Below are 57,191 nucleotides of genomic sequence, written 5' to 3' on the forward strand. Positions count from 1 at the left end.
TGGATGACCTGCTGGCCGAAATCGGCCTCGGCAACGCCATGAGCGTTGTGGTCGCCAAAAACCTTCAGCAGGGCGAAGCCACACCGCTGGCGCCAGGTGCTACAGGTCTTACCCATCTGCCAATTAAAGGCGCAGACGGCGTACTGATCACCTTTGCAAAATGCTGTCGTCCAATACCGGGGGATCCCATCATTGCCCACGTCAGCCCGGGTAAAGGGCTGGTCATCCACCATGAATCCTGCCGCAACATTCGCGGTTATCAGAAAGAACCTGAGAAATTCATGGCGGTCGAGTGGGATAAAGAGACGGCGCAGGAATTTATCACCGAAATTAAGGTCGATATGTTCAACCATCAGGGCGCACTGGCGAACCTGACGGCAGCGATCAACACCGCGACATCCAATATTCAAAGCCTGAATACGGAAGAAAAAGATGGTCGCGTTTATAGCGCCTTTATCCGCCTGACCGCACGCGACCGTGTGCATCTGGCGAACATCATGCGCAAAATCCGCGTGATGCCGGACGTTATTAAAGTCACCCGTAACCGTAATTAGTGCTGACTCACAATCATTCAAATTGCATCATAAGACGCTAGCACTTGCCCCAAGGGGCAAGTGAGCGCAGCCAACGCTGAGTCAGCTCGAAGGATGAAGTGTAATGAATTTACAGCGTTATGCGCGTATTCGTGAAATGCTCGCCAGGCGTCAACCCGATCTGACCGTCTGTATGGAGCAGGTTCACAAACCTCATAATGTCTCGGCAATTGTGCGCACCGCCGACGCCGTGGGCGTTCATGAAGTTCACGCCGTCTGGCCAAGCAGCCGTATGCGCACCATGGCTTCATCAGCAGCGGGCAGTAACAGTTGGGTGCAGGTGAAAACCCACCCCAATGTTGGTGACGCCGTCAGCCATCTTAAGGGCCGGGGTATGCAAATACTGGCGACTCATCTCTCTGATAAAGCCGTTGATTTCCGCGAAATAGACTATACCCGTCCAACCTGTATTTTAATGGGTCAGGAAAAAACGGGGATCACTCAGGAAGCGTTAGACCTCGCGGATCAAGACATCATCATCCCGATGATTGGCATGGTACAGTCACTAAATGTCTCCGTTGCGTCTGCCCTCATCTTGTATGAAGCGCAGCGCCAGCGGCAAAATGCGGGTATGTATGAGCGTGACAACAGCATGCTGCCCGACGACGAACAACAGCGTCTGCTCTTTGAGGGCGGCTATCCGGTGTTGGCGAACGTAGCCAAACGCAAGAACCTGCCCTACCCTCGCATCAACGAGCAGGGTGAAATAGAAGCCGACACCTCATGGTGGGCGACCATGCAGGCCAAGGGGTAACAAACCATGCAAAGCCGTCTGCTGGATGCCGTACCGCTCAACACACTGACCGGCGTCGGTGCCGCGCAAAGCAATCGGCTGGCAAAAATTGGTCTGCATACTGTCCAGGACCTGCTTTTGCACCTGCCGCTGCGCTATGAAGATCGCACCCAACTCTATCCTATCGGTGAACTGCTTCCCGGTATTTATGCCACCGTTGAAGGCGAAGTCCTGAACAGCACGATTACCTTCGGTGGTCGTCGGATGCTGACCTGCCAGATAAGCGACGGTTCCGGCATTCTGACCATGCGCTTTTTCAACTTCAACGCCGCCATGAAAAACAGCCTCGCCACCGGGCGACGCGTGCTGGCCTACGGCGAAGCGAAGCGCGGCAAGTTCGGCGCGGAGATGATCCACCCGGAGTATCGGGTACAGGGCGATCTCAGCACCCCGGATTTGCAGGAGACCTTAACCCCGGTCTACCCCACTACCGAAGGCATCAAGCAAGCAACGCTGCGTAAATTAACCGATCAGGCGCTGGATCTATTAGATACCTGCGCCATCAGCGAACTGCTGCCCCCCGAGCTGGCACAGGGCATGATGAGCCTGCCGGAAGCGCTGCGCACGCTGCATCGCCCACCGCCGTCACTCCAGCTTGCCGATTTAGAAACCGGTAAGCATCCGGCACAGCAGCGCCTGATTCTTGAAGAGTTACTGGCGCACAACCTGAGCATGCTGGCACTGCGCGCAGGCGCCCAGCGCTTCCATGCTCAACCGCTTGGCGGCGATGATACGCTGAAAGAAAAGCTGCTGGCAGCACTCCCGTTTAAACCGACGGGTTCCCAGGCGCGAGTGACCGCTGAAATTGAACACGATATGGCGCTGGATGTGCCAATGATGCGTCTGGTACAAGGCGATGTCGGTTCGGGCAAAACGCTGGTTGCCGCACTGGCGGCGCTCCGCGCTATTGCGCATGGCAGACAGGTGGCGCTAATGGCTCCCACCGAACTGCTCGCTGAACAGCATGCCAACAACTTCCGCAGCTGGTTTGAACCGCTGGGGATTGAAGTCGGCTGGCTGGCAGGTAAGCAGAAAGGCAAAGCACGCCTGGCACAACAGGACGCCATTGCCAGCGGTCAGGTGCAGATGATTGTCGGCACGCATGCGATATTCCAGGAACAGGTGCAGTTCAACGGTCTGGCGCTGGTGATTATCGATGAACAACACCGCTTTGGCGTCCACCAGCGTCTGGCGCTATGGGAAAAAGGTCAGCAGCAGGGTTTCCATCCGCATCAGTTGATCATGACCGCAACGCCGATCCCTCGCACCCTGGCAATGACCGCCTATGCCGACCTCGATACGTCGGTTATCGACGAATTACCGCCGGGCAGAACGCCCGTCACAACCGTCGCCATTGCCGATACTCGTCGCCCGGAAATCATCGACCGCGTGCGCCATGCCTGTACCACCGAAGGGCGTCAGGCTTATTGGGTTTGTACGCTCATTGAAGAGTCTGACCTGCTGGAAGCTCAGGCGGCGGAAGCCACCTGGGAAGAACTGAAACTGGCGCTGCCGGAGCTCAATGTCGGTCTGGTGCACGGGCGTATGAAGTCCGCGGAGAAACAGGCGGTGATGCAGGCCTTTAAGCAGGGTGAACTGCATCTGCTGATTGCCACCACGGTCATTGAAGTCGGCGTCGACGTCCCCAATTCCAGCCTGATGATTATTGAAAACCCTGAGCGTCTGGGGCTGGCACAGCTTCACCAGCTCAGAGGCCGCGTAGGCCGTGGCGCGGTAGCTTCCCACTGCGTACTGCTCTACAAGTCGCCGCTCTCCAAAACCGCACAGATGCGCCTACAGGTACTGCGGGACAGTAACGACGGTTTCGTCATTGCGCAAAAGGATCTCGAAATCCGTGGCCCCGGTGAACTGCTGGGAACCCGCCAGACCGGCAGCGCCGAATTTAAGGTCGCCGACCTGTTACGCGATCAGGCAATGATCCCCGAAGTTCAGCGTCTGGCACGCCATATTCACGAACGTTATCCGCAACAAGCCAACGCATTGATTGAGCGTTGGATGCCGGAAACCGAACGCTATTCCAATGCGTAGCGACACCCGCAGCCCGTAATGGGCTGTGCTAAACTTCGCACAATTTTACTTCCTGGACGAGTTTGTAATGAGAAGAGAACTGGCTATCGAATTTTCGCGCGTCACCGAAGCGGCGGCGCTGGCAGGCTATAAATGGCTAGGTCGTGGTGATAAAAACACCGCCGATGGCGCAGCCGTCAACGCTATGCGCATTATGCTTAATAAGGTCAACATTGACGGCACCATCGTCATTGGTGAAGGCGAAATTGATGAAGCGCCAATGCTCTACATCGGCGAATCTGTCGGTACCGGTCAGGGGGATGCGGTGGATATCGCCGTCGACCCGATTGAAGGCACCCGCATGACCGCCATGGGCCAGGCGAACGCGCTGGCGGTATTGGCCGTGGGCGACAAAGGCTGCTTCCTCAACGCCCCGGATATGTATATGGAAAAGCTAATTGTCGGCCCAGGGGCTAAAGGCGCTATCGATCTCAACAAACCGCTGGAAGAGAACCTGCGCAACATCGCCCGCGCGCTGGACAAGCCGCTTAGCGAGTTAACGGTCACCATTCTCGCCAAACCGCGTCACGACGGCGTGATTGCCTCTCTGCAAAAACTGGGCGTGCGCGTATTTGCCATTCCCGACGGCGACGTTGCGGCGTCTATTCTGAGCTGCATGCCGGATAGCGAAGTTGACGTGATGTACGGTATTGGTGGTGCCCCGGAAGGCGTGATTTCCGCCGCCGTTATCCGCGCTCTGGACGGCGATATGCACGGTCGTTTGCTGGCTCGTCACGATGTTAAAGGCGATAGCGAAGAGAACCGTCGCATCGGTGAAAGCGAGCTGGCTCGCTGTAAAGAGATGGGCATAGAAGCTGGCGTGGTGCTGACGCTCGACGATATGGCGCGTAGCGATAACGTCATTTTCTCCGCCACCGGTATCACCAAAGGCGACCTGCTGGATGGCATCACCCGCAAGGGCAATATTGCCACCACCGAAACGCTGCTGATCCGCGGTAAATCACGCACCATTCGTCGTATTCAGTCTATTCATTATCTGGATCGCAAAGACACTGAAATTCAGCGTCACATTCTGTAATTCATTTGATCAATCGAGCTTTCCAGCCTTTTCGGGCTGGAAATCTTCTTCCGTCGCGGTGAAGATAAGATAACGCGAATGAGAGGAGATACGCCATGGCAGACTGGGTAACAGGAAAAGTTGTAAAAGTACAAAACTGGACCGATGCTCTGTTTAGCCTCACCGTCCACGCACCGGTTCATCCGTTCACCGCTGGCCAATTTGCCAAGCTAGGTCTGGATATTGATGGTGAACGCGTGCAACGCGCCTACTCTTACGTTAACGCACCGAGCAACCCCGACCTTGAGTTCTATCTGGTAACCGTCCCTGAGGGCAAGCTCAGCCCACGTCTGGCAGCGCTAAAGCCGGGCGATGAGGTGCAAATCGTCAGCGAAGCCGCCGGCTTCTTTGTGCTCGATGAAGTCCCTGATTGCGAAACGCTGTGGATGGTGGCGACCGGTACGGCGATTGGCCCGTATCTGTCGATTCTGGAAGAAGGCAAAGATCTCGATCGCTTTAAGAATCTGGTGTTGGTTCATGCTGCCCGTTACGCCGCAGATTTAAGCTATCTGCCGCAAATGCAGGCATTGGCAGAACGATATGGTGAAAAGCTGCGGATCCATACGGTCGTCAGCCGTGAAAGCGTCCCTGGGATGTTAACCGGTCGCATACCGGCGCTGATTGAAAGCGGTGCGCTGGAAGCGGCAATCGGTCTACCGATTAGCGCTCAAACCAGCCACATCATGCTATGCGGTAATCCGCAGATGGTTCGCGATACCCAGCAGTTACTAAAAGAGACCCGACAGATGACCAAACACTTACGCCGTCGGCCGGGCCATATGACCGCCGAACACTACTGGTGATCGGCGCGGTACTTCACGGACTCGGTGTCTTTACCGTATTTATTTTCCCCCTGGGTGCCGACAAACGCGCCCAGGTCGATAAGCATCATCACGATAATCAGCGTTGGGATAAAACGTCCTACGCCCCACTGCCAGACGCCCGGCAGCATCGACCAGTTTCCTGCCAGCAGCATCCACGCCAGCACCATCAGTAAAGCCCAAAGCCCTGATTTACCGCGATCGTGTAGACGCTTAATGGTGACGGAAGCCGTCGGCCATAACAGGCACACCAGCATAAATGCCGCCGTTTGCAAATCAATGAGACCGCCGCCCGCGAGGCTAAACAGCGCAACCATCGTGACCGCCCAGATGCCTATCCAAATCCAGAAATCACGGCGTCCAATACGTCCTTTGATGGAAAATAACCATTGCTGTAGAGTCATGTACCTTTCCCAATTCTTGTCATGGCTGTAGTTTACCCTGGAGCGGGCACATTTTGACAAGCGCGTCGGTTCCCGTTTTAATCGTCATCTGCAAAGAGGAGAACGATTGGCATGAATAAATGGATAACGCTGTGTCTGGTCGGGCTTTTCACGCTCTTTACCGGTCAGTCTGCGCTGTCGGCGGAAACGTCCACAGCCGTTGCCCCGTATCTGTTGCCAGGCGCACCGGCATTTGATCTCTCAATCAGCCAGTTCCGCGAGAAATTTAATGCCGACAATCCCACTCTACCGTTGGGCGAGTTCCGCTCAATCACCTCCAGCCGCGATCAGCTGAATATCACCCGCGCCGCCAGCAAGATTAACGAAAATCTGTACGCCTCAACGGCGCTTGAGCGCGGCACGCTGAAAATCAAATCCATCCAGATAACCTGGCTACCGATTCAGGGGCCTGAGATGAAAGCGGCGAAGAATAAAGCGCAGGAGTATATGAGCGCCTTAATGCGCGCAGTCCTGCCGACGCTGACCAAACCGCAAAGCCTGCAAAAATTGCAGAAGCTGCTGGCCCAGGGCAAAGGTAAACACTACTTCACCAGTACCGAGGGTGCCGTTCGCTATGTTGTCGCCGATAATGGCGAAAAAGGACTGACCTTCGCCGTTGAACCGATTAAGCTGGCGCTATCTGAAAATCTTGAAGGGGAGAATAAATGATAAAAAGCAAAGCCTTCATCCCTTTCAATCTCTATACTGATTCACAGACCATGCTGCCCTGATGGGTGGCCATATTCCTTAATTCGCTTACAAGCGTGGAGAATCGAAATGCGACATCCTTTAGTGATGGGTAACTGGAAACTGAACGGCAGCCGCCACATGGTACACGAACTGGTTGCTAACCTGCGCACCGAGCTGGCTGGTGTTTCTGGCTGTGGCGTAGCTATCGCTCCGCCTGAAATGTACATCGATATGGCTAAACACGCCGCTGCGGGCAGCCACATCCACCTGGGCGCGCAGAACGTTGACCTGAACCTGTCCGGCGCATTCACCGGCGAGACTTCAGCTGAAATGCTCAAAGATGTTGGCGCAACCTACATCATCATCGGCCACTCAGAGCGCCGTACTTACCACAAAGAATCCGACGAGCTGATCGCGAAGAAATTTGCCGTGCTGAAAGAGCAGGGTCTGATCCCTGTACTGTGCATCGGTGAAACCGAAGCTGAAAACGAAGCGGGCAAAACTGAAGAAGTTTGCGCACGTCAGATCGACGCGGTGCTGAAAACTCAGGGCGCAGCGGCATTCGAAGGCGTGGTTATCGCTTACGAACCAGTATGGGCTATCGGTACTGGCAAATCAGCGACCCCAGCGCAGGCACAGGCTGTTCACAAATTCATCCGTGACCACATTGCTAAAGCTGACGCGAAAATCGCTGAACAGGTCATCATCCAGTACGGCGGTTCCGTAAACGCAAGCAACGCAGCAGAGCTGTTCACCCAGCCTGACATCGACGGCGCGCTGGTTGGCGGCGCATCCCTGAAAGCTGACGCTTTCGCGGTGATCGTTAAAGCAGCAGAAGCGGCGAAAAACGCGTAAGACATCATGCGGCCTTCGTGCCGGATGGCGGCGTAAACGCCTTATCCGGCCTACGAATTACGCACACGATGCCTGCTTAAACCGGCCCTATGGCCGGTTTTATTATTTTGTAGGCCGGATAAGCGTAGCGCCATCCGACACGTTATTATAATTTCCCTAGCACCTGATACCAGAGATAGTCCAGCGGCAACAGCAGCAGATAGCTCACCGCCGCCAGCGCCAGACACAGCAGCATTCCTGCCCTTGCAGGCACCTTCCCTAACGCCATCGCCACCACAATCGGCGACGCCTGATACGGCAACAGCGGCGTGGAATATCCCAACACCTGAATCATAATCACGCTCAGTAGCGGGAAACCGGTGGCATCAGAGAAACTCTGCGCGAAGGTGGTATAGAGCGCCGGTACGCCGTTGGCGGTCATAATAAAGTTCAGCGCGCTGGTAATGCCCGTTAACGCGAGGAAACTGGTGAAAGGCGCGTCTTCATTGAGCGGCATGATATGCAGCAGCGCGTTCCCCACCACCGCGCCAATTCCCGTTTGGGTGACGGTGATAGCCAGCCCCAGAATACCGGCAACGTAAATGCAGGTGCGTATATTCACGCCACTGGCAAACTCCTCGCCATTAATAAACCCAACGCGTGGCAGTAACGTGACCACGGCGGCTACCAGCCCCGTCCATGCGGGGCCGATGCCGTGCCAGCTTTCGGTGACCCACAAGGTCAACACCACCGCCAGCAGCCAGGCCAGACGTTTCTCGTTGCCGCTCATCGGCGGTAAGGGTTCGCCTGTTTGCGGCGGATGCGGTTTTCCAGGAAACAGCCAGCAAATCAGGCCAATCAATACGGCCCCTTTTAGCCACCCGAGCACCGGCGTGTGCAGCAGCAAATAGGGAACATAATTGAGATGGATACCGTAAGCGCCTTCCGCCGCCCCGCTCATCACCAGATTGGGCACGTTGGCCGGTAAAATGGTCGCGGAAAGCTGGAAGGTACCGAAGCCGACCGCCAGCGCCAGCCCGTACCACGCGCGGGTGCCATCCTCAATGCCGGCACGCTTCGCCATCGCCGCCACAATGGGCATCAACAGCGCAATACGTCCCATATTTGATGGCATCACGAACGCCAGCGCATAGCTTAGCAGCACCACGCTGCCCACCATCAGCAGCCAGGAATCGGTAAGCCTTGAGGAGAGCGCCCGCGCAGCGCGATCGGCAAGACCCGTTTTACGGATAGCGATACCCAGCACAAAACCGCTGAATACCAGCCAGAAGGCCGACGAGGCGAAGCCACCAAAGATAACGTCGGGCGGCGCGATTTTGGCGGTCATCGCTGCGGCAAAGAACAGCAGCGCGGTAATAAACTCCGGCAGCAGCGATGTTGCCCACAGCAGGATAGTGACACCAACAATGATAGAGGGAAGGAACAGAGGGTGGGACAACCAGAGCGACATACCTGTCTCCTGTCGTTTTTTTCAGCAAGAATACGACGACAGGAATGACAGGTAAACGCCAGATATGGTGGGGTTATTGCAAAATTTCGCAGCTATGATCCTGAATCTCTTCCGCAGAAGCGCGGTTCAGAGCCAGTAGGTTTCGCTGCGTTGCCAGCAACACCAGTGAACCATCACTTTGCTGTGCCAGCGCCAGCGCAAAGCTCCCCATATGGTCGCGCGCTTCCGGCACCTCTTCCGCCAGCATCAGGAACGGGCTGCGCTGCGACAGCTCATTTTCGGTTACACGGCGTGCCAGATACTCATGCCCCAACAGGCCACCCGGCAGCGGCAGCCAGCGGCTGCTGATAGCCGCCATATCACCGTCTAATTGTTCCCGAACGTCTTTTCTCAGGCAGGAAATATGGATGTGGAAATGGTTTTGTGAGCGCCCGGTACGGGAGTTTATCGCCAGCGAAACGGCGCTATCCGGGATGGCCGAGCCGCGTTTGTCGCTCATAATGGCGCGTCGCTGCCAGGCCTGCCAGAAGAAGTTGGGCGTAAGTGGATCAAGCAAAAGCGGGCTTTCGGTGCCGTTAATGCGGTAGGTCGGCATCAGCAAATATTGCAGCGGCCCATTACGGTCTTTAAACAGGACGTAACCGCCGTTCGGATTGACGTCGACGCACGGCTTAGGCGTACGATGCTGTTGCTGGTTGGGAACACATTGTTGCAACGCAATCTGGCGTAGCGCATCGCGACTACTGGAATGCACCCAGTACCAGCCGCCCGCTCCCGCCGCTATCACCACAATCAACACTATCGCCAGCAGATATTTTAGTTTTTTCATTGTGTTCCCTCATTTCAAACCGAGGGAGGAGAGTAACGCAGTTTTGTGACCAACAGAACATTTCTGGCAAGAAGAGGGGATATTAGCGCGATGCGTATCAGATCTACGATACGGTAGCCCGGCCAAGCGAAGCGCCGCCGGGAATACTCTGTGCAAAATCCCGGCGTCGCATTCGCTCGGCCGGGCCAGGATATTAACGCTTACTGATCTGGTCGAAAGTACCGCCGTTGGAGAAGTGCTCTTTCTGCGCCTTCGTCCAGCCACCGAACTCTTCATCGATAGTAAAGAGCTTCAGTTTCGGGAATTCGTTTTCATATTTTTTCGCAACCGCGGCATCACGTGGACGATAGAAGTTCTTCGCGGCGATTTCCTGACCTTCCGGTGAGTACAGGTACTTCAGGTAAGCCTGCGCCACTTCGGTGGTGCCTTTTTTGTCGGCCACTTTGTCGACCACGGAGACGGTCGGCTCAGCCAGAATAGATTCGCTTGGCGTCACGATTTCAAACTTGTCTTTGCCCAGCTCATTGGTTGCCAACAGCGCTTCGTTCTCCCAGGCAATCAGCACGTCGCCGATACCGCGTTCTACGAAGGTGTTTGTTGAACCCCGCGCGCCTGAGTCCAGCACTTCCACGTTTTTATACAGCGCCTTCACAAAGTCCTGCGCTTTGGCCTGATCGTTGTTGTTGTGATGCAAAGCGTAACCCCAGGCAGCCAGATAGTTCCAGCGAGCGCCGCCGGAGCTTTTCGGGTTCGGCGTGATGACGGAAACGCCCGGTTTAATCAGGTCATTCCAGTCGTGGATCTGTTTTGGGTTGCCTTTGCGTACCAGGAACACGATGGTGGAGGTATACGGCGCGGAGTTATCCGGTAAGCGTTTGATCCAGTTTTTGTCGATACGACCGCGCTCGGCGATAGCGTCAACATCATATGCCAGTGCCAGCGTCACCACGTCGGCATCAATACCGTTAATTACGGAAGTAGCCTGCTTACCGGAACCACCGTGCGACTGACGGATAACCACGTTGTCACCGGTCTCTTTTTTCCAGTGTGCGCTGAACGCCTTGTTATATTGCTCATACAGCTCACGTGTCGGATCGTAAGACACGTTAAGTAATTGAATATCCTTAGCCAGTACGCTGCTGGAAGCCAGCAAAAGAGTCAACCCTACGCCCCACTTGTTCATCGCCCGCTCTCTTATCTGTTGTGTTGTAATGAGGCTAGCCTGCCAGAAATCGAATCGATGATTAAAGAATAAAAAAAGATTGATTATGCAGTTTTGAAATATAAGAGGCGGTAACACGCGATGCGCGTTTGCTCGAATTCACTCAGAAGGGAAAATCAGAGGGGAGCTTCCCCAGACCGTTTAGTCACGGCCCAGGGAGAGTTGGAATCAAACTTCTTCCATGCGGCCCAGCAGCGCCTGCAGACGATCCTGCCAGCCGTTCTGCTGTTCTTTCAGCTGACCGTTTTCACGCTCCAGCTCTTCACGGCTATGCTGTGCAGTCTGAACTTCCTGCTCCAGCGTGTTGTTCTTTTCTTTCAGCTCTTCGATTTCCATCTGCAACAGCGTGATGGTGTCAATCGCCTGCTGAACTTTTGCTTCCAGTTTCTCAAACACTTCTAATGACATCGTCCTATCTCCTGATCTTGCAAGGCGTTGATCTCGTCCCGGAACCCCGGTGACGCCTTAACCCAATTAAGCGCACGGCTTATCGTCGATTGTATGGAGCGCCGTCGCCCCTGTCCAGCGCCAGAGCCTGTAGATTACGGTTCTCCGCCATTTTCGGCCTGGTCCTGGAGCGTTTGCGCAATTTCTCGTGAGATTGTTAACGGTTTAGCCTGCCGAATGTTTCCCTCCTCACACTTTTCGCTCCGAAAACGTTCATTATTTGGCGCGAAAACGCTCATTTCTTGACGTGGTACACACATTTTGATTTCGATATTTCTCGTTTACGCTCGTTAACGATAAATTAACACTATGCCTACATGGCAACGTGAGCGCCTTGAACGTTCACGCACACAATAATCATTAATTTGTCTTCAGGATTCCGATTATGAGCCAGACATCGACCTTAAAAGGCCAGTGCATCGCAGAGTTTCTTGGTACCGGGTTACTGATATTTTTCGGCGTGGGGTGCGTTGCTGCACTTAAAGTGGCGGGCGCGAGCTTTGGCCAATGGGAAATCAGCATTATCTGGGGTCTGGGCGTGGCGATGGCCATTTACCTGACCGCTGGCGTATCCGGTGCGCATCTTAATCCGGCAGTCACCATCGCCTTGTGGCTGTTTGCTTGCTTCGACCGTCGCAAAGTCGTGCCATTTATTATCTCCCAGGTTGCAGGAGCATTTTGCGCGGCGGCGCTGGTGTATGGCCTTTACTACAATCTTTTCTTCGACTTCGAACACACGCACAATATGGTGCGCGGTAGCGTAGAAAGCCTTGAACTGGCCGGCGTTTTCTCCACTTACCCGAATCCACATATCAATTTTGTGCAGGCCTTCGCGGTAGAAATGGTCATTACCGCTATCCTGATGGGCTTGATTCTGGCGCTGACCGACGACGGTAACGGCGTTCCACGTGGGCCGCTGGCGCCATTGCTGATTGGCCTGTTGATTGCGATTATCGGCGCATCCATGGGGCCACTGACCGGATTTGCGATGAACCCTGCGCGCGATCTCGGGCCTAAAGCCTTCGCCTGGCTTGCGGGATGGGGCGACGTCGCCTTTACCGGCGGCAAAGATGTTCCTTATTTCCTGGTGCCGCTGTGTGCGCCAATCGTCGGTGCCGCACTGGGCGCATTCAGCTATCGTAAGCTGATTGGCCGCCACCTGCCGTGTGACACCTGCGAGGTTGAAGAACCGAAAGCGGTCTCCAGCCAAAATCAACACAATGCTTCGCTGTAATCTGACTACGGAACGCTCATTATGACTGACAAAAAATATATCGTTGCGCTCGACCAGGGCACTACCAGCTCCCGCGCCGTCGTTATGGATCATGACGCCAACATCGTCAGCGTGTCACAGCGCGAATTTGAACAAATTTATCCTAAGCCCGGCTGGGTTGAGCATGACCCAATGGAAATCTGGGCCACCCAAAGCTCGACGCTGGTCGAAGTGCTGGCGAAAGCCGATATTAATTCAGACCAGATTGCCGCCATCGGTATCACCAACCAGCGAGAAACGACCGTTGTGTGGGAGCGTGAAACCGGCAAACCAATCTATAACGCGATTGTCTGGCAGTGTCGCCGTACCGCAGAAATCTGCGAAAAATTAAAACGTGACGGCATGGAAGAGTATGTGCGCAATACCACCGGTCTGGTGGTTGACCCGTACTTCTCCGGCACCAAAGTGAAGTGGATCCTGGACCACGTAGAAGGTTCCCGTGAGCGCGCGCGTCGTGGCGAGCTGCTGTTCGGCACCGTCGATACCTGGCTTATCTGGAAAATGACCCAGGGACGCGTACACGTCACCGACTATACCAACGCCTCGCGCACCATGCTCTTTAACATCAACACCCTCGAGTGGGATGACAAGATGCTCGAGGTGCTGGATATCCCGCGCGCCATGCTGCCGGACGTGCGCAAATCATCAGAAGTGTACGGACAGACCAACATTGGTGGTAAAGGCGGTACGCGTATTCCTATCGCCGGGATTGCCGGTGACCAGCAGGCGGCGCTGTTTGGCCAACTGTGCGTCAAAGAAGGGATGGCGAAAAACACCTACGGCACCGGCTGCTTTATGTTGATGAACACCGGTGAAAAAGCGGTGGCCTCAAGCCACGGCCTGCTGACCACCATTGCCTGTGGCCCGCGTGGCGAAGTGAACTATGCGCTGGAAGGCGCGGTGTTTATGGCGGGCGCATCCATTCAGTGGCTGCGCGACGAAATGAAGCTGATTAGCGATGCGTTCGACTCCGAATACTTCGCCACCAAAGTGAAAGACACCAACGGCGTGTACGTGGTGCCAGCCTTTACCGGCCTTGGCGCACCGTATTGGGATCCGTATGCGCGCGGGGCGATTTTCGGCCTGACGCGCGGCGTGAATTCAAACCACATCATCCGCGCAACGCTGGAATCTATCGCCTACCAGACGCGCGATGTGCTGGAAGCAATGCAGGCTGACTCCGGCATTCGTCTGCACGCCCTGCGCGTGGATGGCGGCGCGGTCGCCAACAACTTCCTGATGCAGTTCCAGTCCGACATTCTGGGCACGCGCGTTGAGCGCCCGGAAGTGCGCGAAGTGACGGCGCTGGGCGCAGCCTATCTCGCCGGTCTGGCCGTCGGTTTCTGGCAGAATCTGGATGAGCTACAGGAAAAAGCGGTGATTGAGCGCGAGTTCCGCCCAGGCATTGAAACCACCGAGCGTAACTATCGCTACAGCGGCTGGAAGAAAGCGGTGAAACGCGCATTGGCGTGGGAAGATCACGACGAGTAATCACCGAGCCTACCCGGGGTCGGCGTAAACGCCTCGCCCGGGCTGCATCTACGGTAGCCCGGCCGAGCGCAGCGACGCCGGGACGGGCATCCAATCAACCAAACATCGGCAGCATCAAATACAGCTTAATCACCAGCGCATTGACGATATCAATAAAGAACGCCCCCACCATCGGCACCACCAGGAACGCGGTATGCGATGGGCCAAAACGCTCGGTTATGGCCTGCATATTGGCAATAGCCGTAGGCGTAGCGCCCAAACCAAAGCCACAGTGACCTGCCGCCAGTACCGCTGCATCGTAGTTTTTGCCCATCAAACGATAGGTGACAAAGATAGCGTACAGCGCCATCGCAAGCGTCTGCACCGCGAGGATAACCAGCATCGGCAACGCCAGATCCGCAAGCTCCCACAGCTTCAGGCTCATCAGCGCCATCGCCAGGAACAATGACAAACTCACGTTGCCCAGCACCGACACCGCGCGTTCAAAGACGCGGTAAAAGCCCATCAGCGCCAGACCATTACTGAGGATCACCCCAACAAACAGCACGCAGACAAACGTTGGCAGCTCAAGCGCCGTCCCTATCAGCAGTTGCGCAATCACCTTACCCACCGTCAGGCAAATGGCGATAAGCGCGATGGTTTCAATCAGCACCAGCGAGGTGATTACTCGCCCAACGTCCGGTTTTTCAAACGCGGTCGGCACTTCCTGGTCATCCGGCGTCCCGTTTGGCGATGAAGAATGCTTCACCAGATAGCGCGCCACCGGGCCACCAATCAACCCACCGAGCACCAGACCAAAGGTTGCGCACGCCATCGCCACTTCGGTGGCATTGGTAAAACCGTAGCGCTCAATAAACAATTTACTCCACGCTGCCCCGGTACCGTGACCACCGGACAACGTGATGGACCCCGCCAGCAGACCCATCAAAGGATCAAGCCCCAGCAGCTTCGCCATGCCGATGCCCAGCGCATTTTGCAGCAACAACAACCCCACAACCACAACCAGGAACATCCCCACCACTTTCCCGCCTGAACGCAGGCTGGCAATGTTGGCGTTAAGTCCGATGGTGGCGAAAAAGGCCAGCATCAACGGGTCTTTTAACCCCATATCAAAGTCGATTTCCCAGCCCATGCTTTTCTTCAGCACCAGCAATGCCAGCGCCACCAGCAGGCCACCCGCAACGGGTTCGGGGATTGTGTATTTCTTCAGGAAGGGGACGTTCTGGACCAACTGTCGTCCGAGCAGCAACACCAGCGTTGCCGCGACGAGCGTTGATAAGGTATCAAGATGAAACATAAGTGCAGCTCCTTACTAAACGCATGATCCATTCATACGCGACAAATTTCCGATGTCGTGAGCGCCTCATCATGAGGCGTCGGCGCAAAGTGTAAGCAAGAAAAGGAAAAAAGTGATAGAAAAAGGGACTATTTCTCATCAATTTCGTTAACCCATCCCACTTAATACGTAGGTTTTATCAGGTTATTTGCCGCAATATTTTGTCGCACACCTAAGCAACCGATTGCTTTTACCAGCCAGTCCGCTAAAATCGCCACTTTTCCGACACGAGATGGCCTGAAAAGATGTCCGCTAACACCCTCGAACACGTCGATGCGCAACCGGTTGCGCAGAAGCACAACAGCGAATTAATTTACCGTCTGGAAGATCGCCCGCCGCTTCCGCAAACCCTGTTCGCCGCCCTTCAGCACCTGCTGGCGATGTTTGTCGCGGTGATCACCCCCGCGCTACTGATTTGCCAGGCACTGGGGCTGCCCGCCCAGGACACCCAGCATATTATCAGCATGTCGTTATTCGCCTCCGGTGTGGCATCCATCATTCAGATTAAAGCCTGGGGCCCGGTGGGCTCAGGTCTGCTGTCGATTCAGGGCACCAGCTTCAACTTTGTCGCCCCGCTGATTATGGGCGGAACGGCGCTGAAAACCGGCGGCGCGGATGTCCCTACTATGATGGCGGCACTGTTCGGCACGTTGATGCTGGCGAGCTTCACCGAAATGGCTTTATCCCGTGTGCTCCATCTGGCACGCCGGGTGATCACCCCGCTGGTGTCGGGCGTTGTGGTGATGATTATCGGCCTGTCATTGATTCAGGTGGGTTTGACTTCCATCGGTGGTGGCTACGCGGCAATGGCGGACAACACCTTTGGCGCACCGAAAAACCTGCTGCTGGCAGGCGTGGTGCTCGCGATTATCATTCTGCTTAACCGTCAGCGTAATCCCTACCTGCGCATCGCTTCACTGGTGATTGCGATGGCGGCAGGCTACCTTGTGGCCTGGGCGCTCGATATGCTGCCGGCGAATACCGCGCCAACCAACGGCAGTCTGATTATGGTTCCAACCCCGCTCTACTACGGTTTGGGCATCGACTGGAGCCTGCTGCTGCCGTTGATGCTGGTGTTTATGATCACCTCGCTTGAAACCATTGGCGATATCACCGCCACCTCCGATGTTTCTGAGCAGCCGGTTTCCGGCCCGCTTTATATGAAGCGACTCAAGGGAGGCGTGCTGGCAAACGGGCTTAACTCCTGCGTGTCCGCCATCTTCAACACCTTCCCCAACTCCTGCTTCGGGCAGAACAACGGCGTGATTCAGTTGACCGGGGTTGCCAGCCGTTACGTTGGTTTCGTAGTTGCATTGATGCTTATCGTGCTCGGCCTGTTCCCGGCGGTAAGCGGCTTCGTCCAGCATATTCCAGAACCGGTTCTCGGCGGCGCAACGCTTGTGATGTTCGGCACCATTGCCGCTTCCGGTGTTCGTATTGTCTCCCGTGAAGCGCTGAATCGCCGCGCGATTCTGATTATCGCGCTGTCACTGGCCGTCGGCCTTGGCGTTTCCCAGCAGCCACAAATCCTTCAGTTCGCCCCGGACTGGCTGAAAAATCTGCTCTCCTCCGGCATCGCCGCCGGTGGGATCACGGCAATTATTCTGAACCTGGTCTTCCCGCCAGAGAAAGAGTAAGCCCCAAGCGGCAGTGGCCTTGTCCACTGCCGCTGACATCGAATTAAACGATTCCTGCCTTGAGCATTGCGCACAAATCATGCATAACAGGTTTATGTGCCCTTCTCAGGATGGAAGATCATGAAATTTCTTGGAAAGCTGCTTATCTGGCTACTGATCGCCCTGCTGCTGGTGATACTGGCCTTTTACTTTGCGCTGCAAACACGCTGGGGCGCACGTCAGATGAGCCACTGGCTTAGCGATAACAGTGCCTATCAAATCACCTTTGAGGCGATGGATCATCGCTTCTCATCCCCTTCGCATATCCTGCTGAAAAACGTCACCTTTGGCCGTGATGGCAAACCTGCAACGCTGGTTGCCAAAGATGTTGATATCGGCCTGAGCTCGCGCCAGATAACCGACCCGCTGCATGTCGATACCATTTTATTGCAGGACGGAACGCTGAATCTCTCGCCGTCAAATGCGCCGCTGCCGTTTGCCGCCGACCGTTTACAGCTAAGAAATATGGCGCTGAATAGCCCAGAAACCGGCTGGGAGCTCAGCGCTCAGCGCGTTTCAGGCGGGGTGGCGCCTTGGTCACCGGAAGCCGGTAACGTGCTGGGGAAAAAAGCACATATTCAGATGAGCGCGGGCTCGCTGTCGCTGAACGGCGTCCCGGCGACCAACGCTTTAGTTGAGGGTGATATTAACGGCGGCGAAGTCACATTAACCACCGTCGGGGCCGATATGGCGCGCGGTTCGCTGACCGGCAACGCCCGGCGTAACGGCGACGGAAGTTGGGTGGTGGACAACTTGCGCCTGAACGATATCCGTCTGCAAAGCGACAAATCGCTGCTCGATTTCCTGGCACCGTTGACGACGGTTCCTTCTCTCCAGATTGGCCGTCTGGATGTGACCGATGCCAGCCTGCAAGGCCCGGACTGGGCGGTAAGCGATCTTGACCTCAACTTGCGCAACCTGACGCTCAGCGACGGCGGATGGCAAAGCACCGATGGCAAGATTTCGCTGAATGCGAGCGAGTTTATCTACGGCTCGCTACATCTGCTTGAGCCTATTCTCAACGCGGAGCTCTCCCCGCAGGGTATCGCGCTGCGCCAGTTCACCTCACGCTGGGAAGGCGGCATGGTGCGCAGTTCCGGTAACTGGCTGCGTGCTGGCAATGCGTTAGTTCTGGACGAGGCCGTGGTTGACGGGCTGGAGTACACGTTGCCGGAGAACTGGAAAACCCTGTGGATGATGCCACTGCCAGAATGGTTGCAAAGCGTTACCGTGAAAAAATTCGGCGCGAGTCGTAATCTGGTGATTGATATCGATCCCGAGTTCCCGTGGCAGGTCACGGCGCTGGACGGCTATGGCGCAAACCTCCAGTTGGCGAAAAACCGTCAGTGGGGCATCTGGGGCGGCAGCGCAACGCTTAACGGCGCGGCGGCAACCTTTAACCGCGTTGACGTACGCAGACCATCGATGGCGCTGAACGCCGATGCCTCGAATGTGAACATCACCAAACTGAGCGCTTTCACCGAAAAAGGTATTCTGGAAGCCACCGCCACGGTATCGCAGCAACCGCAGCGCCACACCAGCGTGACGTTAAACGGGCGCGGCGTGCCGTTAAATATCCTGCAACAATGGGGCTGGCCGCAGCTCGCGATTAATGGGGATGGAAATATTCAGCTTACCGCCAGCGCCAGCATTCAGGCCGATGCGCCGCTCAAACCGACGGTGAACGGGCAGCTTCATGCGGTGAATATGGCGAAACAGGAAGTGACGCAGCAAATGCAGGGTGGAGAAATAAAGTAGCCCGGCCAAGCGGAGCGCCGCCGGGATGTTTCCCTGAATCACCCCGGGGTCGATGCTGACGCACCTCGCCCGGTCTACAGATTGATGTAGGCCAGATAAGGCGTAGCCGCCATCCGGCAATGTGCTCGGTTATGCCTGATGGCGCATAGCTTATCAGGCCTACGGGTTCTCAATACCCACAGTATCAACAGGATTGATCGAGCGACTATTCCCTCACCCGTCCCTCTCACAAGGGGAGAGGGTTAGGGTAAGGGGGCAAGCTCAAACTTAAAGTGTAATCACCAGCTCATTACCCTGCGCCGTCACCACCACGCCAAGCTCGCTACCCGCCTGAGTACCGCCCTGCACGCCAGCAATCTGCTGAACGTTGCGCAGACACAGCGTCCAGCCGCTCGCCTGACCGTTACCTTTAACGGTGATCACGTTGCCCTGACGTTTCGCCTTCAGCGTATAGATAACCGAACCATCCGCCGCCGGTACTTCGCACACCGCTTCACGCCCGTCCTCCAGGTGGAACAGCTGGAATTCAGTGCCTTCATGCCATGCGTAGTCTGGCTTCTGGTTATTGTTACCCATCGCCAGCAGCGTATTGTCGCGCACGTAAACCGGCAGGCTCATGAAATCATGTTGCTGTTTATGCCAGCGGCTGCCCTGCACTTCGTCGTTATGCCACAGATGCGTCCAGCGGCCTTCCGGCAGATAGAACTGCACATCGCCCGCTTCGGTAAACACCGGCGCAACGGCCAGCGAATCGCCCAGCATGTACTGACGGTCGAGGTAATCGCACGCCGGGTCGTCCGGGAACTCCAGCATCATCGCGCGCAGCATTGGCGTGCCCTGCTCGTTGGCCAGCGCCGCCTGACGATACAGATACGGCATCATCCGGCACTTCATTTCCGTGAAGTAACGCACCACGTCGCAGGACTCGTTATCGTACGCCCATGGCACACGGTAGGATTTGCTGCCGTGCAGGCGGCTGTGGCTGGAGAACAGACCAAACGCACACCAGCGCTTATACACATCCGCAGGCGCGGTATTTTCGAAGCCGCCGATATCGTGGCTCCAGAATCCGAAGCCGGACAGGCCAATCGACAGGCCGCCGCGCAGGCTTTCCGCCATGGATTCGTAGTTGGCGTAGCAGTCGCCGCCCCAGTGCACCGGGAACTGCTGGCCGCCCACGGAGGCTGAACGCGCAAACAATACCGCTTCTTTCTCACCCACGGTTTCTTTCAGCACGTTCCACACCATTTCGTTGTAGATAAAGGCGTAGTGGTTGTGCATTTTCTGCGGGTTAGAGCCATCAAACCACTGAACATCGGTTGGAATGCGCTCGCCGAAGTCGGTTTTGAAGCAGTCGACGCCCATCGCCACCAGTTCTTTGAGCTTATCGGCGTACCACGCACAGGCCTCAGGGTTGGTGAAGTCATAAATCGCCAGGCCCGGCTGCCATTTATCCCACTGCCAGATTGAACCGTCTGGACGCTTAAGCAGGTAACCTTTTTCTTTTAGCTCGTTAAATACCGGCGATTTTTGGCCGATATACGGGTTTATCCACACGCAGACCTTAAGCCCTTTATCTTTCAGGCGCTGGATCATGCCTTTTGGATCAGGGAAGGTCACCGGATCCCACTCAAAGTCGCACCACTGGAAGGCTTTCATCCAGAAGCAGTCGAAGTGGAACACGTGTAGCGGCAGATCGCGCTCCGCCATACCGTCGATAAAGCTATTCACCGTCGCTTCATCGTAGTTGGTGGTGAACGATGTGGTCAGCCACAGGCCAAACGACCACGCTGGCGGCAGCGCCGGACGCCCGGTGAACTGGGTATAGCGGTTCAGCACCTCTTTCGGGGTTGGGCCGTCGATGACAAAGTATTCCAGATACTCGCCTTCCACGCTGAACTGCACTTTCGACACCTTCTCCGAACCAATCTCGAAGGAGACGTTTTCAGGATGGTTGACCAGCACGCCGTAACCACGGTTGGTCAGATAGAACGGGATATTTTTGTAGGACTGTTCGGTACTGGTCCCGCCGTCCTTATTCCAGGTTTCCACGTTCTGACCGTTGCGCACCAGCGCGGTAAAGCGCTCGCCCAGGCCGTAAACCGTTTCGCCAACGCCCAGATCCAGACGCTCGAACATATAGTTGCGATTGTCGTTGGTATCCTGCACGTAGCCGTTATTTTTCAGCTGACTGCCGGTAATGCGCACGCCGTTACGCAGGAAGTCCAGCGACCAGAATTCACCTTTGGTGACGCGCACGCTGAGGTTGCCGCTTTTCAGCTCGGCAAATTCAGCGTTGTCCTGAATCTGCACGTTCACATCTTTCAGCACGTTCAACGGGTAGTGTGGGCCAGTTTCCAGCGCCCCCAGGAAATGCTGAATTCGTACCCCAATCACCCCTTCCTGCGGGGAGAAAAAGCGAATGGCGAACAGCGGCGTATCCAGTTGCCATGCACGTTCACGCACATCGCGCGGCGCCACGTTAAACACCATCTCATTGCCATGCTGTTCAACATCAAACACCTGGACCGGATGAATCAAGTTGAGACCCGGTTGGGTCATCCAGTTTCCATCACTGATCTTCATAGTTCGTCCTCTTAATGCTCTAAAGATTGATTCATAGATACGTTTTCAAAATCCTGCTGATTGCGATGCGCACCGCTCGCAAGTTCCGCCATCATGTTGATGAGGAATGGGGTTTTCAGGGTGTAGAAGCGTTTCGCCACCACGGCGCTCAGCAGGTAGCAAATGGCCGGTACGATAGTGAACAGGGCGATAATGATGCTGATGGTGGTCGGGTTTTGCACTTTGGCCGCCGCGTCATAGCCGCCCCCTGCCAGCATCCAACCAATCATCGCCCCGCCCAGCGCCAGACCCAGCTTCAGCACAAACAGCGTGCCTGCAAAGCTGATGCCGGTCAGGCGTTTACCGTTGCGCCACTCGCCGTAGTCAACGGTGTCGGACATCATGACCCACTGAATCGGGGTCACGAGTTGGTGCAGAACGCCAATCACGAAGATGAAAGCAAACATGATGACGCTCGCGTTCATCGGGACAAAGAACATCGCCAGGCTCAGCACCGCCAGAATGGCGTTGGTCCACCAGAAGACGCTCACTTTGCATTTCCAGTCGGTCAGCGGCTTAGCGAGCGCCGAGCCAATCAGGTTGCCGACGCAGTAAGTGGTCAGGAAAGCGGTAAACAGCGCCGGAGAACCCATAATCCAGGTGACGTAGTACATCATCGCGCCGCCGCGTATACAGACCGCCATGATGTTGAGGATGGTAAGCAGGCCCACGATTCGCCACTGGTCGTTTTGCCAGATATCGCGCAGGTCTTCACGCATTGAGTTGTTGGTTGGCGGCGCTTCCACACGCTCTTTGGTGGTGAAGAAGCAGAACGCCAGCATCGCAAAGGCAATCACCGACAGCACCGCAATCCCGCCCTGGAAGCCCAGCGCTTTATTGTCGCCGCCAATCAGATTCACCAGCGGCATCATCAATACGGTAGAGAGCATGCCGCCCGCCGTCGCCAGCACGAAGCGCCAGGATTGCAGAGAGATGCGCTGCGTCGGGTCATTGGTAATCACGCCGCCCAGCGCGCAGTAAGGAATATTGACTACAGTGTAGAACAGCGTCAGCAGCGTGTAGGTGGCTGCCGCATAAATCAGTTTGCCGTTATAGCTCAGATCCGGTGTGCTATACGCCAGCACACATACAATGCCAAAGGGCAGCGCGCCAAACAGTACCCACGGGCGGAACTTGCCCCAGCGAGTCCGCGTGCGGTCAGCCAGCAGCCCCATGCACGGGTCAGAGATCGCATCCAATGCGCGCGCCAGAAGGAACATGGTGCCGACATAACCTGCGGGTATACCGAAAATATCGGTATAGAAAAACATCATGTACAGCATGACGTTATCAAAAATGATATGGCTGGCAGCATCGCCCATGCCATAACCAATCTTCTCTTTGACAGATAATACTTCACTCTTCATCTTTCAAACCCCTTTGCGCCGAGCCCACGCCGGAACCGGTTACAAGATTTGTAAACCATCAGCGCATTAAGGTGAATTGCGATATCTCGTTATCAAATTACGTTTCTTAATTTCTGTGATCTGGATGGGCGGATAGAGTGTGTCGAAGTGTAACTTACGGATTTTGTGAGGATTTCTGTTTACGTGATGCTAACGACGTAAAGCAGAATAGAAATAAATGTAAGTAAAGATGTGGTAACTGCTTGAAAGTAGCTATAATGCGCCCCGCCTCCATGTAGCAATCGAGGCGCGGAAGATCGTCGTCTCCGGTGAGACGATTGGGATTTTATTCCAGTGGTAGCCGTTCACGGCTCCCGGCAGGTTCGACTCCTGCGGTCTCCGCCAAAATTCGCTTTTCTTCTGGTATTTATCCCCCCCTCTTAAATTCTGTTTCTTCATCTTATTTGCCATCGCTGTCTCCAGACCTGACGGTTTGTGTCCCGGTACGTTTACGCTGTCCACGTAGGTTCACCGTCGCTGAGAAAATCCCGCCAGAGAGAGACTTATGTGGTTAAAAATAGGGCAATTTTGAAGAGATTTGCGTTAATTGTCGGGGTAATGGCGAGATAATGTACGACGGCGGTGAAAAACGTTCGGCACTCCCCAAAGGTAACCTCTGGAAAAGGAAGGGTTTTATCCAAAGTCCAGCATTGGAGCGTCATTCATGCGAGAAATAATGTGCCTGGGGGATGTGGTAAATGATTGAAAGTAGCTATAATGTCCGCTGCCTCCATGTAGCAATAGAGGCGCGGAAGATCGTCGTCTCCGGTGAGGCGGCTGGACTTCAAATCCAGTTGGGGCCGCCAGCGGTCCCGGGCAGGTTCGACTCCTGTGATCTTCCGCCAATTATCTCTCCAATACATTTCTCCAAAACCTATCTTTATGATCAAAAATTAATGATTCGGTTAATCCAATAAGTAATCATTCCTCCCATAAATATAATCAAGCCATCTTCCCGAATTAAATAATTTTAATAATCAGTATAATTATTCGTAGCTAAGAATGACTTAGTTTTTAATCATTAGAGGTATTGGATATGACTGTTTATCAAAATAGAGGCCATGATTCAGGCATTACCGAATTTGAGGCTACCGAGAATTCTATTACCGTTTGTTTTTCAGATGGATCATGTTATTTGTACAATGCAACAGCACCAGGTCTGCAAGCAGTGCAGGAAATGATTCGTCTCGCGAATCTGGGCGAAGGGCTGAATTCCTTTATAAATAAGAACGTTCGTTCTAATTATGCTAGACGAATCCGCTAAGAGTAGAAATTAATATCTAATTAGCCTTTCCCGTAATTCATTTTTCTTTCAATACCTCTCTCGCCAGTTCTTTCAACCAGCTGGCGAGGCTTACCCCCTCTTCTATCACCAACGGCTCCAACTGCTCCTTCAATGTCGGATTTACGCGCATTTTAAAATGCGGTGATTGACTGCCGCCTAAGGTCTTTCCGCGATATAATTGACATAAAGCTATCTAAATCTCCTGTACCTATTAACGATCAAGGAGTTGATTACGGGTTATCGGCATGCTATCCCAAACTTAACCGCAGCAAAAATCGAACGCCCATTAAATATGGGATATTGCCAGCACAGTGGGGATAAAACTACTCCCTACATCACCCTTTCCGGCAAGTGCCGGATGGCGCATACGCTTATCCGGCCTACCAGAAAACCTCATCGAATTGAGCCGTCGGGGTAAAGGTACATTCCGCCTTCTAAATACACAGGCTGTCCATCCTCTATCGCTAAATCATCATAAAGCGATTTCATGTCATCATTTTCTGATTCTGGTTCAGACTCAATACGATAATAGGTATCGACATCATAATTTTCATTACGCAACTCATCATCATTATCGATACCTAAGTATTTTTTCAGCCCTGTGATAGTAAATATCCACTTCAGACCATCTTTAATATAATAAGCTCCACCGTATGCTTTCTCATCCGGGAATTCTTCATATCCCATACGTAAGGCACATGCTCGTGAATGTTTTCCAGTCGTCAGGCTACTCATAGATTGACTATCTCATTTAAGTTTCTCTCTACCTTATATTAAGTCATATAAGTAACCAAGTATCCCAATAGCCTATGCCAAAATACCAATAGGTATTGATGTCATTATCCTTACAATATCAATAAAAAATATCAAACTGAAGATATGTTTATTTTATATTAATAATACAGGTTATTTATGAAAAAAATATTTATGGCAATGGTTATCGCACTTATTACGGTTACCGCATCATCAGCTGCTGTTGCTTGTCCAAAAGGAGAGCATCCGCACGGTGGCACCGGTTCGCATCATAAGGGCGGCTGGTGCTCGTATGATGGGTAAAGTTATCTATCCTGCGATGCTACTGCTTTGCTTTTCAGCGCCTGCATTAGCAAAATCTGCGCTGAATATTGATGGCAATTCGCTCTATCATGGCTATCAGCTTTATGAAAAGGGATTTGATTATTTGAACGTGCAGGATGAGCAGACCGCCGTGATGTATATGTCCTTTGTAGCGGGCGTTGCGGGAACGTTGTCGCAAGAAAACATTGTCTGCAATGGAAGTGTCACTATTGGTCAGGAGGCCGATATTGTCGGTAATTATCTCCAGAGTCATCCTAAGGAACGTACAAAGTACAATCCCTCAGTATTGGCCATGATCGCCTTAAGTCAGGAGCTTCCTTGCAGTAAGCAGCAGTAATCATCTGACCTCTATCGCGCCGGGTAATGCAGTCCTTTAGCGACGGGACATCCAGCCTCTCAAGCTTGAGAGGCTTCATTGACGGGCCTAGCCCCATCATCATCACAGTCAAAATTTCGGTAACGGTTACCATAATCAAAAGAAGAATCTGAAAATAAAAACCATTATTTAAGTACAGCTAAAATAAATCAAACCATTAATTAAATATGATGCTAATTAATTTTCTTCTTTCACCTTTAACGCACTGCCGACTATTCTATAAACTGTAATCACTTACCAGACAAATATATCCTATATTTCGTCAATTTAAATCCCTTCTACAATAAAGTGACCTAAGTACAACTTTTAATAAATTAGTCTTAAGCCAAATTGGCAGAATTTAACGACCTATTCTACAGTTATATCAGGGACTCTAGCTTCATACATTATTGTTTTACCAGGGAAAAATAATACCTGTATAGGGGTCAATCCTATGAACACGCCTATTAAATTCATTTTATTCTGTCTGGCATCTGCTTTTATTTCAACGGCGAACGCGGCCACTGCCACCAGTTCTTTTCAGGTGCAAATTACGATAACTAAATCGTGTAGCGTCACTTCCGGCACGCCAATAAATTTTGGCAGCGTGGCGGCCAGTTCACCGCGGGTCACGGCGAATACGAATATTTCCGTAACCTGTTCGCGATTAACGCCTTATACCGTCGGCCTCGCCCCAACGGGTAGCAGCACGACGGGTGCGGGGCAGATGTCGGGGGCCATCGGCGGCAATACTGACAAAGTCCCGTATCAGCTGGCGAAAGACTCCGTCGGGGCTATCTGGGGAAATGATACCGGCGCGGGTACCAGCAACGTGGTAGCAGGCACCGGGAGCGGTGCGGCTCAGTCACTCACGGTTTATGCGATTGTCGCCAACGCCAACTTTACACCGGATGTGTATACCGACACCGTGAACGTCACCGTGACCTATTAATTCAAGGAAGAATATGAACTGGAAAAAATGTGCGCTTATTGGACTTCTTTTTAGCGGCTATGCCGCAGCCAGCGGATTACAGGTTACACCGGTCACGTTGACCTTACAGCAAACTCAGCGGGCGGAAGGCATCTGGTTAAGCAATTCAGGCGATACTGCGATTAATGCGCAGGTGCGCGTATATCGCTGGAGCCAGAGTGGATATCGCGATCAGCTTGCTGCGTCGCAGGGGCTGGTAATAAGCCCGCCGATGCTCACCATTCCCCCGGGTGGGAAACAGCTTATTCGCGTGATCCGCACCGGTTCACCGACCAAGGTCGAAGATGCTTATCGCCTGTCGATTAATGAATTACCGCAGGCAATAGCCAAAAAAAGTAACCTGCAATTTGTTTTGCACTACTCCGTGCCGGTATTTATTCAGCCGCCGGGTGTCACCAATACTTACGCCAAATTGCAGTGGCAATTACAGCGCAGCGACGGGCGCGCCTGGCTGGAAGTTAAGAATCAGGGCGATGGACACGCGCAATTATCTGAAGTGACTCTCATCACCGCCGCAGGCAGCCGGAAAAATATTACCCCCGGATTATTAGGCTATGTCTTACCCGGCTCGACAATGCGCTGGCCGTTACCCGCAAGCGTAAGCCTGGGAGAAAAATTAGAAGTCATGGTCAATGGCGAAAAAACGGTACAAACGCTATAGCGTGCCAATCCGTATATTAATTTTGATATTTTTCAACGTGTTATTTATAGCAAGGAGCACATCTGCGGAAATGAAAGCGCCCGATTCCCCACCGGATGAGGTCATTGCTGATGACAAACCGCTGGCGGGTATCGAACTCTATCTGGATGTCACGTTAAACCAGAACGCAATTGGGCTGGCGCGCTTTGGGCTGGATAAAGATAAGCTCTATGCCAGCGCCGACAGCCTGCGCAGAATCGGCATTCGGGTACCCGCCAAAACGCCCGATCCGGTCTGTCTTAATGATATTCCCCAGTTAGAAATACAATACAACGCGCAGCTGCAAAGCCTGGCGCTGACGGCGCCGCTCTCGGCGCTGGATATGCAAACCACCCAGATTAACCAGCAGAATGTCATAAGCCCGACGGCGTCCGCCTCGCGCGGCATGGTGCTGAATTACGATCTCTATGCTTCGCAGGAGGAGGATGCGCAGAACAATGCCAGCGCTTTCAGCGAACTGCGGGCGTTCAGCTCACTCGGCGTGCTTAGCTCCACGCAGATTGCCCGTTACCTGAGCGAAGAAAACGATGGCTACGGTATGAATAACGGTCTTACCCGCTTAGACACCAGCTGGCGATCGTCGTTTCCCGACGAAATCCTGGCGGTGACGGTGGGCGACACGTTGACCAGTTCGCTCAACTGGTCGCGCCCGACGCGTATTGCCGGGCTGCAAATTGGCACCGATTACAATCTTCAACCTTACACGCCCACCACGCCGCTGCCCTCTTTCTTTGGCTCGGCGACGCTTCCTTCCAGCGTCGAGCTGTATATGAACGGCGTGAAGTACTATAACGGCCAGGTTCCGGCGGGTAACTTTGAGATAAACACCCTGCCAAGCATCAACGGCGCGGGCAATGCACAGGTGACGATGACCGATGCGCTGGGCAAAACAACGGTGCAGAACTTCTCGTTTTATAACGATCAATCGCTGCTGCGTAGCGGGATAACCGAGTGGTCGGCAGAAGTGGGCGTGGTGCGTAATAATTACGGTTACACCTCTTTTGATTATGCCAGCACACCCGCGTTTAGCGGCACCTGGCGGCACGGTTTTAGCAATGCATTAACCGCAGGCGCCCACGGCGAAGCGACCGAAAGTCTGGTCAACATGGGGTTAAGCAGCGACTGGATCCCCGGCGGCACCAGCGGCACCCTTTCGACGGCGCTGGCGGTCAGCAATGATGCCGGAAAAAACGGTTTTCTCTACAGCGTGGGCTATCGCTGGAGCAATAACCGCTTTAGCTTCAGCACCTCCACCATCGCGACGGCAAATGATTATCACGATGTCGCCACCCGTTACGGGCAAGCGCCGCCGTCCCTCAACCAGAGCACCGTCGTAGGGTACAGCTCCGACACCCTCGGCAACTTTAGCGTCGGCTATTTGCAGTTCCGCACGCCCGGCGAATCCAGCCAGCGCTACACCAACGCCAACTGGTATAAGTCACTGACCGAACGGGTGTATCTCAACGCAGGGCTGAATCAAAATATTGATGATAGCCGCGACCGCAGCATGTATCTGATGCTGAGCGTATCGTTTGATAACAACATCAGCGCCAGCGGCACCGTGCAGCGTAATGACGACCAGATGAGCTATATGCTTAATGCCAGTAAATCACAGTCCTCCGACGGCGGCTGGGGCTGGAATCTGGCGCTTAATCGGCAGAAGTCTGAGCAAAATGGACAAGGGGAGCTGGGCTATCTGGGGCGCTATGGCAAAGTTTACGGTGGCTACAGTCGGCTGTCCGGTAATCAGTCAGCTTATGCCGGCGCAGACGGTTCTTTAGTGATGATGGGCGGCGGACTGTTTGCCGCACAGACCATCAACAACGGCTTTGCGGTCGTATCCACCGACGGTATCCCCGACGTACCCATTATTCTGCAAAACAATCTTATCGGCACCAGCGATAGCCAGGGGCTGTTGCTGGTGCCAAATCTGAATAGTTACCAGAATAATGAGATCGCCATTAATCCTCTCGATCTCCCCGCCAATATGCGGATCGATCCGGTCAACGTGGTCGCGATCCCCGCCGATCGTTCCGGCACATTGGTGAACTTTACGGTGAAACCGGTGCGTTCGGCACTGATTGTATTAAAAGACGCGCAAGGGGCCGTGATTGCGGAAGGTTCGTCGGTGCTGCTGAACGGCGCGCAGGGACAACGCGCGATGGTGGGCTTCGATGGCATGGTCTATTTCGACACCCTGCAAGAACATAACACGCTGCGGGTTTCCACCAGCAAAGGTGCCTGTTCAGCGCAATTCGACTACCCGAAAGCGGCGCGGGATATCCCGCAAATTGGGCCGTTAACCTGCCAATAAGGAGTAAGCATGATGTGGTTAAGAGTGCTGATTGTGCTGGTCGGGATCTGTTTTTTTCCGGCAAAGAGTTACGCCGTTAACTGCTCGGTCACCACCGTATCAACCGTCGCGTTTGGCGCGGTCGATCCCTTTGCGACAAGCGATAAAATCACCACCGTCACGTTCAACTATACGTGCTCAAAAGTCGTCGGCGACCTGCTTGGGGGCTACACCCTGTGCTTCAACCTCGGCGCGCCCGGGGGCAATACCATCGCCACCCGTAAAATGACCACCAGCGGCGGTTCGTTGAATTACCAGTTGTACTATAAGAACGCCGGCGGAACGAGCGTCGTCTGGGGCAACCAGGACGCCGGAAACGGGACTTTCCCAATGGTGAATATCAACCTGCTAGATATCACCACGGTCAGCGGCAGCATCGTAATGGAAGCCCGAGTTCCCTCCGGGCAAACCACGGCATTACCCGGAAATTATATTGATACCTATACCGCGGCCACCGCCTACGTGACTATTAATGGCGCGCTGCTCGCACCGCCGAACAGTTGTGGCGCTACGGTGCTGCAAGGCATCCCTTTTGTCGTCAATGCCAATATCGATAAACAGTGCAACATTGGCCTCGCCAATAATGTCTCATTGGGATCGGTGCCTTCTACCAGTACCAATATCACCGGCAACAACTACTTTACGATGACCTGCACCAACACCACCGCGTATACCGTTGGCCTTTCACCTTCCAACAACAACACCGCGGGCAGCGGGGTGATGAAAAGTAAGAACAACGCCGCTACCAATACCGATCTCGTTCCCTACCAGCTCAATTCAACGGCGGGTTTAAGCGGGACACCCTGGGGAAGCCTGACGGCCAATACGGTCGCCGGGACAGGTACTGGGCTTGCGGTTAACCGTACGGTATACGTCGTAGCCCCCAGCGCTAATTATCAGCCGGATGATTATGTGGATACGGTGACGATTAATGTGACGTATTAATCACGGCTACCTTTGTAGGCCGGATAAGGCGCTCGCGCCGCCATCCGGCAATCTGCTCGGTTTCGCCTGATGGCGCTGTGCTTATCAGGCCTACGGTTACTTTTGTGCGGGTGGGTAATCAATGCAATCGTAGGCCGGGTAAGGCGCTCGCGCCGCCACCCGGCAATCTGCTCGATTCCGCCTGATGGCGCTGCGCTTATCAGGCCTACGGTTACTTTTGTGCGGGTGGGTAATCAATGCAATCGTAGGCCGGATAAGGCGCTCGCGCCGCCACCCGGCAATCTGCTCGATCCCGCCTGATGGCGCTGCGCTTATCAGGCCTACGGTTACTTTTGTGCGGTTGGGTAATCAATGTAACCCGCTTTACCGCCGCCAAAGAACTGCTCTTTCACTGGCACATTCAGCGGTAGGTCATGTTCCAGACGATACGGCAAGTCCGGGTTGGCGATAAACGGGCGACCAAAACCAATCAAATCGGCCCAGCCTTTCGCCAGCGCCTCTTCGGCCCGCGCTTTGGTGTATTTACCGGAGTAAATCAGCGTGCCGTGGAAGATTATGCGCAGCGCTTCTTTAAACGCCGCGGGCATAACCGGGGCATCTTCCCAGTCGGCTTCGGCAATGTGGATATAGGCAATGCCTAGCGCATTCAGTACGCTCGCCGCCGCCAGGTAGGTGGCTTCCGGCGTATCGTCACGGGAGCCCATCAGCGTGGTGAGCGGTGCCAGACGAATACCGACGCGCTCTTTACCAATAGCCGCTGAAACCGCCGTGACCACCTCGGTCATAAAACGCAGACGGTTGTGCAGTGAACCGCCGTACTGGTCATCGCGCAGGTTGGCCTGTGAATCAATAAACTGGTTAATCAGGTAGCCGTTTGCGCCGTGCAGTTCAATACCGTCGAAACCGGCGGCTATCGCGTTGCGGGCAGCCTGGGCATAGTCGTTGACGATATCGGGGATCTCATCGGTTCGCAGCGCGCGCGGCATGTCGTGCTGAATCATCGCGCCGACGCCGTTTTCCGGGCCACGGCCTTCCACATCGACAAACACCTTCACGCCGTCAGCCTGAATGGCGGAAGACGAAACCGGTGCCGCGCCGTTCGGTTGCAGTACCGTGTGTGAGACGCGGCCCACATGCCACAGTTGGGCGAAGATTTTACCACCCGCCTGGTGCACCGCGTCGGTGACTTTTTTCCAGCCGGCAATCTGCGCATCGGAATACATCCCCGGCGTCCAGGCATAACCCTGGCCCTGCTGGCTTATCTGGGTGCCTTCGCTGATGATAAGCCCGGCGCTGGCGCGTTGAGCATAATAGTCAGCCATCATGTCGGTGGCGACATCGCCCGCCCCGGCGCGAGAACGAGTCATCGGCGGCATCACAATACGGTTAGCCAGCGGCAGCGCGTTAAGCAAATAGTTATCGAATAGCATGGTCTCTCCCCCTCTTAGTTATACAGTTCCGCACTCATGGTGACGGTGTTGCCCATGCGAGCGCTGATGATTTTGTAATCAGAGGCATGCATCTCTTTGGCTTTCTGTGCAATCGCCGCTTCCGCGGTATCTAAGGTAGAACCGGTGGCGGTGACGCTTTGCGCAGAAGCATGGAATGCTGCGAGGGAAAGAAGGGAAGCTGTAAAAATCGCGGTAAGGGTTTTCATGGTCGTATCCTGTTTCGAATGAGGCGTTGCGCTAAGCAACGTGATGCGAAGAAGGATACGACCGCAGACTTAATACATAAATGGTATAAATAGCAATAGACTGTTATCAATAAAGCAATAATCAGCCGATGCTGGCCCACCACAGGCGCGCTTTCATGCCCCAGTAGCTTGTCCACCCGGTGGTGGTACTGACCGGTTTGCCTTTATCAATCACCAGAAGCGTGGGCGTCACGCTGACCTGCCAGCGCTGCGCCAGTTCGCCGCGCGCGTCGTTAATGACCGGCATCGTCAGCTCTTTTTTTTGCATCCACTTTGCCAATCGCGCATCGTCACCGGAGCGTATCGCAATGCTGATAACGTTATCGCCGTGGCGCGCCAGTTTATCGACCGAGGGCGAGGTGAAGCGGCAGACGTTACACCAGGTGGCCCACACATACACCAGCAGCGGGCGCGTGTCGCTTAAGGCCGCCAGATCCACCGCCTGCCCATCCAGCGTTTGCAACGTCATCCCGGTAAAAGTCTCGGGCAACGCCGGTTGGCGATACCTATCAACGCCCCAGATGATCGCCAGCGCGATGAATACGAAAATCACGCCTTCGCGCAGCCAGCGCAGTGCCCGGCGTCGAGTGAAAAATGTGCTCATGATGACCTCGTTAGTGTACGAAGGTTATCTTAGCGAGCCGACAGCTTCAGTGCTGTAAAGAAGTGTCGCGGGGGAAGGGCGGCATCCGTAAATGCTGCGTCATGACATCGTGGCGATAATAGTCGAGAAAATCGCCAAACGTCAGCGGACTGGAGTAGAAATAGCCCTGAAAATAATCGATATCGTTCTCTCGAAGCCAGGCAACCTGATAGTCATGTTCCACCCCTTCCGCCACCGTTTTAATGCCCATCTGGCGCGCCATATCAATGACGCAGCTAATCAGCGGCGTCGAGGTGTTGGGGGCAATCTGGTTCACAAACATGCGGTCGATTTTAATGCTGTCCGGGCTCAGGCTGGTTATCCAGGAAAGATTAGAAAAACCGGTGCCGAAATCATCAAGCGAAATAGCAATGCCACTTTCGCGAATAATTTGCAGCTTCTCCAGAATGTCGCCGTTAATCTCAATTTGTTCGTTCTCAGTGAATTCAAACGTCAGTTGCTGACCAAGCCGCTGGAAGCGCGCGGCAAACTCACGGGCGAACGCGCCAAAATCGCTGGCGGAGAGGTGAGTGTGGCTAATATTCACGTTGAAGATAAAGCCGTCCGGCAGCACGTTGTCCGGGCGCTGGCAGTCGGCAATCACCCGTTTGAGCAGGTTTTCGGTCATCAGCCCGATAGTCAGGGTTTTCTCCGCCACCGGAATAAAAATCTCCGGCGGCACAAAACCAATCTCAGGATGCTCCCAGCGCGCAAGGATCTCGGCCCCAATAACCCGATTACTGCGAGCGCAGACTATCGGTTGATACCAGGGCATGATGCGATCCTGGTGTACCGCGTTAGTCAGATGCTGATAGAGAGAACGGCGGCGGGTTAACAGCGCCCAGGTTAGCGCAGCCAGCAATAGCGGCATCACGATAATAATCAGCAGGTAGAGGGAAGATGCCCAGATCTCACGCCAGATATCCGCGCGGCTGGGGGCACGCCAGGCCAGCGTATACTCGCCCGAGGTCTGGCGCTGCGGATAATCCGCCATGATACGCAGCGCCTTGCGCCCTTTGAGAATGCCGTTTTGCGTCAGGACGTTGTTATTCAGCAACAAGATGAAGCGCTCATCTTTATTGGTGTTGCCCATGATACCCCACAGGTATCGCAAATCCGCCGACACCACGATGCCACCGCGCGAGAAACGCCGGTAAAGGGATAAGGCTGGAATGCCCACGGAGACGACCGAATCATCTATCTTCATCCCTTGCAGGTTGAAGGAGCTAAGGTTGATTCTGGTGCCCTTGTTTCCCAGTAGGGACGAACAGTAAATACGATTTCCGTCCAGCAAACTCACCGCCAGCATACGCATTTCCCGCACGAGCAGCGCATTTAGCCGCCCCTCTTGCTGCCGGTCACAGACTTTACCGACCCAGACCTCAGACTCGCGAGCGACCCGCTTTGTTTCATTGAACAGATTTTCAATCGCATTGTGAATAGGGATAGCCTGGTGAGCAATCTGGGCGTTCAGCTGCCGCTGCGCAAGGCAAAACATCAGCCAGAGTGCGAGGGCCGTCGAGCCTAAAAAAACCAGACCGACGATCGCATAGTTTTTGCCCGCAATCTTACCCGCATAATTTCTGTACATGGCTCACTAGCCCCTACTGATACGGCATAACTTCACGCCAATGCTCTGCCTTAGAAAATACCTTTCTGGCGGACTTGCTTCATTTTTTCCGACGGCGCGCCCAGGGTGCTCAGCTCCTGCGACTCGGCCTGTCCGTTTTTCACATATTCCGGACCAGGTGTGGCTGCCCGGCCGGACATTTTGAGCTGCTGGAGCAGCAAATTTTGCTGATTAAGCAGGGTCTTGAGCTGCGCCACTTCACTTCGCAGCAGGGCCAGTTCCTCACGCGAAGCATCATCGGCAACCGCCGCTGGCGCAGGTTGACGCTGGAGGGCATCAGACATCAACGCCCGCATCTGTCGCAGCTGCTGCTTGCTAAAATCAACGCTTGCGCTCGCAGGCTCAGGCGCCGGGGCTTCGGCAACGGGAAGCGGCAGCAACTGCGCGGTCACGAGTTCGCTGCACAGTTCATTGAGCGTGAGCGTTTCGCGCCCCATGGCTTCGGCGACATGGCTACACAACTGCGGGTTCAGCAGCTGAAGCTGTAACCCCGCAAGATAGACGTTGCGATGAAAACGGCGCATTTCCATACTGGCATCGCCCGGGTTACTTCCCGATTGATTCAGCGACTGGTGCCATTTTTTCAGTTGCAGCATCGCGCGCAGGTCTGCGCGCGAATGTTCCGGCGACAAATGCAGCGAGAGATTTACGCGGCGAATGTGCCTGCTGTTACTCATCTTCGCCCACCTCTGCCATGTGCGGTGCCGCCACGGTTTCAACGCCGGTATCAGCGTGGTACAGACAGATTTCGCGAGACAGCGCGCTCTGCGGGTTTTCGATGGTCACTACGCGGTCGCCCAGCGTGGTGTAGGTTTCACGCACCGCCGATTCAATCAGGTGTGCGCCGCCGCCGACCAGGTACACGCGGTTCGGGTTCTTGGCGAATTTCTTCGCTTCGTAGGCCACCTGGTCGCCCAGCTCCTGAATTTTAATCTCCACGCGCTCGAGGATCTCTTCAATGCGCGATTCGTCGTTAATGACGCTTTTGACGAAATCCATGTCGTGGCGACGTTTAATCAGTTCATTCGCCACCAGGTAGCTGGAGTCGCTATCCGCCGCCGCCAGCAGTTTGCGGGTGGCGTCGGTGACCATCGCTACGCCGATTTCGTTATTGCCGTAAATCGCTGAGACATCGTCAAATTCACCGACGATCACGCCCATATCCAGCGTGGTGCCGCCACAGTCAATCACCAGTGACTTGGTGAATTCAGTGACATTGGAGTTCAGCAAATGCGACAGCGCGGCCGGCAGGCTTTCCGGCATGACCTGAACGTCAACAATGCGGAATAATTCCCCTTTATTCAGGGAGATATCACGCATCAGGTTGCGACGTTTCGCCTCAATCCGGCTCTCATTACGCTGGCAGTCATCCGGGTTGTAGAACTGGGTAATTGGCAGAGTCACAATCACTTCTACGTCGCACGGCGTCATACCGGTCAGCAACAGCGCGTGGTGCACCGCCAACAGATTCAGATCGTCATACTGGTAATCAATGTGGGTGGTGGACAGCGCCTTGTCAGAGGTGGCGTCGTAGGTATATTTGGTGGTGCCGATGGTGTAGTTGTACACCGACTGACCGCGCAGCAGCGCCGCGCTTTTCCAGTCTTTACGGAACGAGTTTGGCGACACCACGGTTTTCAGGGTGCCATTTTCAATCCAGCTGATTTTTACGTTAGTTGAGCCATCATCAATGGCGAATTTCAAGCGCGTTGCGGTCATGGTTACAATCTCAATTCAAAAGGTGTTTTTTACAGCGCCGCTGCCGTCCTACAGGACGCGGCGAGCGCCAAGATAATGTGATTGCCAGAAGTCATCGGACAGCTGGCTAATACGAATTTTTAGCCCGGTACGCGGCGCTTCGATAAATCGACCATCGCCCAGATAGACGCCGACATGGTCAGCACCGGGACGGCGGTTAATATTGAAAAAGACCAGATCGCCCTGCCGCAAACTGCCCTTGTGTACCGATTTCAGGCCATCGTCGCGGTACATACCGTTAGCGGTGCGCGGTAGCTTGCGGTCCAGCACATGGTTAAAGGCGTAAAACACCAGCCCGCTGCAATCAAAACCTTCCGTAGGGCTGTTTCCGCCCCACAGATACGGTTTACCCAGCTGGTTTTCCAGACGATTCAACACGGTGCGCAAGCGGAAGCTTTTTTGCGGTTTCGTCGATTTGGCGACGGTCTTACCATCCTGCACGTCATTCCACAGGGTTTCTGAACCGCCCAGGCTGCCGGGCTTCCAGCGGCTATGCATGGCGAGCATTTCGCGGTTTTGCGCACGCTCGGCAAGCTTTTGCGCGATCTCACGACGCTTTTGTTCCGGCGTCGGCGGGACAACAGCCTTGCGTTTCAAAGATCCCGCAAGCAGGCGTATGCGGTTTTGTTTGCGCTTTTGCGCTTCACTTTCCGTTTTGGTTTCAGGCGTCTTTAACGGCTGAGGCTTTGCGCTGACGTAGCCAATCGGCATCAGCAGCATCAAAATAAGAGAAAAAAAAGGTACCTGACGGGCTAAGGCCGCCCGAACAGGTACAAAAAGGATGGTAAGGAAGAAACTTTTCACAACGATAGCTATCTGGTTAACGGTTTTGGGAGATCTTGTCAGCCAGCGGCTTAATCACTTTCTCACCGTGCTGGCCAAAGAACTGGTAGAGCGAATCGCTGGCCGAATGCGTCAACACCATGATTTCAATGCGTCGGTTAGCCGAGCTCAGCGGATGCTGCGGATCCAGTAACATCTGGTCGGCCATGCCGCTCACCTGCAAAATTTTGCTGACATCCAGACCATTATTGGCAAGCACCGAGCGCGCCTGCATCGCACGCTCACCGGAGAGATTCCAGTTGTTGTACAACACCTGATCGCGAAAACGCGTGGCGTCGGTGTGTCCGGTGATAATGATTTTGTTGTCGATCTTATTAAGCTCAGGAGCAAATTCCGTCAGCAGACGTTTAAAGAACGGCGTCAGAATGGCGCTGCTGCGCTGGAACATTTCGCGCTTCTGATCGTCAGTTATCAGAATGCGTAGCCCCTGCGGAACAATCTCCATTTTCAGGTTGGCCTGCGCATCGTAAGCTGAGGTGATCTTCATGATGGTGCGCGCCAGATCGTCAATTTCACTGCGCGAACGGGCGTTAATCTCGTCGAGGCTTTCGGTTTTTTTCGCCTGCTTGGCAAGCTCCGCGCCTTTTCCCGCCGCCTCTTTAGGCTGCTCTTTTTGCTTTGGCTGTCGCCCTGCAATTAGCGCAACCTGGCCGCCGCTACCGTCTTTTTGGGTGACCGGAGTAATGGTGTTGCCGTCAAAAATAGACTCGCCGTTTAACAGCGAGACAATCTCTTTACGTTCTTCTTCGGTGACCGCGCCCATAATCCACAGCACCATAAACAGCGCCATCATTGCCAACGTGAAGTCGGCAAAGGCCACTTTCCACGCGCCGCCATGCATCGCTTCATGGCTTTTGCGCGAGGAGCGTTTAATGATAGTGGTGTGTTCTTTGTTGCGGCTACGCATCAGACTTCACCCACCATCTGGTTAACCCAACCGTCGAGCGTGGCAAATGTCGGTTTGGTATCCATTGGCAGCATTTTACGACCGGCATCCACCGCCAGCAGGGTTGGTTTACCCGCGACGTGATTGACCAGTACGGTACGTACACATTCCAGTACCGCGATCTGTTTTTTGGTGCGCTGTTCCATGGCGTTCGCCACCGGATCCATCAGGCAGTAGCAGAAGAAAACGCCGAGGAAGGTGCCGACCAACGCCGCCGCAACTTTAACGCCAATGACCGCGATAGAGCCGTCAATTGACTGCATGGTGATGATGATCCCCAGTACCGCAGCACAGATACCAAAGCCTGGCATCGCTTCTGCGGTACGCTGCAAGGAGCGTGACGGCTGCAACAGGTTCTCTTCCATTGCACCAAGCTCTTGCTCAAGGATCCCTTCCAGCTCGTGCTCGTTAATCTTGCCCATCGCCATCAGGCGGAAGTTATCGGAGATAAACGTCACCAGCGCGTTATCGCGCAGCATCAACGGGTATTTCTGGAACAGCGCGCTGTTTTCCGGCGATTCGATGTGCTCATCCAGCACCTTCAGGCCGCCGTCCTGCACCAGTTCCAGCAGTTCATAAAGCAGCATCAGCAGCTGGCGCTGGTACTCGTTGGTGTATTCGTTTTTGCGCATGATGCCGCGGAACTGGCGGTACATTTCCGACAGTACGGCACGCGGGTTGGCGAGGACCATCGCCCCCATACCGGCACCCAGAATGATGATAATTTCACCTGGCTGCCAAAATGAAGCGAGGTGACCGCCCGACATAATAAAGCCGCCGACCACACACGCCATGATGATGATGATACCGAGTAGTTTTTGCATAACTCTTTATTTCTCAAAAAAAGACTGAATTTTTTGGGCGATTTTCTTGTTGAGCTGACACACCCTGGCTTCGGTTAAATCCAGCACCAGGGCAATCTCTTTCAGGCTCATCTCATGCTGGTAATAAAGCGTCAGGATCAGCTGTTCACGCTCGTCCAGCGCTGCCAGCGCACTGCGCAACGTCCGGCTGACGACCACTTCGTCCTCCATCGGACGACTGTCCAGGGCCACAGCGTGGACGTCATTGCCTAACAGCTCATCCAGGCTCTCTATCGTTTTGGCACAATCCAGCAATAAATATTCCTGGTACTCTTCTGCCGTGATCGACAGATGGCGGTTAATATCCTCGAAACTGGGCGTCCGCCCGAGTTGGCGCGCAATTTCGCGGATACCGTCGTTTAGTTTGTGCGTCTTTTGTCGCAGACGGCGCGGACGCCAGTCGAGCAGACGCAGTTCATCCAGCACCGCACCGCGAATACGCTGTACGGCATAGGCCGCAAACTGTTCGTCCGGATGCCCGTAGCGACGCAGTGAAGTCAGCAGACCCATCAAGGCAATCTGCTCCATATCTTCGCGGTCGATAACGCTGCTGGTCTGGTACGAAAGCTGCTTGACCACCCGATTCACCAACGGTAAATACGCGCTAACGTAGCGCGCTTCATCAGCCGGGGTCAGGGTGTCACTCGCAATAAAATCCATCATTTCTGTTGCGGCCTGTCTGTCACTGGAAGACCATTTTGCTGATGATGACGTCGTTAAACGGCACGCTCATCTTCAGGCTTTTGAAACGGCTGGCGTAGGCAGTCATCAATTTGTCATGCAGTTCGTTCACGTTCATCGAACGCACATCGTTGTAGTCCATATCGGACAGCAAACTGACCGTGGCACCGCGTACCGCCGGGATCATGTCCTGCGCGCGACGGGTATCTTCCGGGTTATTGGTCGCCAGGTTCAGCTCCAGCAGCAGGTAGCGTTCAGCCTGCGTTTTGCCTTTCAGCGTGATGACCACATTTTTAATTTCCACGAACTCCACCGGCGATTCGCTCGCGGAGCTTGAGAACATGCCGGATAAGAAGCTGCTGCCGGTGGATTCATCCATGCGCAGCAGATGCGTTCCCACTACCGTCATGCCCGCCGCCAGCATGGCGGTAACGAGCGCGATAATGAGGCCGAAGGCGAGAGTTTTTGCATTCATAATTTTCTGTGTCTTATACCGTCATGAGAACCGAATCATCTTCACGGCGATCGCGTGAAGCCGCGGAATGAGCTTCCATTTCCGCACCGGCCTGAATGGCCGAGTGTTGTTCGGTAAAGTGTTGTTGTTTGCCCTGCTGTTGGCCTCCAGACTGCGAGGACACCTGCACGTTGACCTGAACAAAGTTTTGTTCCGTCAGACTCTGGCGAAGGTCGTTACTGGTTTGCTGCAAGGCGCGATATACCTCAGCGTGGCTGGCGTTGATTTGCACCTGCACGCGTCCGTTATCTACCTGCATGGAGATATCTATCTTGCCCATATCCGGTGGATCCAGACGAATGGTGGCGTGCTGAATCTGCTGCTTTACCTGTACCTGCAAACGGTCGCCCAGCGCGCTGTGCAACTGCTCGCTCCAGCGTGAAGGCTCGGCATCCATCTTCAAGGTGGTCACCGGTACGGACGATGTCGAGGTGACCGGCGTCGAGCTATTACCGGTATCCAGCGCCTGCGTTGGTAACGGCGCGACCGGCGTCATGGCCGTCATAAGCGTAGGGGAGACAGGCTGGCTGCCCGGCAGGATGTTAGCCGCCGTGTCCGCATTACTGGCACCGGTTGCCGTCGCCGCAGGAGTCAGATGTTGCTGCAACAGCGATGGCGTAAAGCCCATCGATAACGTCTGCGCAGCCATCGTCGGCTGCCCATTTGCCATCAGCGCATCATCGACAGCCGTTCCCGTGCCCAGATAATGGGCCGCTTGTACCGGCATCTGACTGGTCATCAGCAGCGTTTCCAGCAGCTGCTGCTGGGAATTCATCTTAAGCAGCGAATCCGTACCGGACAGGTCGTCGGTCTGAGCGTCATCATCCTCGTCGAGTGAGAGCGGCTGCGGGCTGACGCTGATATCGCGGGCAGGTTTCAACCGCTGGCCCACCATGAGCGAATCCACCACGTTTAGCAGTGCATCGCTAAAGCCGGTCGTGGTCTGAGCATTGGCGGTGTCTGCGGTCTGTCCGGCAATCGGCTGGGCCTGCGCAGGCAGGCCGGAACCGTTCATTGAACCCTGAGGAAGATTGAGAATATCCATTAGCGCATTCCCTCATCGTCCATAAACTGGGCGTAGGCCGTGGCCCCTTCCCGGTTACGTGCCGCAAGGTTCATTTTGGCGGCGAGGATATCGCTCTGCCCCTGGCAATAATCACGCGCCTGCTGATGCACTTTTTTTAGCGCATCGAGCGCCTGATGCTCGGCCGCTGACAGCGTGTTTTGCCGAATTGCAGGCAGCAATTCGGCAATTTTGGCGTCAACGTTTTGTACCGCGGGCCAGTTGTGATCTTCCGTCGCCTGACGCAGCGCCCGGGTCAGCGTTTGCACGACATGTAGCGTATTCATGCCGTCTGGCCCATGTTTTCCCAGCCGTCCTGAATATTGCCGAGGATCACTTCAATCTCTTCAATATTCTCTACCGAAAGCTTGTTGCTGGCGTCATACAGGCGATAGACACAGTAGTCGTACAGGTTTGCCAGACTCAGCGCCAGTTCGCCGCCTTTTTCAAAGTCCAGCGCGCTGGTCAGCGCATTGAGAATATCAATGCACTTATTGACGCTCTGCGCTTTGCGTTCAAAGCGGCGTGCCGCGATGTGACTTTTGGCGCGGACAAGTTCATCCATCAGGCCGTTGAACAGCATCAACACCAGTTGGTGTGGATTCGCTGCGGCAGCCTGAATCGCCAGATCGGATTGCTGGTACAGGCCGTAGCCTTCCTGCTCATTACCGTACATTAAAGATCAATTCCCTTAGCGTTAACTAAACATACTCATGGTGTTGTTCATCTGCGTCATCAGCTTCTGCAACTGCGTGAACTGCTTGAGGTAGCGGTTGTAGGACGACTCATAGCGCGAGTTCATTTTTTCAGTTTTGGTGTCGATATCGGTCTGCTGGCGGTCGAGGGTGTCCTGACGACCTTTCAGCAAGCCGCTGCTGGTGCTGAGGTATTTATCCAGCGACTTATCCATTTTCTTAATCAGCCCGTCATTGCCGTTAAAGAACTGCGCAACGGTCTGTGGGTCGTTCTTGAGCTGCTCTTCCAGCACGTCAGAATCGATCGAGAGCTTGCCGTCTTTATCAGCGGCAATACCGAACTTACTCATGTTCTGATCGCCAAAAGTGCCGCGCAGCATATTGCTCAGCTCACTGCTCAGTGAGGAGATGCTGGCATCGCCGGCGAAGGCCCCGCGTGAATCCGCCTTGCCGCTGCCGCTCGCGGTCAGCCCGGAGATGGTCTCCTGCAGGGTGTTATAGGCATCGATGAACGTCTGGATTTGTGCTTTGGTTTCAGTCGCATCGGTATCAATGGAGATAACCAGCGGCTTTCCTGCTTCGGTGGTGCTGGTGAGCTTAATGGAGACACCATCGACCAGTTCGTCCAGGGTGTTTGAGCTGCTGGAGTACTCTTTATTTGAGTCGCCCAGCTTGAATTTCGCATCCTTGCCTTCGGTAATAATCTCCGGTTTAGCAAAGATGTCGGCACCGGCGGTCATGCCGCTGGTATCCATCTGGATATCGTACTTCTCACCGCTCTGGTCGCTGTTGAGGATCAGCGAAACCTCGCCGTTCACGCGCATCAATGATGCGGTGATGCCGTTTTGAGCCGTGGTCGCAGTCGAAGAACCACTATTTGACGCGCTCGGGAAATCGGTTTTGTTAATCGCGTCGGCAAAATCAGCCAGGCTATCCAGACCATCCATATCAATCTCAATGTCTTCACCATTGAGGCTGATTTTCAGCGTGCCGGAGGCATTTTTAATCGAGTCATCGGTCAGACCTTCAAACCCTTTCTGCTGGGCGGATGCCAGTTGGGTGACGTTCAGGCTATAGGTACCTTTACGCGCGCTGGCGCTTGCATCGATGGTCGCAATACCTTCCTGGTTCATCGTCGCGAGGTTTTTCAACACGCTGGCGCTGGACGAGTTCAGCGCCGTAATCGCGCTGCGGAAAGTGGTCAGCGAGGTGCGCAGAGAGGCCAGCGCTTTATTTTGCGCATCCAGCGTCGACGTTTGTTTGCTGATCGAATTTTGCAGTGCAAGGATGTCATAGCCTGCAAGCTGTGTTGCCAGGGTTGTAGGATCAAAATCAGACATAATGGTTTCTCCAGGCACGCAAGCCATGATCGGTATGCCATGGATTTAGCAACTATCGTGCCAACTTTTAAGTTGTTGTTTACAAAAGAATTAATTAATAAAGGGAACAGGCGTTTCCGCTTTTCCGGCAGGGGAAACAGGAAGCCGGATACAAAAACACCGCCAGACAGCGGTGTTTTTTTCTGCGTTAATCCGGGGAGGATTAGCCCAGCAGGGACATAACCATGCTAGACATGCTGTTGGACTGCTTCAGCATGGACATGCTGGTCTGCGCCAGCAGCTGGTTACGGCTCATGCTTGATGCTTCAGTTGCGTAGTCCGCATCCTGAATGTTGCTCAGCGCCAGGTCGGTGTTGTCTTTCATGTTTGCCAGGTTAGCCGCGGTGTGACCCAGACGGTTAATGCTTGCACCCATTTTAGAACGTACGGAACCCACGGAATCCAGAGTTTTTTCCAGGTTGGTCATCAGAGCCTGTGCATCACTTGCGCTAGTCAGCTGGATGCCGCTTGCACCTTTGATGTAAGAACCGGACTGGATGTCAGTGAACTTGCCGCTTGCGTTGGTCAGAGCGCCAGTACCGCTGCCTTTCAGTTCAGCAGACAGGTCAACTTTCATGGTTTCATCAGTAGAAGAACCAATCTGGAAGTTCAGAGCGCTCGCGAACTTACCGGATGCGCCGAACAGCTTGTCGCCAGCGTAAGAGGTGTTGTTCATGATGTTGCTCAGCTCGGAGTTCAGGTCGTTCAGCTCGGAGTTGATTGCATCACGGTCTTTCTGAGTGTTGGTGTCGTTCGATGCCTGAGTTGCGAGGTCTTTCATGCGGTACATGATGTTGCTCACTTCATCGAACGCGCCTTCAGAGGTCTGCAGCAGTGCAGTTGCGTCGGAGATGTTACGCTGTGCAACGGTCATACCGTTGGTCTGACCCTGCAGACGAGTTGCGATCTGCAGACCTGCTGCATCGTCAGCTGCGGAGTTAATGCGCTTACCGGTGCCCAGACGCTCCATTGCGGTGGACAGCAGGTTGTTAGATTTGTTCATCGCATTGGTAGATGCCATGGAAGAAGCGCTAGTAAAGATAGACAGAGACATATTGATTCCTTTAATTCGTCCAGGTGATTCAGATGTTGTAATGAGTAAAGACGACACGGCTGGCGCGAAGATTAAATTGGATCAGCATAATTAGCGGACTTTCTCGCTAAAAATTAATCTATCTTCATGATTTTTAAGAATTAAAAAAATGAAAAAATTTTACCCCTGACGGGCAATTTATTGCCGCAACGGCGATATTCGTTGCGCAACGCTCCGTTTAACGCATGTGCATACCCTTATAATTATGATCGCGATCGCTATTTTTTTTTGCCGCTTGCAGAAACCTTTACATTTTCTATATTCAATAAGAAATCTTAATTCTAATGATATTATTTCCCATGCACTTTTCGTATATCCATAAAATAAGAAAACCCCTATTAAAGCGACAAATAACAAAAGAAAATTAAATCGTTTTATTTAATTTTTTTGTCCCAACACGGAAATAATGCACCTCATCAATTAGATCACATTTACAACACAATGCATTCACTGTGCGATCACTTAATTAACATAAGTTTTATTTGACTATTATTGTTAACCTTCTGCTAAAACAGTCACTTTTATGCCGCATGTAATGCGAAAAAGCCTGTTGCACATCACACTTTTATCGCGTAAAAAGAGCCCAGGAAAAAATGATTCCTTCCCGATGAGGCGTGTCACAGATAAAATAACTTCCGTTGTAAAGTAACAAATACACCTCACCCGGATGCGAACTTCATCCTCTGTATATTCTCCCGCAGGTACGCGGCATTCATTAAGAATCCTAAATGGAGTTGGAAACTCAATCAGATAATCTCTGAGGCCTTGTGGTATTCGAGAGATTATCACCATATTTTGGGGTGGTTGAATCCATAGCCTATAAATGAATAAATGCTATTACTCTGTAAACAATTGGCTGGTTGATGTTGCTTCAGGCTCCATTCTCCATTTAACCACTGGCGAACGAAAACGCCTGGGTGAGTATCAACTTAAGCTGCTCGATATTCTGGTCAAGGAAGCGGGCAGAATCTTCACGCGTGAAGAGTTAACCAACCTGGTCTGGGAACGTCGCGTCATTGGTAATAACAGCCTGCCCAATGCTATTCACGCGTTGCGCACCGCGCTGGAAGATGATGGCAAGATGCAGCGCATCATCAAAACCGTTCCGCGTAAAGGTTACCTGCTCGAAGCCGAATACTGCTGCGTGGTGGAAAAAGATGAAGATGAAGTCAATGAGGATGAAGAGGACATCGTCCCTGAGCATGGCGACCTTAGCGCGCCATTCATTGAACCTCAGGAAGTCCAATTCATCGCCGTGAGAAACGATGTTCACGACATTCCCGCAGCTCAGGTCGTCCCGCCCACTGCGCCCAGCAAACCCGGACGAAAAATTTTTGCATTGCTGTTGACGGTACTGTTTACCATCGCCATCACGACCAGCGCCTGCTGGTTTCTTTTTAATGGTTGTTATGAACGTCAGGTTGTCCGTGAGATCCAGCCTGGGGTCTACAGCAATATTCAGATTTTTTCGGTCGAAAAGCAGGGCGACCCGGCATACCTGTCCGCCAATCTTTACGGCAAGATGAAAGATTCGCTGTATGCACTAAACCAGCAGATAAAAATGAAGTCGGTCACGATGAACGTTTATTTCCACAGTGACAACTCAGCGCTCAACTACAGCTTTATTCTGGCCAACCCCTGCGACAAAAAGCAGCTGGTCATGGCGATTTATCACTGGCGTACCGACACGGTGCAGTTGAACAACCTGATCTTACGAGAGACCCGGAGGAAGCTAAATGAACTGGCTACGTGCAAAACGTCTTAAGTGGCTTATCGTTCTGGCCCTTGCGCTGATGCTGCTGAGTATGCTGGCGTTGACGCTTTTTCCCGTATCGTCATCGCTGCAACATGGCAACGTGGAAGGCGGTTTCCAGATGGGCTTTTACGATCTGATGTCGCAAAAGAAAGAGATCTACAACGTCGATTTAAAAACCACCCGCGGTGTCTTAATGTCGAACATTACTAACCCGGATGATAATCGCTTTGTCCTGAAGGGAAAATTTACGCCAACGGAAAAAAAACAGGGGCGAGTTTACTTTAACCTGACGCCAATCTTTTACAGCTCAGATCAAAAAGGGTTGATGATTGAGGGACTTGTCGATCAGTTAATGTATGCCAACTACTGGATGGAGCCTATCTCGGATTGCGACCAATCGCTGGTTGTTGGGCAAAACGGATCCATTTTCGTCTATCCCATGCCGAAATAATATCACACGGGAACTGCCCCTCACCCTCTCCCTATAGGGGAGAGGGTGCTGAACAGCGCTGCTTGCCGATATCGTGCCCGACTTATCCCAACAAATTCTTGACCGTCGCCAGACGGACATTCGCCTGGGTATTCAGCGCCTGCGACAGCGTGCTGAAACTGCTACCGCTGCGCGCCAGCGCCTCACCCAACCCGCGCGAGGTTTCCAGCGCCTGTGCCGGACTGTACACCGTCGCCATATCATTGATGCGCAAACTCACCCGATCCTGCTGCTGACGCAGTTTGCTACGTTGCGTGGTGATGTGCTCAAGGGTATTTTGCAGCTTCAACTGCCCCTCTCGCTCGCGCCGCGTGGCTAACGTCAGCACATCGTCGCTACTGGCGTTCTCCGCCTGAGGCGCCAACAACGTGAACGAATCAGCCGGATAATGCTGGCCTTCACCGCGCACGGTGAGCTGCTGGCTGACGCGATCCCAACGCTTTTCATCCACGCTGAACACCAGCTGACCGGTGCCCGCCTGTTTAGCATGAATGCCTAATCGCCCCAGACCGACGTTAAGTTTCGTCAGCGTCTGGCGCGGCGTCGCCTCTTCCGGGAGCGCTATCGCTACCATCTCACGCTGGCGTCCGCCGAGTGAAAACACCAGCGTCTCACCGCCCGGCTGGCTCAACAATTTCTCGCTGCCCGGGAGGGTAAAATTCACCGTGCTTTTTTGCTCAAGCGAGGCCGTCAAATGGCGGTTAATGGTGCCGCCTGAAAGCTGCGCGCGGCGAGACAGATGCTTTTGCAGCGCGTTTTCCTGCACGCTGGTATCCCCACCGCGAGCGGAAGCCTGACGCAGCTGCAGCAATTGCGTTTCCGTTTTCGCCAGATAATTATCGGCCTGCTGAACGGCGGTAAGCTGCTGATTCAGCTGCACGTTATAACGCATCGGCCGACGCGAAATCAGCGCTGCTTCAGGAAAAGCGTTACGGGTTGAGGTGATTTCAGGCGCGCTTGCGCGCGCTACGCTTTTTGGCGCGTCGATACTGCCGCGCCCGGCGGTAGCCGGGGCGGAAGTCGAGAGGTTTGCTGTTTTTAAACCAACTTGCATAACAGATTACAACATACTGAAGAGGTTGAGCTGACTGATCATGCTGTAAGACTTGTTGGTGATTTGCATTGAGGTCATATACAGCTGCAGATTGATGGTGGTGGTCGCGGAATCTGCGGCATTCAGATCGGTTTCAACCTGCGCGTTCGATAAGCTGACGTCGGTGTGCGCATCATTAATCAGCGTCAGACGATTCTGGCGGCCACCGAGGTCGGTAAACAGCGCGCCCAGGTTATCGCTGGTCGACTGCGTCATGTCGATCATGTCAGACAGTTCGTCCTTATAATCCGCATAGTTGGCGTTAGGATCCTGCATTTTCTCACTCAATGCTTTGAGCTTGTTAAGCATATCCAAATCGTTACCTGAGCTTGAAAAAGCGTGCGAGATATTGGTGTTTTCGGTAATGCTCACACCATTCGCCACCACGGTTTCACGGGAATTTTCATTGCCGCCAAACACATACTGACCGTTCTTATCCAGCTCCACCGTTTTGCTGCCGGTCATGGTGCCGGAGAACAGATAGCTACCGTTCTCATTCTTGCTGTTCATCGATGCCACCAGCGAGTCGAGCATAGAGCCCAATTCCTCACCGTAGCCCGCCAGATCTTTCTGGCTGAGCGAACTGTTATTCGCCAGCTTCAGCTTATCGCTCACCGCCATCACCTGATCGCTCATCGCTTTAATGTGCGATTCCTGAATCGACAGCGCGCCGGTCAGGCCAGAAATATTGCTCTGATACTGCTTGATAGCCGACTGCTCGCGGTTTAGCTGCACCAGGCGGCTGGCGGCCACCGGGTCGTCAGAGGGCACGTTGACGCGCTTTTGCGTCGACAGTTGTTCCATCAGCTTCGCTATCTGGGTGCCGTTGGAACCAAGGTGCGACAACATGGCATTTGAGTTGTAAAGGCTAGAAATACGCATACGTTAGATGTCCTGATAGCGCTTAAAAAATGCTCAGCAAATCGTCAAAGATCTGATTACCGGCGGCGATAACTTTCATATTCGAGGTGTAGGCCTGCATATAAATTTGCAGGTTAATCGCCTCTTCATCCTGGTTGACCGCGCTGAGGTTATCGCGCTGGTTTTGCGCCTGTTCACTGACCGCCACGGCCGCGTCCATTTCGGTTTTGCTCTGCTTACTGGCAATACCGATGGTTGAAATAATCGCCGCGGCCCCTTCGTTCAGGCTCATGTTGCCAAGCCCTGGGATATTGGTTTTCTGGTTTTTCAGTTCGATCAACGCATTGAGGTTATCGCCATTACCCGGTTCATCAGGTTTGCCTGACAGCGCCAGTTCCTCTGGGGTCAGGTCGTTCACCTGCAACATCCCTGCCGGGTTCGTCGGGTCGAAGCTAAACAGCGGCTTACCGGCGTCACCATTCAGGTCATAACCTTTGGATAACTGATCGTTAAACAGGTCCGCCACGGCCTGCGCCATCCCCTGCACCGACTCGCTCATCTGTTTAAGCGTGCCGGATTCATAATCGTACAGCGCGCCCAACTGGCCGCCGGTCGACGGGTTTAACGAGAACTCACTGGTCGAGAACTTGAGGGTCAGCGTGGTGTTACCGCTGCTGTCGGTGCCCGCTTTCAACTGCCCGGCCGTTTTGCCGCTCACCAGCGGCTGACCGTTACTCATCGACACGGTGTAGCCGCTGCTGTCATCGCTGACCTTCACGTCGGCCATTGTGCTCAACTGTTTAACCAACTCATCACGCTGATCGCGCAGCACGCTGGCGTTACCGCCGTTGGCTTCCATCTCAACAATCTTCTTGTTGTAGTCGGCAATGCCGCCGCTCAGCGTATTGATCTGATCGACCATCGCCCCACGCTGGGTGGTAATGGAGTCTTTCTGGCTGGAGATAAAGTCGTTCATGCTGTTAAAGCGGGTCGACAGCGTTTTTGCCTGATTCAGCAACTGCTGACGCAACGCCGGGGATTCCGGCTGCTGTGTTAACGCGCTCATGGCGGCAACGAAATCATCAAGGCCGGTACCCAGACTGGTGGAGTCGGTGCCAATCACCTTCTCCAGCGAGCTGATGTACTGGTTACCCATGCTGTAATAGCTGGATTTGCTATTGGTCTGCCACACCTGGTTGACCAGATACTGGCTGGAGATACGGCGAATACTGTCCACCTGCACGCCGCTGCCTGACGACAAACCGGCTTCGCCCATCGGGCCAATCGCGCTTTGCATAATGCCCTGGCGGCTATAGCCCGCGGTCAGATAGTTAGCGGTGTTCATCGACGTGACGTTCATACCATACTGGGCCGCTTGCAGACCACTGAAGGCTATATTAATCATACTCATGGCTTACTCCTGCCCTGCGGCTTACGGGAACGACGGGCGTTTTAAGTTCTTGCGGTTGCCCCTGTAAAGCGACCGTTTGCGCCTCATTCTTAAGCGGGGTTGTCACCTGGGGAGATAACTGTTTAATAATCATCTCGGCGATACCGGTGCTGCGCTGCGAAGCCAGATCCGACGCCATCCGATCATCATAAAAGTCCCGCATCATGCGCTGCTGTTTGCTGTTGAACGGGTTATCTTCCCCCAGCACATCAGAGGCTTTTCGCATCTGTGACAGCATCGAACGCAGCATCAACGCTTCAAATTGCTCGGCGGCCTGTTCCAGGTTTTGCGCTTTGACCTGCCCGGTCATGTCGCCGGGCAGAATCGCGGTTTGTCGATTAATCGCGTTTAGCATTACATCACCACCAGTTCAGCATCGAGCGCGCCGGCTTCATGCAGCGCCTGAAGAATGGCCATGGTGTCATCCGGGGCGGCGCCCAGACTGTTGAGGGTATTCACGATGCTACGCAGGCTGGTGCCTGCGGCAATGGTCACCATCTGCCCCTTTCCACGGTTCACGCTGACATCGCTCTGCGGCGTCACCACCGTCTGACCCTGACCGAAAGCGTTCGGCTGGCTGACGTTAGAAGATTCACGAATCGTCACCGTCAGGTTGCCGTGAGACACCGCGGCGGCCCGCACAATCACGCCATCGCCAATCACCACCGTGCCGGTTCGCGCATTAAACACCACGCGCGGCGGCTGTTTCGCCGCATTTACCTGCACATCTTCCAGCGCTGACATAAAGGCCACGCGGGCTCCGGCGCCCATCGGTGCGCGCACCGCGACGTTGGTCGCACTCTGCGCCGTTGCCGTACCGGCGCCAAACGCATTGTTCAATGCCACGGCCACGGTATTCGCCGTTTTAAAGCTTGGGCGTTTGATATTCAGCATGACGACCGGCTCTTGCTGGAAATCACTGGCAATCTCACGTTCAACCGAACCGCCGTTTGGCACACGCCCCACGGTTGGCGTGTTGATGGTGACGCTGGAACCGCTGTTGCCTTCGGCCTTCACGCCGCCAACTACCACGTTCCCCTGGGCCAGCGCATACACTTCACCGTCGGCACCGCGCAGCTGTGTTAATAGCAGCGTACCGCCGCGCAGACTTTTGGCATCACCAATAGAGGAAACCGTGACATCAATACTTTGTCCCAGCGAATAGCCCGGCGGCAGCGTAGCGCTTATCGCTACTGCCGCCACGTTCTTCACTTTCGGGTCGATTTTAGCCGGTAACTGCACGCCAAACTGGCGCAGCATATTGGTGACCGACTGGCTGGTGAACTTGACCTGGTTCTTATCACCCGTCCCGTCCAGCCCCACGACCAGGCTGTAACCAATAAGCTGGTTACCACGGACGCCCTGAATATCCACCACGTCGCGCAGCGGCTGGGCCGATACGGCGACGCTTGTAAGACACAGGAGCAACAAAATAGACTTCAACATCATGCCTCCGTCAGATTGGGAACAGCGGGTGGTTAAAGAAGCGCACCAGCCATCCGGCGGCGTTCGCATCGCTTAACGCACCGCGGCCCGCGTAAGAGATACGCGCGTTGGCAATACGCTGTGATGAGACCGAGTTATCACGTTCGATATCATCGGCGCGCACCAGACCGGTCACGCGCATATACTCATCCCCCTGATTGAGGGTGAGCCATTTTTCACCACGAATAGCCAGTACACCGTTCGGCAGAACCTTGTAAACCGCGACGGTTATCGCGCCTCGCAGGCTGTTTTGCTGCTGCGATGTGGCGCTACCGTTGAAGTTACGATTGCCATCGACCGAGCCGGAAAGCTTATCGACCGAATGACCAAACGCTTCCGGGATGCCTAAAGAGACATCATTCTTCTTGCCGAAGTTGGTGCGCGCCTGTTTGCTCGCCTGGGTGGACTCGTCGAGTTTGACGGTCAAAATATCGCCTACGCGATACGCACGACGATCCTGAATCAGCGACCAGTTGTAGCCGCTGTTATATACACCCCCGCCACGCACATGCGTGTCGGGCATGGTGAAATCTTCCGGCGGCGCATATGCCGCATCGTCTTTGTGCACCAGCAGTGCCGGGCTTTCACAGCCCGACAGCGCCAGCACCAGCAAACCGATTGCTACCTGTTTTTTCATTTCATTCACTTCACTGCTCTGCCATTACATCGACTGCGTGACAAACTTCAGCATGTCGTCTGCGGCAGAAACCATTTTGGCGTTCATTTCATAGGCACGTTGAACGGTGATCATATCGACCATCTCTTCAACAACCTGCACGTTGGAGCCTTCCAGCGACCCCTGTTCCAGTTGACCAAACGCCTCTTCACCCGGTACACCTTCGACCGCTTGACCGCTGGCAGCGGTTTCGAGGTACAGGTTGCCACCGATGGCTTCAAGACCGGCCGGATTGACAAAGTTCACCAGCGTTAACTGACCCAGCTCTACCGGGTCGGCTTCGCCCGCCACGGAGGCGGTGATGGTGCCGTCTTTACCAATCTGCACATCTTTAACGTTGTCCGGCAGCTCAATCTGCGGGATAAGCGGCAGGCCCTGCGCGTTGGTCAGCACCCCTTCCGGCGTTTTTTGCAGGTTGCCCGCACGGGTATAAGCAATATCCCCGTTGGCGGTTTCAACCTGGAAGAAGCCCTGACCGGAGATCGCCACATCCAGGCTCTGCCCGGTGTTTTGAATGCTGCCGACGGTGAACTCTTTCTGCGTACCAACAATCTTGACCCCGGTACCGTACTGAATGCCGGTTGGCGAGACGTTGTTCTGATCAAGCTGGCCGCCCGGGGTACGCTGATTCTGATAGAACAGATCGGCGAACATCGCGCGGTCACGTTTAAAACTGGTGGTGTTGACGTTCGCCAGGTTGTTAGAGATGGCGGTCATTTTGGCGTCTTGCGCCGCTAAGCCAGTTTTACTGATCCATAAAGCGGGATTCATCTGTGTTCCTTAATCGTATTATCAGGAGCCGCGAATCAGGCGATTGCCAGCGGTGGCAAGATCTTCCGCCGCTTTCATCATCTTGATTTGCGCTTCAAACTGACGGTTTAACGCAATGCTGGATACCATCTCGCCAATCGCGGAGACGTTGGCCGATTCCAGATGCCCGGAAGCGACCGTGACGTCTTCGTCGCGGGGATTAAACGCGGCGTTGGTCACCAGAAAACCGGCCTGATTTTTGCTCAGTTGGTTAGCCGGGATATTCACCAGCTTGACGCGGTCGATATCCATCGGTGCGGCGATATCGCCATCCTCAGGAACAATGGTGATCACCCCATCGTCACCAATCGCCACGGAGGAGAATGGCGGCAGAACAATCGGGCCGTTATCCCCTTCCAGCGGCAAGCCATTAATCGACAGTTCACCATCAGCGTTCACGTCAATTTGCCCGTTACGGGTGTAGACCTCGCGGGCACCGCTGCGCAGGGCAATCAGGCCATCGCCTTTGATGGCGATATCCAGGTCGCGGCCGGTTTCTCGTACCGCGCCCGGCGCCATATCCACGCTGCCTTGCGTGGGCTGGGCCAGATAACGGGAGGCATAGCCCTCCCCGTTAACCTGCTGGGTTATCGCGTTATCAAGATCGCTGCGAAACCCTTCGGTGTTGACGTTCGCCAGGTTGTTGGCGTGAATTTCCTGCTGTGACAAGCTCCGCGCGGCACCGCTAACGGCGGTAAAAATCAAGCGATCCATTACAGGGCCTGGAACAGCGAGTTCATCATGCTGTCATTGGTGCTGATGACTTTGGTGTTGGCCTGATAGTTACGCTGCGCGCTCATCAGCCCGACCAGTTCGGAGGTCAGGTCGACGTTTGATGACTCCAGCGCGCCGGAAACAATTGAGCCCAGCAGGCCAGAACCCGGTGCACCGGTCAGCGGCGCGCCGGAGCTTGCGGTCTGCGCCCAGGTCGTACCGTCTTGCGATTTCAGGCCGTTCGGGTTGGTGAAGTTCGCCAGTACCAGCTGCCCTTGCAGCAAACGCTCGCCGTTGGAGAAGGTGGCGTAGACGCTGCCGTCTTCGTCAATCGCCTGGCCGGTGCGCTCGCCTGAAGCGTAACCATCACCTTTGTTTTTGCTGACGGAGAAATCGGAACCGTACTGGGAGGTGCCGTTGTAGCTCATGTCGATGTTAATCGCATCGGCACCGTCAATATCTGCGCTCAGCGCAACCGCACCGGTCGGATCGGTCAAAATACCCTGGCTGTTGAAGGTCAGGCTCTGTACCTGATTCGCGCCACCGCTGGTGACCGGCTTGTCATCCATGTAGTAATGCACATCCCACGTGTTCTCACCGGTTTTGACAAAATACTGGTTCAGCGTGTGTTCACGGCCCAGTGAGTCGTAAACCTGAGTGGTGTAGGAGTTGTTGTAAGAGGTGTTGTCTTTCGGGTCGAACGGTGAAGTTGCCGGGGCTTCCGCACGGGCATCAAGGTTTGCCGTGAAGTCGATGCTGCTGGTCGCTTTGGCCGGAATTGACCCACTGCTGATGGTCAGATTGCCGATAGTCCCGACCTGCAACGCGCCGTTGGCATCAACCGGATAACCCTGCAAATACATGCCCTGGTTGTTGACCAGATTGCCGTTGTTGTCGGTGCCGAAGTAGCCCGCACGGGTGTAAGCGGTGGTGCCCGCGCTATCGCGAACCATAAAGAAGCCGTTACCGTTGATAGCCAGATCCAGCGCGGTACCGGTGGAAGTGATACTTCCCCCTTTGGTGATGCTCTGCGTCACGCCGGTGACACCGACGCCCAGCGGCTGGCTGTCGGCATACAGTGCGGCGAACTCTGCGCGGCCCGATTTAAAGCCGACGGTGCCGGAGTTAGCAATGTTGTTAGAAATCGCGTTTAGCTGTTCGGTAACGGCATTCAGGCCGGAGGTTGCAATACTAAAGCTCATAGTTGTTCCTGTTTATTAGATTCCTGATTCTCTTCAGGTTTATTAGGGTCCTGATTCTCTTCAGGCTTATTCTTTGAGGTGTTACCAAACTGGGTAATGTTGTTGTAGGCAATTTCGCCAATGCCGTTGATATCCAGCACGGTTGGGCTGCCATCCAGCGGGATGCGGACGTTATTCACCACGCCGCCAATCTCAATTGGCACGTTTTCTTCACCGGTATCCGTCACCACGCTCAGGGTGTATTTGCCTTCGCTCAGACCCATCTCTTTGGGATCGATAGTGAAGTCCACCTGGCCCGCTTCCTGTTTACCCAGCTCCACCTTGTGCTCAACGCCGGCGGAATCTTTGACGATCACCGTGACGACGTTTGCCGGATGCTCCAGCGTCACACGCCCATCCAGCGACGTTTCGCCGTCACTTTGAATAGAATCGGTCTGCACCATCACGTGCTGCCCTACCAGGTTGCCGGTGGTCAGCGTTTGCAGGTTGTCCATCAGGACGGAGCTGTTCGCCATCAACTGCGACATGGTTTCCATCGACTGTACCTGCGTCAGCTGCGCTAACTGGCTGACGTACTCGGTGCCGTCTGTCGGGTTCAGCGGATCCTGGTTTTGGATCTGCGCCACCAGGAGCTGCATAAACATAGTGTTCATGCCCGAGGCGGTGCTGTTGCTGGCAATGCCGTCGGTTGTGCTGCCCGCACGGCTATCAGCGTAGGAGCTATCTACGTTCATACTTATGCTTCTCCAAGTCGCAGCAGACTTTGCTGCATGCTTTTCACACTGTTGAGAACTTCTACGTTGGTTTCAAAACCGCGTGAGGCCGACATCATGTCGGCCATCTCTTCCACCACGTTGACGTCGGGGTAATAGACGTAGCCGTCTTCACTCGCCAGCGGGTTATGCGGTTCATAGCGCTGTACCGCATTACCGGTTTCAACAACGTCCATGACCTGCACCCGCGCGCCGGTTAAGGCACGGTCATTCATCAACTCATCATTCTTATAAACCGCTGCAAACACCGGGCGACGTGCTTTATAAGTGTCGTTTTCGGTGGCGGAGGCGGTTTCCGCATTGGCGAGGTTACTGGCGATGGTGTTAAGTCGAACGGTTTGCGCCGTCATCGCCGACCCCGACACGCGATAAATATCCGAAAAAGCCATATTCCGTGGTTACCTGCGTTGGATTACTTGCCGTCAATGGCCTGCTTGAGGCCAGTGAACTTCATGTTTAAAAATGCCAGGCTCATCTGATAGTCCTGGGTGTTTTTCGCGAACTCAGCCTGCTCAACGTTTAACGACACGGTGTTACCGTCGGAAGCCGGTTGATAAGGCACGCGATACATCTCCTGCGCGGCCGACTGATTTGAAAAAACTGACTTCGAGCGTTGCATCTCGGAGGCAAAATCAATATCTTTAGCCTGGAAGTTTGGGGTATCAACGTTTGCAAGATTGGCTGACAGCAACTCTGCTCGGGAAAGTCGAAGTGCTACAGCCTGTGGATGAACGCCCAATGCTTTGTCAAAAGTAATACTCACAATTCCTGTCCTCGTGATACTGAACCTGCATGATCTACGCTCCCTTTTAGCAATATTCATGCCAAGGTTTTAATTACATGATTTACAATGCTTTTCTTAAATTATTTAGCCTCAGGGTGAAAGAGGATTTCCGCCTCTGCGCCGGAATTTTCCTGCTGCTGTGCTGTAGTGCCGCGCCGGCATTCGCCAACCCAGCCCCGACCAACGCCCGCAAGCAAATCTACGTTACCGTTCAGCTCCACGCGGCAGACATCGTTCGCCAGGAAGCCAAGCGTAGTAACTGGCCCGAATATCAGGCAAAGATGAACCTGTTTATTCCGGCTGAAGCCTCGCAGCTCGCCACCTGCCATCAAGCACCTGCGGTTTCCATTCCCGGCGGCGATCGCCTTGATCTCAATCGTCTGCGCTTTGACGTTCGCTGTGCCGATGCCAACGGTTGGGATCTTGCGGTCACCGTAAAGCCTGATATCTATCTGCCGGTGATGGTGGCCGATAACACCCTGGAGCGCGGGCAGGTCATTAGCGCCGACAGCCTCGCCGTGAGAAAAATCAATATCAGCAACGCACGCGGCGACTACGTCACCCGGCCCGATGACATCATCGGCATGACGGTCAAACGCCGTATCCGCGACCGCCAGCCGATCATGCTGAACCAGCTGGAGTCACCGTTATTGGTTGAGCGCGGACAACGCGTGTTGATGATTGCCGAGCAAAACGGCGTCGAGGCCCGCACC

At 54.2% G+C, this 57,191-nt stretch carries 56 protein-coding genes and 2 tRNA genes (2 of these 58 only partly in view); 21 read left to right on the top strand and 37 right to left on the bottom strand.

The window, feature by feature from the left end:
- From spoT to fpr, 5 genes are all read left to right on the top strand, one after another.
- Positions 1-554, top strand: the 3' end of a protein-coding gene (gene spoT / locus ACIPDS_RS14755; RefSeq protein WP_400737179.1) for a bifunctional GTP diphosphokinase/guanosine-3',5'-bis pyrophosphate 3'-pyrophosphohydrolase. The gene continues 1,561 nt to the left of window position 1, outside the view; the window shows 554 of its 2,115 coding nt (coding positions 1,562-2,115); its start codon lies beyond the left edge, outside the window; the stop codon is at positions 552-554.
- A gap of 103 nt (positions 555-657) precedes the next feature.
- Positions 658-1,347 carry a tRNA (guanosine(18)-2'-O)-methyltransferase TrmH gene (gene trmH, locus ACIPDS_RS14760; protein WP_400737182.1) on the top strand — a complete coding sequence of 230 codons (690 nt, stop codon included), beginning with the start codon at positions 658-660 and terminating at the stop codon, positions 1,345-1,347.
- A gap of 6 nt (positions 1,348-1,353) precedes the next feature.
- Complete coding sequence (recG, locus tag ACIPDS_RS14765; RefSeq protein WP_400737185.1) at positions 1,354-3,435, top strand: ATP-dependent DNA helicase RecG; 2,082 nt, start codon at positions 1,354-1,356, stop codon at positions 3,433-3,435.
- Between the two features lie 67 nt (positions 3,436-3,502).
- Positions 3,503-4,513, top strand: a complete 1,011-nt coding sequence (glpX, locus tag ACIPDS_RS14770) for a class II fructose-bisphosphatase (RefSeq protein WP_166515254.1) — start codon at positions 3,503-3,505, stop codon at positions 4,511-4,513.
- 95 nt (positions 4,514-4,608) lie between these two features.
- Positions 4,609-5,355 (top strand): ferredoxin--NADP(+) reductase, encoded by a 747-nt coding sequence (gene fpr / locus ACIPDS_RS14775; protein WP_400737189.1) that lies wholly within the window; start codon positions 4,609-4,611, stop codon positions 5,353-5,355.
- Here the strand turns inward: fpr and ACIPDS_RS14780 are convergent.
- The gene (locus ACIPDS_RS14780) at positions 5,346-5,777 is read right to left on the bottom strand and encodes a DUF805 domain-containing protein (protein WP_400737192.1); all 432 of its coding nucleotides are present in this window, start codon (positions 5,775-5,777) and stop codon (positions 5,346-5,348) included. The genes fpr and ACIPDS_RS14780 overlap by 10 nt on opposite strands.
- Positions 5,778-5,888: 111 nt before the next feature.
- Here ACIPDS_RS14780 and ACIPDS_RS14785 point away from each other — a divergent pair, with 111 nt between their 5' ends.
- Both ACIPDS_RS14785 and tpiA read left to right on the top strand, forming a co-directional pair.
- Positions 5,889-6,485, top strand: coding sequence for a DUF1454 family protein (locus ACIPDS_RS14785; RefSeq protein ID WP_166515251.1), 597 nt, complete (start codon positions 5,889-5,891; stop codon positions 6,483-6,485).
- Between the two features lie 108 nt (positions 6,486-6,593).
- The gene (gene tpiA / locus ACIPDS_RS14790) at positions 6,594-7,361 is read left to right on the top strand and encodes a triose-phosphate isomerase (protein ID WP_166515250.1); all 768 of its coding nucleotides are present in this window, start codon (positions 6,594-6,596) and stop codon (positions 7,359-7,361) included.
- Between the two features lie 145 nt (positions 7,362-7,506).
- Here tpiA and ACIPDS_RS14795 read toward each other — a convergent pair whose 3' ends face one another.
- From ACIPDS_RS14795 to zapB, 4 genes are all read right to left on the bottom strand, one after another.
- Positions 7,507-8,811, bottom strand: coding sequence for an SLC13 family permease (locus ACIPDS_RS14795; RefSeq protein WP_400737197.1), 1,305 nt, complete (start codon positions 8,809-8,811; stop codon positions 7,507-7,509).
- Between the two features lie 73 nt (positions 8,812-8,884).
- Positions 8,885-9,640, bottom strand: a complete 756-nt coding sequence (locus ACIPDS_RS14800; protein WP_400737200.1) for a CDP-diacylglycerol diphosphatase — start codon at positions 9,638-9,640, stop codon at positions 8,885-8,887.
- A 193-nt stretch (positions 9,641-9,833) separates the two neighbouring features.
- Entirely contained in the window at positions 9,834-10,823 is a 990-nt protein-coding gene (gene sbp / locus ACIPDS_RS14805; protein ID WP_166515247.1) for a sulfate/thiosulfate ABC transporter substrate-binding protein Sbp, read from the bottom strand.
- Positions 10,824-11,030: 207 nt separating this feature from the next.
- Entirely contained in the window at positions 11,031-11,270 is a 240-nt protein-coding gene (gene zapB / locus ACIPDS_RS14810; protein ID WP_166515246.1) for a septal ring assembly protein ZapB, read from the bottom strand.
- Positions 11,271-11,694: 424 nt separating this feature from the next.
- Here zapB and ACIPDS_RS14815 point away from each other — a divergent pair, with 424 nt between their 5' ends.
- Entirely contained in the window at positions 11,695-12,543 is an 849-nt protein-coding gene (locus ACIPDS_RS14815) for an MIP/aquaporin family protein (RefSeq protein WP_400737205.1), read from the top strand.
- Between the two features lie 21 nt (positions 12,544-12,564).
- Positions 12,565-14,073, top strand: coding sequence for a glycerol kinase GlpK (glpK, locus tag ACIPDS_RS14820; RefSeq protein WP_400737208.1), 1,509 nt, complete (start codon positions 12,565-12,567; stop codon positions 14,071-14,073).
- Between the two features lie 94 nt (positions 14,074-14,167).
- On the opposite strand, the gene gltS is transcribed toward glpK, so the two are convergent.
- A complete protein-coding gene (gene gltS, locus ACIPDS_RS14825) occupies positions 14,168-15,370 on the bottom strand; it encodes a sodium/glutamate symporter (RefSeq protein WP_166515243.1) in 1,203 nt (400 codons plus the stop codon).
- 284 nt (positions 15,371-15,654) lie between these two features.
- Here gltS and ACIPDS_RS14830 point away from each other — a divergent pair, with 284 nt between their 5' ends.
- Together ACIPDS_RS14830 and ACIPDS_RS14835 are read left to right on the top strand one after the other, a co-directional pair.
- Positions 15,655-17,046: an NCS2 family protein gene (locus ACIPDS_RS14830; protein ID WP_400737212.1), complete on the top strand. Its 1,392-nt coding sequence runs from the start codon at positions 15,655-15,657 to the stop codon at positions 17,044-17,046.
- Positions 17,047-17,166: 120 nt separating this feature from the next.
- Entirely contained in the window at positions 17,167-18,843 is a 1,677-nt protein-coding gene (locus tag ACIPDS_RS14835; protein WP_400737215.1) for an AsmA family protein, read from the top strand.
- Between the two features lie 267 nt (positions 18,844-19,110).
- On the opposite strand, the gene yicI is transcribed toward ACIPDS_RS14835, so the two are convergent.
- Positions 19,111-21,429 carry an alpha-xylosidase gene (gene yicI / locus ACIPDS_RS14840; RefSeq protein WP_400737218.1) on the bottom strand — a complete coding sequence of 773 codons (2,319 nt, stop codon included), beginning with the start codon at positions 21,427-21,429 and terminating at the stop codon, positions 19,111-19,113.
- An 11-nt stretch (positions 21,430-21,440) separates the two neighbouring features.
- A complete protein-coding gene (locus tag ACIPDS_RS14845) occupies positions 21,441-22,835 on the bottom strand; it encodes a glycoside-pentoside-hexuronide family transporter (protein WP_400737221.1) in 1,395 nt (464 codons plus the stop codon).
- Between the two features lie 290 nt (positions 22,836-23,125).
- Here ACIPDS_RS14845 and ACIPDS_RS14850 point away from each other — a divergent pair.
- A tRNA-OTHER gene (locus tag ACIPDS_RS14850) sits at positions 23,126-23,219 on the top strand.
- A gap of 405 nt (positions 23,220-23,624) precedes the next feature.
- Positions 23,625-23,719 (top strand) — tRNA-Sec (locus ACIPDS_RS14855).
- Positions 23,720-24,552: 833 nt separating this feature from the next.
- Here the strand turns inward: ACIPDS_RS14855 and ACIPDS_RS14860 are convergent.
- Complete coding sequence (locus ACIPDS_RS14860; RefSeq protein ID WP_400737224.1) at positions 24,553-24,894, bottom strand: hypothetical protein; 342 nt, start codon at positions 24,892-24,894, stop codon at positions 24,553-24,555.
- A 310-nt stretch (positions 24,895-25,204) separates the two neighbouring features.
- Here ACIPDS_RS14860 and ACIPDS_RS14865 point away from each other — a divergent pair, with 310 nt between their 5' ends.
- From ACIPDS_RS14865 to ACIPDS_RS14885, 5 genes are all read left to right on the top strand, one after another.
- Positions 25,205-25,573: a Rap1a/Tai family immunity protein gene (locus ACIPDS_RS14865; RefSeq protein ID WP_400737227.1), complete on the top strand. Its 369-nt coding sequence runs from the start codon at positions 25,205-25,207 to the stop codon at positions 25,571-25,573.
- Positions 25,574-26,045: 472 nt separating this feature from the next.
- Complete coding sequence (locus ACIPDS_RS14870; protein ID WP_400737230.1) at positions 26,046-26,543, top strand: spore coat U domain-containing protein; 498 nt, start codon at positions 26,046-26,048, stop codon at positions 26,541-26,543.
- Positions 26,544-26,556: 13 nt separating this feature from the next.
- On the top strand, positions 26,557-27,243 hold the full coding sequence (locus ACIPDS_RS14875; RefSeq protein WP_400737233.1) for a molecular chaperone: 687 nt from the start codon (positions 26,557-26,559) through the stop codon (positions 27,241-27,243).
- Between the two features lie 70 nt (positions 27,244-27,313).
- Positions 27,314-29,596 (top strand): fimbria/pilus outer membrane usher protein, encoded by a 2,283-nt coding sequence (locus ACIPDS_RS14880; protein WP_400737236.1) that lies wholly within the window; start codon positions 27,314-27,316, stop codon positions 29,594-29,596.
- 9 nt (positions 29,597-29,605) lie between these two features.
- A complete protein-coding gene (locus ACIPDS_RS14885) occupies positions 29,606-30,580 on the top strand; it encodes a spore coat protein U domain-containing protein (RefSeq protein WP_400737239.1) in 975 nt (324 codons plus the stop codon).
- A gap of 326 nt (positions 30,581-30,906) precedes the next feature.
- Here ACIPDS_RS14885 and ACIPDS_RS14890 read toward each other — a convergent pair whose 3' ends face one another.
- From ACIPDS_RS14890 to ACIPDS_RS14965, 16 genes are all read right to left on the bottom strand, one after another.
- Positions 30,907-32,010, bottom strand: a complete 1,104-nt coding sequence (locus ACIPDS_RS14890; protein ID WP_400737242.1) for an alkene reductase — start codon at positions 32,008-32,010, stop codon at positions 30,907-30,909.
- 14 nt (positions 32,011-32,024) lie between these two features.
- Complete coding sequence (locus ACIPDS_RS14895; protein ID WP_400737245.1) at positions 32,025-32,237, bottom strand: DUF1471 domain-containing protein; 213 nt, start codon at positions 32,235-32,237, stop codon at positions 32,025-32,027.
- A 121-nt stretch (positions 32,238-32,358) separates the two neighbouring features.
- Entirely contained in the window at positions 32,359-32,880 is a 522-nt protein-coding gene (locus tag ACIPDS_RS14900; RefSeq protein ID WP_400737248.1) for a protein disulfide oxidoreductase, read from the bottom strand.
- 46 nt (positions 32,881-32,926) lie between these two features.
- Positions 32,927-34,510 carry an EAL domain-containing protein gene (locus ACIPDS_RS14905; protein WP_400737251.1) on the bottom strand — a complete coding sequence of 528 codons (1,584 nt, stop codon included), beginning with the start codon at positions 34,508-34,510 and terminating at the stop codon, positions 32,927-32,929.
- A gap of 50 nt (positions 34,511-34,560) precedes the next feature.
- Complete coding sequence (locus ACIPDS_RS14910) at positions 34,561-35,226, bottom strand: hypothetical protein (protein WP_400737254.1); 666 nt, start codon at positions 35,224-35,226, stop codon at positions 34,561-34,563.
- Complete coding sequence (gene parM / locus ACIPDS_RS14915; protein WP_400737258.1) at positions 35,219-36,268, bottom strand: plasmid segregation protein ParM domain-containing protein; 1,050 nt, start codon at positions 36,266-36,268, stop codon at positions 35,219-35,221. Before parM ends, ACIPDS_RS14910 begins: the two co-directional genes overlap by 8 nt.
- A gap of 48 nt (positions 36,269-36,316) precedes the next feature.
- Positions 36,317-37,018, bottom strand: coding sequence for a C40 family peptidase (locus ACIPDS_RS14920; RefSeq protein ID WP_400737261.1), 702 nt, complete (start codon positions 37,016-37,018; stop codon positions 36,317-36,319).
- A 109-nt stretch (positions 37,019-37,127) separates the two neighbouring features.
- Positions 37,128-38,057, bottom strand: a complete 930-nt coding sequence (lafU, locus tag ACIPDS_RS14925) for a putative lateral flagellar export/assembly protein LafU (protein ID WP_400737264.1) — start codon at positions 38,055-38,057, stop codon at positions 37,128-37,130.
- Positions 38,057-38,920, bottom strand: a complete 864-nt coding sequence (motA, locus tag ACIPDS_RS14930; protein ID WP_400737267.1) for a flagellar motor stator protein MotA — start codon at positions 38,918-38,920, stop codon at positions 38,057-38,059. The genes lafU and motA overlap by 1 nt, the downstream gene beginning before the upstream one ends.
- 6 nt (positions 38,921-38,926) lie before the next feature.
- Positions 38,927-39,622, bottom strand: coding sequence for a FliA/WhiG family RNA polymerase sigma factor (locus ACIPDS_RS14935; protein WP_166515218.1), 696 nt, complete (start codon positions 39,620-39,622; stop codon positions 38,927-38,929).
- 19 nt (positions 39,623-39,641) lie between these two features.
- Positions 39,642-40,115: a flagellar basal body-associated FliL family protein gene (fliL, locus tag ACIPDS_RS14940; protein WP_166515217.1), complete on the bottom strand. Its 474-nt coding sequence runs from the start codon at positions 40,113-40,115 to the stop codon at positions 39,642-39,644.
- A gap of 13 nt (positions 40,116-40,128) precedes the next feature.
- Positions 40,129-41,199 (bottom strand): flagellar hook-length control protein FliK, encoded by a 1,071-nt coding sequence (locus ACIPDS_RS14945; RefSeq protein ID WP_400737272.1) that lies wholly within the window; start codon positions 41,197-41,199, stop codon positions 40,129-40,131.
- Positions 41,199-41,504, bottom strand: coding sequence for a hypothetical protein (locus ACIPDS_RS14950; protein WP_166515216.1), 306 nt, complete (start codon positions 41,502-41,504; stop codon positions 41,199-41,201). The genes ACIPDS_RS14945 and ACIPDS_RS14950 overlap by 1 nt, the downstream gene beginning before the upstream one ends.
- The gene (gene fliS / locus ACIPDS_RS14955; RefSeq protein WP_166515215.1) at positions 41,501-41,893 is read right to left on the bottom strand and encodes a flagellar export chaperone FliS; all 393 of its coding nucleotides are present in this window, start codon (positions 41,891-41,893) and stop codon (positions 41,501-41,503) included. Before fliS ends, ACIPDS_RS14950 begins: the two co-directional genes overlap by 4 nt.
- A gap of 21 nt (positions 41,894-41,914) precedes the next feature.
- The gene (gene fliD, locus ACIPDS_RS14960) at positions 41,915-43,252 is read right to left on the bottom strand and encodes a flagellar filament capping protein FliD (protein WP_400737277.1); all 1,338 of its coding nucleotides are present in this window, start codon (positions 43,250-43,252) and stop codon (positions 41,915-41,917) included.
- 202 nt (positions 43,253-43,454) lie between these two features.
- The gene (locus ACIPDS_RS14965) at positions 43,455-44,345 is read right to left on the bottom strand and encodes a flagellin (RefSeq protein ID WP_400737280.1); all 891 of its coding nucleotides are present in this window, start codon (positions 44,343-44,345) and stop codon (positions 43,455-43,457) included.
- A gap of 862 nt (positions 44,346-45,207) precedes the next feature.
- Here ACIPDS_RS14965 and ACIPDS_RS14970 point away from each other — a divergent pair.
- Both ACIPDS_RS14970 and ACIPDS_RS14975 read left to right on the top strand, forming a co-directional pair.
- Positions 45,208-46,149 carry a transcriptional regulator gene (locus ACIPDS_RS14970; protein ID WP_400737283.1) on the top strand — a complete coding sequence of 314 codons (942 nt, stop codon included), beginning with the start codon at positions 45,208-45,210 and terminating at the stop codon, positions 46,147-46,149.
- The gene (locus ACIPDS_RS14975; protein WP_166515211.1) at positions 46,121-46,591 is read left to right on the top strand and encodes a hypothetical protein; all 471 of its coding nucleotides are present in this window, start codon (positions 46,121-46,123) and stop codon (positions 46,589-46,591) included. The genes ACIPDS_RS14970 and ACIPDS_RS14975 overlap by 29 nt, the downstream gene beginning before the upstream one ends.
- A gap of 82 nt (positions 46,592-46,673) precedes the next feature.
- Here the strand turns inward: ACIPDS_RS14975 and ACIPDS_RS14980 are convergent, their stop codons facing one another.
- Genes ACIPDS_RS14980 through flgB form a run of 12 tightly spaced genes read right to left on the bottom strand, consistent with a single transcriptional unit; the run spans position 46,674 to position 56,457 of the window.
- Entirely contained in the window at positions 46,674-47,684 is a 1,011-nt protein-coding gene (locus ACIPDS_RS14980; protein WP_400737287.1) for a hypothetical protein, read from the bottom strand.
- A 6-nt stretch (positions 47,685-47,690) separates the two neighbouring features.
- A complete protein-coding gene (flgL, locus tag ACIPDS_RS14985; RefSeq protein WP_400737290.1) occupies positions 47,691-48,605 on the bottom strand; it encodes a flagellar hook-associated protein FlgL in 915 nt (304 codons plus the stop codon).
- A 22-nt stretch (positions 48,606-48,627) separates the two neighbouring features.
- Positions 48,628-49,995, bottom strand: a complete 1,368-nt coding sequence (gene flgK / locus ACIPDS_RS14990; protein ID WP_400737293.1) for a flagellar hook-associated protein FlgK — start codon at positions 49,993-49,995, stop codon at positions 48,628-48,630.
- Positions 49,982-50,389: a rod-binding protein gene (locus tag ACIPDS_RS14995; protein WP_166515207.1), complete on the bottom strand. Its 408-nt coding sequence runs from the start codon at positions 50,387-50,389 to the stop codon at positions 49,982-49,984. The genes flgK and ACIPDS_RS14995 overlap by 14 nt, the downstream gene beginning before the upstream one ends.
- Positions 50,389-51,480, bottom strand: a complete 1,092-nt coding sequence (locus ACIPDS_RS15000) for a flagellar basal body P-ring protein FlgI (RefSeq protein ID WP_400737297.1) — start codon at positions 51,478-51,480, stop codon at positions 50,389-50,391. The genes ACIPDS_RS14995 and ACIPDS_RS15000 overlap by 1 nt, the downstream gene beginning before the upstream one ends.
- 10 nt (positions 51,481-51,490) lie before the next feature.
- Positions 51,491-52,156: a flagellar basal body L-ring protein FlgH gene (gene flgH / locus ACIPDS_RS15005; protein ID WP_400737300.1), complete on the bottom strand. Its 666-nt coding sequence runs from the start codon at positions 52,154-52,156 to the stop codon at positions 51,491-51,493.
- Between the two features lie 24 nt (positions 52,157-52,180).
- Complete coding sequence (gene flgG, locus ACIPDS_RS15010; RefSeq protein ID WP_400737303.1) at positions 52,181-52,966, bottom strand: flagellar basal-body rod protein FlgG; 786 nt, start codon at positions 52,964-52,966, stop codon at positions 52,181-52,183.
- 21 nt (positions 52,967-52,987) lie between these two features.
- Positions 52,988-53,719 (bottom strand): flagellar basal body rod protein FlgF, encoded by a 732-nt coding sequence (locus ACIPDS_RS15015; protein WP_400737306.1) that lies wholly within the window; start codon positions 53,717-53,719, stop codon positions 52,988-52,990.
- Positions 53,719-54,921: a flagellar hook protein FlgE gene (flgE, locus tag ACIPDS_RS15020; RefSeq protein WP_400737309.1), complete on the bottom strand. Its 1,203-nt coding sequence runs from the start codon at positions 54,919-54,921 to the stop codon at positions 53,719-53,721. The genes ACIPDS_RS15015 and flgE overlap by 1 nt, the downstream gene beginning before the upstream one ends.
- The gene (flgD, locus tag ACIPDS_RS15025) at positions 54,918-55,655 is read right to left on the bottom strand and encodes a flagellar hook assembly protein FlgD (protein WP_400737312.1); all 738 of its coding nucleotides are present in this window, start codon (positions 55,653-55,655) and stop codon (positions 54,918-54,920) included. The genes flgE and flgD overlap by 4 nt, the downstream gene beginning before the upstream one ends.
- A gap of 2 nt (positions 55,656-55,657) precedes the next feature.
- Positions 55,658-56,083, bottom strand: a complete 426-nt coding sequence (flgC, locus tag ACIPDS_RS15030; protein ID WP_166515200.1) for a flagellar basal body rod protein FlgC — start codon at positions 56,081-56,083, stop codon at positions 55,658-55,660.
- Between the two features lie 23 nt (positions 56,084-56,106).
- A complete protein-coding gene (gene flgB / locus ACIPDS_RS15035; protein ID WP_153741856.1) occupies positions 56,107-56,457 on the bottom strand; it encodes a flagellar basal body rod protein FlgB in 351 nt (116 codons plus the stop codon).
- Between the two features lie 77 nt (positions 56,458-56,534).
- Between flgB and flgA the strand changes: the two genes are divergently transcribed.
- On the top strand, positions 56,535-57,191 hold the 5' portion of the coding sequence (flgA, locus tag ACIPDS_RS15040; RefSeq protein WP_400737317.1) for a flagellar basal body P-ring formation chaperone FlgA. The gene runs 132 nt beyond the window's last position; 657 of the gene's 789 nt are visible here — the first part of the coding sequence; the start codon lies at positions 56,535-56,537; its stop codon lies beyond the right edge, outside the window.

The organism is Kluyvera sp. NPDC087067 (assembly GCF_044745165.1).
In the GTDB taxonomy this organism is placed as follows: Bacteria; Pseudomonadota; Gammaproteobacteria; order Enterobacterales; family Enterobacteriaceae; genus Kluyvera.

Bases quoted from the DNA above. Each gene is read 5' to 3' on its own strand.
- trmH (WP_400737182.1), top strand. From the start codon at position 658: ATGAATTTACAGCGTTATGCGCGTATTCGTGAAATGCTCGCCAGGCGT.
- recG (WP_400737185.1), top strand. From the start codon at position 1,354: ATGCAAAGCCGTCTGCTGGATGCCGTACCGCTCAACACACTGACCGGC.
- glpX (WP_166515254.1), top strand. From the start codon at position 3,503: ATGAGAAGAGAACTGGCTATCGAATTTTCGCGCGTCACCGAAGCGGCG.
- fpr (WP_400737189.1), top strand. From the start codon at position 4,609: ATGGCAGACTGGGTAACAGGAAAAGTTGTAAAAGTACAAAACTGGACC.
- ACIPDS_RS14780 (WP_400737192.1), bottom strand. From the start codon at position 5,777: ATGACTCTACAGCAATGGTTATTTTCCATCAAAGGACGTATTGGACGC.
- ACIPDS_RS14785 (WP_166515251.1), top strand. From the start codon at position 5,889: ATGAATAAATGGATAACGCTGTGTCTGGTCGGGCTTTTCACGCTCTTT.
- tpiA (WP_166515250.1), top strand. From the start codon at position 6,594: ATGCGACATCCTTTAGTGATGGGTAACTGGAAACTGAACGGCAGCCGC.
- ACIPDS_RS14795 (WP_400737197.1), bottom strand. From the start codon at position 8,811: ATGTCGCTCTGGTTGTCCCACCCTCTGTTCCTTCCCTCTATCATTGTT.
- ACIPDS_RS14800 (WP_400737200.1), bottom strand. From the start codon at position 9,640: ATGAAAAAACTAAAATATCTGCTGGCGATAGTGTTGATTGTGGTGATA.
- sbp (WP_166515247.1), bottom strand. From the start codon at position 10,823: ATGAACAAGTGGGGCGTAGGGTTGACTCTTTTGCTGGCTTCCAGCAGC.
- zapB (WP_166515246.1), bottom strand. From the start codon at position 11,270: ATGTCATTAGAAGTGTTTGAGAAACTGGAAGCAAAAGTTCAGCAGGCG.
- ACIPDS_RS14815 (WP_400737205.1), top strand. From the start codon at position 11,695: ATGAGCCAGACATCGACCTTAAAAGGCCAGTGCATCGCAGAGTTTCTT.
- glpK (WP_400737208.1), top strand. From the start codon at position 12,565: ATGACTGACAAAAAATATATCGTTGCGCTCGACCAGGGCACTACCAGC.
- gltS (WP_166515243.1), bottom strand. From the start codon at position 15,370: ATGTTTCATCTTGATACCTTATCAACGCTCGTCGCGGCAACGCTGGTG.
- ACIPDS_RS14830 (WP_400737212.1), top strand. From the start codon at position 15,655: ATGTCCGCTAACACCCTCGAACACGTCGATGCGCAACCGGTTGCGCAG.
- ACIPDS_RS14835 (WP_400737215.1), top strand. From the start codon at position 17,167: ATGAAATTTCTTGGAAAGCTGCTTATCTGGCTACTGATCGCCCTGCTG.
- yicI (WP_400737218.1), bottom strand. From the start codon at position 21,429: ATGAAGATCAGTGATGGAAACTGGATGACCCAACCGGGTCTCAACTTG.
- ACIPDS_RS14845 (WP_400737221.1), bottom strand. From the start codon at position 22,835: ATGAAGAGTGAAGTATTATCTGTCAAAGAGAAGATTGGTTATGGCATG.
- ACIPDS_RS14860 (WP_400737224.1), bottom strand. From the start codon at position 24,894: ATGAGTAGCCTGACGACTGGAAAACATTCACGAGCATGTGCCTTACGT.
- ACIPDS_RS14865 (WP_400737227.1), top strand. From the start codon at position 25,205: ATGATGGGTAAAGTTATCTATCCTGCGATGCTACTGCTTTGCTTTTCA.
- ACIPDS_RS14870 (WP_400737230.1), top strand. From the start codon at position 26,046: ATGAACACGCCTATTAAATTCATTTTATTCTGTCTGGCATCTGCTTTT.
- ACIPDS_RS14875 (WP_400737233.1), top strand. From the start codon at position 26,557: ATGAACTGGAAAAAATGTGCGCTTATTGGACTTCTTTTTAGCGGCTAT.
- ACIPDS_RS14880 (WP_400737236.1), top strand. From the start codon at position 27,314: ATGAAAGCGCCCGATTCCCCACCGGATGAGGTCATTGCTGATGACAAA.
- ACIPDS_RS14885 (WP_400737239.1), top strand. From the start codon at position 29,606: ATGATGTGGTTAAGAGTGCTGATTGTGCTGGTCGGGATCTGTTTTTTT.
- ACIPDS_RS14890 (WP_400737242.1), bottom strand. From the start codon at position 32,010: ATGCTATTCGATAACTATTTGCTTAACGCGCTGCCGCTGGCTAACCGT.
- ACIPDS_RS14895 (WP_400737245.1), bottom strand. From the start codon at position 32,237: ATGAAAACCCTTACCGCGATTTTTACAGCTTCCCTTCTTTCCCTCGCA.
- ACIPDS_RS14900 (WP_400737248.1), bottom strand. From the start codon at position 32,880: ATGAGCACATTTTTCACTCGACGCCGGGCACTGCGCTGGCTGCGCGAA.
- ACIPDS_RS14905 (WP_400737251.1), bottom strand. From the start codon at position 34,510: ATGTACAGAAATTATGCGGGTAAGATTGCGGGCAAAAACTATGCGATC.
- ACIPDS_RS14910 (WP_400737254.1), bottom strand. From the start codon at position 35,226: ATGAGTAACAGCAGGCACATTCGCCGCGTAAATCTCTCGCTGCATTTG.
- parM (WP_400737258.1), bottom strand. From the start codon at position 36,268: ATGACCGCAACGCGCTTGAAATTCGCCATTGATGATGGCTCAACTAAC.
- ACIPDS_RS14920 (WP_400737261.1), bottom strand. From the start codon at position 37,018: ATGCCGATTGGCTACGTCAGCGCAAAGCCTCAGCCGTTAAAGACGCCT.
- lafU (WP_400737264.1), bottom strand. From the start codon at position 38,057: ATGCGTAGCCGCAACAAAGAACACACCACTATCATTAAACGCTCCTCG.
- motA (WP_400737267.1), bottom strand. From the start codon at position 38,920: ATGCAAAAACTACTCGGTATCATCATCATCATGGCGTGTGTGGTCGGC.
- ACIPDS_RS14935 (WP_166515218.1), bottom strand. From the start codon at position 39,622: ATGATGGATTTTATTGCGAGTGACACCCTGACCCCGGCTGATGAAGCG.
- fliL (WP_166515217.1), bottom strand. From the start codon at position 40,115: ATGAATGCAAAAACTCTCGCCTTCGGCCTCATTATCGCGCTCGTTACC.
- ACIPDS_RS14945 (WP_400737272.1), bottom strand. From the start codon at position 41,199: ATGGATATTCTCAATCTTCCTCAGGGTTCAATGAACGGTTCCGGCCTG.
- ACIPDS_RS14950 (WP_166515216.1), bottom strand. From the start codon at position 41,504: ATGAATACGCTACATGTCGTGCAAACGCTGACCCGGGCGCTGCGTCAG.
- fliS (WP_166515215.1), bottom strand. From the start codon at position 41,893: ATGTACGGTAATGAGCAGGAAGGCTACGGCCTGTACCAGCAATCCGAT.
- fliD (WP_400737277.1), bottom strand. From the start codon at position 43,252: ATGTCTGATTTTGATCCTACAACCCTGGCAACACAGCTTGCAGGCTAT.
- ACIPDS_RS14965 (WP_400737280.1), bottom strand. From the start codon at position 44,345: ATGTCTCTGTCTATCTTTACTAGCGCTTCTTCCATGGCATCTACCAAT.
- ACIPDS_RS14970 (WP_400737283.1), top strand. From the start codon at position 45,208: ATGAATAAATGCTATTACTCTGTAAACAATTGGCTGGTTGATGTTGCT.
- ACIPDS_RS14975 (WP_166515211.1), top strand. From the start codon at position 46,121: ATGAACTGGCTACGTGCAAAACGTCTTAAGTGGCTTATCGTTCTGGCC.
- ACIPDS_RS14980 (WP_400737287.1), bottom strand. From the start codon at position 47,684: ATGCAAGTTGGTTTAAAAACAGCAAACCTCTCGACTTCCGCCCCGGCT.
- flgL (WP_400737290.1), bottom strand. From the start codon at position 48,605: ATGCGTATTTCTAGCCTTTACAACTCAAATGCCATGTTGTCGCACCTT.
- flgK (WP_400737293.1), bottom strand. From the start codon at position 49,995: ATGAGTATGATTAATATAGCCTTCAGTGGTCTGCAAGCGGCCCAGTAT.
- ACIPDS_RS14995 (WP_166515207.1), bottom strand. From the start codon at position 50,389: ATGCTAAACGCGATTAATCGACAAACCGCGATTCTGCCCGGCGACATG.
- ACIPDS_RS15000 (WP_400737297.1), bottom strand. From the start codon at position 51,480: ATGTTGAAGTCTATTTTGTTGCTCCTGTGTCTTACAAGCGTCGCCGTA.
- flgH (WP_400737300.1), bottom strand. From the start codon at position 52,156: ATGAAAAAACAGGTAGCAATCGGTTTGCTGGTGCTGGCGCTGTCGGGC.
- flgG (WP_400737303.1), bottom strand. From the start codon at position 52,966: ATGAATCCCGCTTTATGGATCAGTAAAACTGGCTTAGCGGCGCAAGAC.
- ACIPDS_RS15015 (WP_400737306.1), bottom strand. From the start codon at position 53,719: ATGGATCGCTTGATTTTTACCGCCGTTAGCGGTGCCGCGCGGAGCTTG.
- flgE (WP_400737309.1), bottom strand. From the start codon at position 54,921: ATGAGCTTTAGTATTGCAACCTCCGGCCTGAATGCCGTTACCGAACAG.
- flgD (WP_400737312.1), bottom strand. From the start codon at position 55,655: ATGAACGTAGATAGCTCCTACGCTGATAGCCGTGCGGGCAGCACAACC.
- flgC (WP_166515200.1), bottom strand. From the start codon at position 56,083: ATGGCTTTTTCGGATATTTATCGCGTGTCGGGGTCGGCGATGACGGCG.